Raw genomic sequence first — 40708 nt, 5'->3', positions numbered from 1 at the left:
CTTAAAATCTGATAAGATTTCTGTGTCTTTCACTTCATTATAATTTGGATTATTTGATGTATTTTTCATCAGCTTTGTAGTCAAAATCACGATTTGGCTTTTATGTGGTCAATTTATTGTAAAAAACAACACTAAGTGAGTGGACAGCTTTTTGATGTGAATGTACGATATAGCTGTACATTAAATCATTAGGTTACTTGGTTGGAACTTAGGTATGAAAAGAGAACAAACAATAGATAATCTCTACCAACTTGCAGAACAAACTCAGCAAGTACAAGCAGATCGCATCGAAATTGTATTAGAAGAACGAAGCGATGATCACTTTCCAGCAATGTCAAAAGCAATGATGGAAACTCGTTCTGGACTGACTCGTCGTAAACTGGATGATGCCATCAGCAAGATGGAAGCAAATGGTCATCAATTTACTAAGAATAATGCCAATCATTATTCTATTTCATTGCAAGAAGCACACATGTTGATGGATGCGGCTGCGGTACCTAAATTTCACGAACGTAAACAAAGCGCCAATAATAAACCGTGGATTATTAACGTTCAAAACCAAAAGGGTGGTACTGGTAAATCTATGAGTGCAGTTCATCTAGCTGCCTGCCTAGCTCTAAACTTGGACAAACGCTATCGTATCTGTCTAATTGACTTGGACCCTCAAGGTTCACTTCGTTTGTTCTTGAATCCACAAATCAGTATTTCCGAACATGAAAACATCTATTCTGCGGTAGATGTAATGTTAGAAAATGTACCGGAAGGGACTGATATTGATATTGATTTTTTACGCCGCAACGTTTTGCTACCAACTCAGTATCCTAACCTAAAAACGATTTCAGCCTTCCCTGAAGATGCGATGTTTAACGCGGAAGCATGGCAAAACCTTTCTCAAAACCAATCTCTCGATATTGTTAAACTGCTAAAAGAGAAGTTGATTGACAAAATCGCGGATGATTTCGACGTCATCATGATTGATACTGGCCCTCACGTTGATCCATTAGTTTGGAACGCTATGTATGCATCTAATGCGCTGCTTATTCCATGTGCAGCTAAACGTTTAGATTGGGCTTCAACAGTCAATTTCTTCCAGCACCTTCCGACTGTTTATGAGATGTTCCCAGAAGATTGGAAAGGATTAGAATTTGTTCGTCTGATGCCGACCATGTTTGAAGATGATAATAAAAAACAAGTGTCTGTCTTAACGGAGATGAACTACCTACTTGGTGACCAAGTTATGATGGCGACAATTCCTCGTAGTAGGGCATTTGAAACTTGCGCAGATACCTACAGCACAGTATTTGATTTAACGGCTTCTGACTTTGAAGGTGGTAAAAAAACGCTGGCGACAGCACAAGACGCAGTACACAAAAGTGCACTAGAGTTAGAAAGAGTGCTTCACAGCAACTGGTCATCATTGAATCAAGGGTAACGTTATATGGCTATTAAAACTTCTGAACTTAACGCTAAGCTTTTCGGAAAAGCGAATAAGAGACGTGCAACTACCCCTCAGGAAGCGCAAACCGCAGCCAAGGAACAAGCCCAATACATTGAGTTATCAGTTGCAGGTGAAGAGCTAGTTTCATTTGAACTTGTGCGTATTCCTGCAAATGAAGTGGAATCGAAGACGTTCGTATTTGAAGAAAATGCACGTGAACAATCATTCTTAAACGAGCACGCACTCTCTGATGTACTGGCAACTTTAAGAGACAAAGGGCAACAGTATCCAGCAGTTGGTCGCCGTCAAAAAGACGGAACCATTGAAGTTCTTGATGGTAGCCGTCGTCGTATGTCATGTATTCTGGCTCAAAAAGAGTTCTTGATTTACGTTGCTGAAAACATCAATGGCGACCATGCTAAATTCTTGTCTGATGTTGCGAACGCCCATAAGCCGCTGTCTCTATATGAAAAAGGTAAAGAGATGCTAGCTAAGCTTGAAAGCGGCGAAGCTGAAGACCAAAAAGCGCTAGCGAAAATGTTTCAATGTAGCGAAGCATTGGTAAGCGGAGCTCTGAAAGCTGCAGACTTACCACTAGAACTTCTTCAAGCATACCCTAACGTGAGTGATTTAGGGCGTCCAACGATTGTGCGTCTACATAAACAATTTAGCGAGCTTGATGGTGACAAACAAAACCAATTGATTGAGCGTTGTCACCAGAATGAAGGTTACGTGTGGCAGAAAAGTCGTGCTCAAGGTGTTGCGCGCATTACCAAAGATGTATCGGAAACCCTAGAGAACTGGATGCACGAACTCGCGCCACCTAAGAGAGCTAAAGTCGCGAAAATTGATCTCGTTAAGGGACGGGCTAGTTACACTCGCAAAGGTCCAAACTTAGCGCTCAACCTTAAAAAGGTTGATGACCAAACAATGGATGAAATCCTAGAGTTCATAAAAACTAAGATGAACTAAATAACTTTCAAAATACCTCGCCATAGCGAGGTATTTTTTTGTGTTAATATTGTGGTAAGTCCCCACAGCAATGATACCCATGACGGCTTTATTTTCCTCACATCTTCATCTTCTCGAGCAACAACATGCAATAGCGGATGAGCGCTTTCAACGAAGTGCGCTCATTTTAGAAGGCTCACTGGCATGGCAGCATGAATTGATTGAGCAATTCTCGATGCGCTTTCCTAAAGACTCTAAGTTTCAGCTAGGAGGAGAATCTATCGGCTCTCTAGACGCTATTCCGGTTAAACAAGGAAAACGTCTACTAGGAAGGGAAGTTAAGCTACTCGTCGTGACACTTAGCGATGATTTTGATGCTAATAGTTTTAATGCTGCACTTGGTGCGCTCGTAGGAGGCGGTGTACTCATTCTGTTAAGTAATGGAAGTGATGTACATCCTTGGTTAGAGCGACACCTCGCTTTGCTACCTCGACTGAAACAATCAAGCCGCAACCTGATTAATGATTTGGCTTATTGGCAAAATCAACACCAGGCGCGTGAGAGTAGCAATATTTATGTAGAACAAAACGAGGCCATCGAGGCCATCGAGCGAGTCCTTACGGGACATAGAAAACGTCCTTTGGTTATTACTGCCGATCGAGGGCGTGGCAAAAGCAGTGCCCTCGGACTAGCGGCGGCAAGAATAGCCGCATCACGTCCGTGTCGAATCCTAGTCACTGCGCCAAGCAAAGCTGCTGTTCAGCCTGTATTTGATTTCAGTCAGATAGAACAAAGCGCTTCGTCATCTATTGAGTTTGTTTCGCCAGATGAGCTGATAAAGTCAATGCCTGTCTGCGATTTATTGTTTGTAGATGAAGCTGCTGCGATTCCAGTACCTCTGTTAAAAACTATTGTTGCTCATTATCATCGTCTAGTTATCAGTTCGACCGTTCACGGTTATGAAGGATGTGGAAGAGGGTTTAGTCTTAAGTTCCTTCCTTGGCTTCAGAAGGAGCGTAAAGGAACCAAACTGCATCATATGCAGCAGCCGATTCGATGGGCCCAAAACGATGCTTTAGAAAAGTGGTGCGCCGGTGCGTTTCTATTACAAGCTGAGCTAACACAGTTGGCAAATGACGCTAAGTTTGATTCGTTTGACTCAAAGCGTTGGTCTTTTTGTTCAGTGGCAACAGATGATTGTAGCAATAACGAGTCAATATTGTCTGAAGCCTTTGCTTTACTCGTTAATGCGCACTACCAGACTTCTCCTAATGATCTGATGTTATTGCTCTCGTCAAAAACAATGACGCTTTATACCATGAGTTACGATGGTCAGGTTATCGGCGCCGTACTCTTAAATAGGGAAGGGGATTTGTCTTTTGATATCGTTGAGAGAGTCCAACTAGGACAGTCTCGCCCGCCGGGTAACTTGGCGCCTGTTGAGCTAGCCAATCACCTTGCTCTATCAGAGCCTGCAACGCAACGTTGTGGCAGAGTGATGCGAATAGCGGTTCATCCTCTATTACAATCCTCCGGTGTCGGCTCTGAGATGCTGCGTCGTTTGAGACTACAAATAGGTGATCAGGTAGATTACCTTGCCACCAGCTTTGGAGTAACGACAGAGCTGTTTAGATTCTGGCAAAGCAACCAATTCGTTCCGCTTAAACTGGGCAGTGCTAAGGATAAAGCCAGTGGTACCTATAGTCTTACTTTGGTTTTGCCAACATCTAGAAATAGCGAAGATTGGCTTTCTCAGGCTAAGCAACAGTTCAGTCGAAATCTAGTTTATCAATTGAGAACAGTCAATCGGGATATTCATCCATCGCTAGCATGGTCGTTATTTTCGAGTTCAATGATAGGTAAAAGCGCAGCGTTGCCATCCAAGCTCGCCATTCTGTACTCAAGAGGTGGCAACTCATTGGTTTCCAGTCGTAGCGATTTGTTCGACTTCATGGTGTCTCTAGTAAATGCCTCATTAGATGTTGAGAGTCCGATTGTCACGGCCGTCGTGTTGCAAGAATGGTCTTGGGAACACGTAGTCCATCAATTGAGCCTAGCTGGACGTAAACAAGCTGAAGCTCAATTCAGGCTGGAACTCTGTTCACTCATGGAACGTTTACAGTGTAAATTGACTTAAACTTCTTTCGCCTTGGATTTACACTGTAAACAAAGCCAGCGACGTTTACAGTGTAAATTGCCGGAATCCTGTTTTTACACTGTAAATCTTCATCAAACTCAAACTCAATTCTCTCTTATCTACTACATATTCATAGTTGAATCAGAGTCAAAGAACCAACCGAATTACCGTGACGCCAACCGGAGTTTTCGATATTGAACATAGTCTCACTACTGAGACTGCATTAAGATAATTACAATTGTTGAAGCATGATCACATTGTTCAGTTTGAGCTTGTGTACAGAGCATAAGGAAGTGTCTAGCCATCATGTGGAAAAGTGTTCTCAAAATATCGTCAAATGGTAATGAAGTTATTGCCCAATTACCGAGTGAGTATGAGCAAGGTCTGGCATTAGAAGCTTCTTTGCTAAACAACATGTTGGGTGAGCTTAATGCCCAGCATTTCTTTCTTGACGAATCTGCTGTCGCTCAATTCATAAAGTGTGCAGCAAGTGCAAAAGGTGAAGCCTTTTCTGGTATCACTATTGCCCAAATTAAAGATGCTAGCGCTGAAGTGATACTAACCGAGCAAGATATGATCGCTAGTATTAAAGTCACTGGAGCATACGGCGGCAATCCACTTCAGCCTAATGACATCATCAAATCACTCACAGAGTCCAGAGTAGTTAAAGGGCTTAACAAAAAAGCGTTAAAGAAAGTACTGTTACTCAGCCGTCAGCTTAAAGCCGGTGAGAGCTATACCCAACCTGTGGCGATAGGAAAAAGGCCAAAAGAAGGTAAAGATGCTCAGTTTATTCCCTTAGTGGCCGACCCTAAAAAGCGTGTTCTCAAACCACAAGCTACCGGCGATGGTGACAAAGTGGATATGCGTGATTTAGGAGCCATTGTTACGGTAGGTGAAAATGAGCAAGTGATGAAACGAATACCAGCCATCAAAGGGGAGAACGGATTCACAGTCACTGGAGCCATCATCCCTCCCAAAGCAGTCAAAGACAATCCACTTAAACCGGGTGCAGGGACCAAGTTTTCGGCTGATAACCCTAATACATTGTTGTCTACGATGTCAGGAATGCCGGTAATTAAACCATCGGGTGTCGAGATTGATGAAGCCCTTTGCTTAAGTAAAGTGGATATCTCCACCGGACATATCAAATTTAAAGGTAGTGTGGTGATTTCTGGAAATATTGAACCCAATATGGAAGTGACTGCGACAGGGACCATTACTGTTGGGGGATTTGTTGAGTCGGCAATTTTGAAGTCGAAAGGGGATATCATCGTCAGTAAAGGTATCATCGGACATAATGTTGATGATGGTGAACCCAAATCTTGTCTCATTGAGTCTGGCGGTGATGTTGTTGCTAACTACGCTCAGTTTGCCAATATCAGCTCACAAGGAGATATTCACTTTACGGTGCATAGTCTAAACAACGACATCGTGTGTGGCGGTGATTTATTAGTGACTGGCGCTGGGAAGAAACAAGGGATTTTAAGTGGTGGAGAAGCAATAGTCGGTGGCAAAGTGGTTTGTAATCAACTCGGTGTGGAAGGTGATACTGCCACCTACATAAAAGCTTTTGCGCAGTTCCAAAATTATCAAGATGGACTAGAACAACTGCAACTGCGTTATACCGAGCTTCAAGAAAGTAAAATGAAAGCAATCCGACGCGAAATAGAGCTTAAGAAGGTTCCTAAGTCAGCAAGAACGGAAGAACAGAATAAAGAGCTCGAAGCATTAAATAGTTCAAACACCGAAGCGTTAGATGAACTCAATGCTGAAAAAGAGAGATTGGAGCTGGAGCTGTTTGCTAAGTTAGAGCTCAATACGGTAGAGTCTTTGGTTCAAACTCACACACGTGTAACCGTCGCGTTTGACGAAGAAAAGGTTACGACAAAAAATACGCACGGCCCTGCATCATTCAGCTTTAACAAGCATATTATCCACTTTGCTCCAAAGCTAAAAGAAGAGGACCTTGCAGTTTAGGACCAAATTTTTTGTTTGCTTAGACTATGACTTAGGTGCTTTGCTTCCACAGCAAAGCACCATTTCCTTGCTGAGCCAATATATCGTCAGGATTTCTTAGCCGACAGCGACTTAGCGAGAGGCAACCACAACCAATGCACTCCCCAAGCTCGTCTCTAAGTTTGGTCATTAGCCAAATTTTCTCATCTAATATGCGCTTCCAGTTTTTTCCCATAGATTCCCACTCTTCTTGAGAGGGGGCTCTCTGAATAGGGAGCACCGACAATGCCTCTTTAATTTCTTCCAGACTTAGCCCGAGTTGCTGTCCTGTTTTAATAACTGCTATACGCCTCAAGACTGAGCTGTCATAGCGACGTTGATTCCCTTGGTTTCGCCAACTAGAAATCATTCCTTTCTGCTCATAAAAATGCAGTGCTGACACAGCAACTTCCGCACGCTTTGCTACCTGACCGACTGATAATTCCATTTTATTCTCCTTTACACTCAGTATAGCTTGACCTCAAGTAATGTTGAGGTTTTAGCATTGAAGCAACTCACAAACATAAAGGAATGATGATGAAAAGGACTTCGCTGCAACATCTCTCTGCACTGCTGTTCGATGGTATCGCTTCAGGGATGATGTTAATGGCGCTCCCATGGAGCATCTTGACGCAAGGAAACAACAGTACATTCTTGGCTATACTCACGTTATGTTGCACGGCGTTATCGTTCTTTGCGACCCCATTCTTTGCTACTGCTATTGACCGCTTTTCGCGAAAGCATATCTTAGCACTGGTCCAACTATTACAGGCGCTAGCTGCATTACTCGTTGTTTTTACTTGGTATATTGAACCGAATGCACTTTGGTCCCTTGCTGTTGCTCAACTGGTTTTTTGGTTAACTAACGATCTTGCATGGGGGACAAATGGTGCATTCACACAAGAACTCTATAAAAAATCAGATTATGCAAAAATCTCTGGGCAACAAGAGATCGTCCTACAGATGACCACCCTGAGTGCAGGCGGTTTAGGCGTGTTGTTATTGAAACTGTGGTCAATCGAATACTTTGCCTTGTTGGCTATGTTACTTTCTGTCAGCGCTATGATTTGCTATGCCAGCATCCATTACAAACCAAAGCAACGCGAGACCAAGCATGTATCTTTTATGACACTGCTGAGCGAATCTAAAGCCATATTTTCACGCTCACCGATGTTTTACTTGTTTGTCGCTCTGTCCTGTCTGAGCTACCCAATGATGACTTACTTGTCTAAGTTGGTGCCTATCTATTTTTCCGAGCAAAACATTGAAGGCCACTGGTTTGCTTGGTGGCAAATCAATTACGGTTTAGGCGCAATGTTATGCGGAGTTATCATTACGCAGCTACTGACTCGTTTTCAACATGAACAGCTAATGATTGTCAGTGTTGTTGGTTTAGCGGTGTTATTGAGTGTTCTAGCTAGCTCGATGTCAGCACTTAGTATCGTTATTTTTGCGCTATTTATTGGCTTATTCAATGCGACCAATCGAATCGCTAGAGTGAATAAGCTGCATGAAACGATTGATAATAGAGTTCGAGGCAGAGTAGATGGTGGAATGAAGTTACTCTCTACTTTTATTCAAAGTATGAGTTATGTTCTTATCGCTTATTTGACTCACTACGATCTTACGGAGCTTGGGTTTGCGGTGGCCGCCGTTGTGATGATGCTAGCCGCTCTGGGTATGTTGTTATTGCATAAAGGTAAAAATAATACTCATACGTTACAAAGCTATTGAGGTTTTGCCGGTAATGGTGTTGGGACAGGCTGCGCTGCTTCTTCGGGTTTGGATATGGTAATACTACGGATGAATCGACTGAAGTAGAGTTCTTTTACCAGTTCGTCGCAGCGTTCAGTTGTGAGATTGCGTTTCCACTGCTCGCTGCTCACGGAGATGCGAGTTTGGTTGGTTGCTCGATAGCCGTTGGCAACTTCGCATAGCTCTATTGTGTCCATGTAATTAGGGTAGGTATTAACTGATGAGGAGCGAAGGCCAAGCTGATTCATTTGATATGACGAACAGCCCGTCATGATGAGCAAGGTGAAAGATAACAGTGCTTTTATTCTCATAGCAGTTAGTGGTTTGTCCTAGGTTTGTGCACAAGCGCTCATACTAAACACTATTTGTGACAGATAAAGAGAAGTTTTAAACACAGGTCACCTAACAGTAAAAATTAACACTGCTCAGACATTTAGACGATCTATACTGGACGGAATTTATCGTGTTGCGGCAGTGACGTTTCTGAAAAATGAGGAGAATAGGGATGGTGGATTCTATCAACGTAGATGTAGTTGTACTCGGTGGTGGACCTGGAGGTTATACCGCAGCTTTCCGCGCGGCTGATCTTGGACTGTCTGTATGTCTAGTAGAGAAGCAAGATACTCTGGGTGGCGTGTGTGTAAACGTAGGATGCATACCATCCAAAACCTTATTGCATGCAGCTGCGTTAATTGAACATGCCCAACATGGAAAGCAAATGGGTATCACATTTGGTACTCCAAGCATAGACATTGACGGTTTACGATCTCACAAAGAAAACACGATATCAGAGCTGACGAAAGGAATTGCTAACCTAGCAAAAGCTCGCAAGATAACACGTGTTCAAGGTGTTGGTCAGTTTACCTCACACAATGCACTGTCAGTGGTTGGTGAATCAGAAACGCAAATCTTGTTTAAGCATGCCATCATCGCAACTGGGTCACATTCAGTATCACTTCCTATCGCACCTAATGATCCGAGGATTTGGGACTCTACTGACGCACTAGCGCTGACGACGATTCCTAACAAACTATTGATCATTGGCGGCGGGATTATTGGTCTAGAAATGGCACAAGTGTATTCAGCACTGGGATCGCAGATCACTATTGTCGAGGCACAAGAGCAAGTGATTCCTGCAGCAGATAAAGACATTGTTCAACCTTTAGTTAAGTCGGTTAAGAAGCGCTATCAAATGCTGACTAAGACGTTGGTGACTGCCATTGAAGCGGACACTGATGCTATAACGGTATCTTTTGACGGTAAGAAAGCACCAGAAAGCGAGTGTTTTGATGCCGTATTAGTGGCTGTTGGGCGCAGGCCAAACACGTCCAACTTAGGGTTGGATTTGCTAGGCATTGAGGTTGATAGACAGGGGCTTATTCCTGTGAATGACAAGATGCAAACCAGCGTCCCTAATATTTTTGCTATCGGTGACATCGTCAAAGGACCGATGTTGGCTCACAAGGCAACACACGAGGGCAAGGTGGCCTCAGAGGTTATCGCTGGTATGGATTCAACTTTTCATCCTGTAGCCATTCCATCGGTGGCATACACCAGTCCGGAGATTGCTTGGGTCGGTGTGACAGAGAAGGAAGCTAAGCAGCAAGGTATAGAATTCCAAACAGGCAAAGTGCCTTGGTTGGTCAGTGGTCGAGCTCAGAGTGTTGGGGCGACGAATGGCGTCACCAAAGCGCTTTTCTGTGCCGAAACAGGTACGCTTTTAGGTGCTGGGATTTGTGGAGAAAATGCTGGGGAACTCATTCACGAAGCCGCTGCGATGTTAGAGCTAGGGGGGCGTGCTAAAGATATCGCTCACACTGTTCATGCTCATCCTACACTAGCAGAAACCTTTGCCTTTGCTGCGGAATTGGTGGAAGGCTCTATGACCGATATGTTGCCTCCCCGCAAGAAATAACCAATATCAAACGTCTTGTTACTAAGAGATGGTGCCCACCTGTTAAAGTAAGGGGGCATCATTGGATAGTTGGTTGTTTTTAGTATTATCCTTGTGTCACTTGCAATACAATTTTCCCTATATGGCTTTTCTCTACAAATTCCCGTTGTGCCTGTTTGATATCTGATAATGCAAACACTTTCCCCACCAGTGGTTGTATTTGTGAGTGTTCGATTCGGCTGATTAGGTTTGGAAATACCTCATCTTCGAGCCCAGTACAGCCGAAAAAAGACAGATCTTTTAGATACAGTGTTCGAACGTCGAGTTCGACCATCGCGCCACCAATAGCACCAGAGACGGCATAGCGGCCTTTGGGTTGCATCACTTCAAGTAACTCTGGCCATTGAGGACCTGCAACGAGATCAACGACAACACTAACGCTGTTTCTACCCAATGTATCCACCAAGCTTTCACCACGTGATACCGTTTTATCGGCACCGATATCAAGTAAGGCTGATGCCTTCGATTCACTAGTTACTGCAATCACCTTAGCACCACGTGCTTTCGCCAACTGCACTGCAGCAGAACCCACACCGCCCGATGCGCCAGTGACTAAAACAGTATCATTAGCTGTGACTGATGCTCTGGTGAGCATGTTTTCTGCGGTTGAGTAAGAACACGGAAAAGAGGCGAGCTCAATGTCGCTGTAGCTTGAATTTACACTGTAAGCCTGGCGAGAATCCACTACGGTATATTCTGCAAAACCACCATCACACTCAGAGCCAAAGTACCAGAAATGATCAAGGCGTTCTCCATCGGCGTACCAAAGGCAAGGATCAATGAGCACGCGTTCGCCAATTCGAGCATCGTCAATATACTCTCCTACAGCGATAATATGACCACAAACGTCCGCACCTTGAATTCTTGGTAGAGAAAGAGCATTGCCAGACCAGCCTGCGTCTTCACTATCGTTATCGCCCTTGGAGTACCAGCCAATACGAGTGTTGATATCGGTGTTGTTTACGCCTGCGGCGCTAACTTTAATGAGAACTTCATTAGCGGCTGGTTTAGGAACCGCGATGTCTGATTTAACGACAAGTTGTTCTAAGTCACCGTGCCCAATGAGCTGAACGCCAGTCATAATTGAACTCATGTGTGGTTTCCTTTTTTAGTTGTTTGATGTTGTCGCTGTGAATAGAGCGCTAACTGCCGTTTTAGCGGCACTCACGGCAGCTTCTCCCAGGATAGGGTAAGCGGCCGTGATACCTTCATGAAGTACATATAACGCCTGACTTAAATCTTCACGACCACTTATCTGCGCCAATTGTTGAATTACCGCATGTTTATAGGTTTCAACAGCGGAGTGAATTTCTGCATTGTCAGGAAATGCCGCTAGAGCATTTGCAGAAAGACATCCTTTTGGTGCGTTCTGTCTCATCCAGTGACTAAGCGTATCAAACGCCGATAAGGTGGCAGCTAAGCCAGGGGCACTGTGGCAGCTTTCTAGTAACGATAGATAACGTTGATGACGATAATCCAGCGCGCCCACGACCATACTTTCTTTAGAAGGGAAATATTTATAAAGCGTTCGCATACTGACACCAGAAAGTGCTTTTAGCTCAGCAACACTCGGTTCTGCAAACCCTTTTTGCGCAAAAGCACGTTCTAGGTTCTCGGCTATTTGTTGTTGGGACATCATAAAACCTATAGGTAGAATGTTTGTACTACCTATAGGGTAGAATAATTGTTCTACATCTGTCAATCATTATCGTGCTTAACAAATAATGTTTATTTTTATAACAAATATGACTTTGGTTATAGAAAAATAAGGCTCGTGTTGATTTATCTTATCCGACCAGTTATCGTTTAACTAACAATCTGTTAACATGAGGTGGTCGGCATGCATTTCGATGAATTATTAGAAAAAGCTAAGCAATGTGCTCAAACTGGAGAGCATATGGCCATTCCATCTTCGTGGGGTCAAGGCAGAACGGTGTTTGGTGGCTTATCTGCATCTCTGTTGTATACCGTTATGCAATCCAAAGTTAATGGTGAACGTGTATTGCGTTCATTGAACACCAATTTTGTTGGTCCGCTGCTTGTCGATGTGCCTTTCACATTTGAAGTCGAAGTGTTGCGTGAAGGGAAAAGCGTGTCTCAGATGAGTGCTCGATTGATTCAAAATGGTCAGGTTGCTGTTTTTCAGCAAGGATGTTTTGGGGCAGATCGCGACTCGAATATTATTGTTAACAACAACGATAACCACATCATGCCACTGCCGGATGAGCTACCTAGATTTCCTGATGTGGCTCAAGGTGCCCCTAATTATACCTCGCATATAGACCTTGCTTTGGCTAGAGGTCATCTACCATTTACCGTAAGTAAAGACTCACATACTTGGGGTTGGATGCGATTCAAGCAAGCTCCAAAACAGATTACAGATGCACATCTTATTTGTTTGGTCGACGCATGGCCTCCAGGTGTACTGCAAATGATGTCAACGCCGGCACCTGCGAGCAGTATGATGTGGAACTTGGAATTTATCCATCCTCACCAACCTGTTGAACCAGAAGATTGGTTTGCTTACCAATCCCATACTCGTCAGGCGGCTCAAGGATACGCGCATGCTCAGGCTAATATATGGAACAATAGAGGTCAGTTGGTGGCAGTCAGTCGTCAGAGCATCGCAATCTTCGATTGATAACAACGCTCTCCTAGTGCTAAGAAATTATCTTTATGGCTTCAACGATAGCGTTTTGGTCATTTGAGGCTTTCGTTACCACATCCGCACAGTTTTTCAGTTTCTTTGTCGCATTATTTACCGCAATGCCAAGTCCTGCACACTGCAACATGGATACATCGTTGTCGTTATCGCCGATTGCCACAACATCTTCAAGCTCAATGCCTAACGAAGTGGCTAAGCGTGAAAGCATGGCGCCTTTACTATTGCCTTGTTTGTTAAAGCCAATGCGGTTAAACCAGGACTGTTCGTAGCTGAAATTTTCATAAATCAGCGGGTCAGAGATAAAGGCATCAATATCATTTGGACTACCTTCTGTTACGAACGTCCAGATATGCTTGCAATCGCTCAGCGCGCTCGCGAAATCAGTAACACGCTCTATTTTGGGCTGGATGTTTGGCTCGAGCGTGGCGCCCCATGACTCCAGTTTTGAGATGTAATTAGCGGGATGTTGGTAACAAAGCAAGATTTTGTCGTCAGCATAAGCAATCAGATCGAGAGACTCAGACTGAGAAACAAAGTGCGCCGCTCGCTGTTTGTCTACAGGCTCAGCAAAAGTAATTTGTTGGTTTTCGAACTGGTAGACATAAGAGCCATTACAACAGATGGCCGGAGTGTTCAATTGCAGCAGTTGGTGATAATAGGCGACGGTGGTGTGGTGGCGACCTGTCGTTAAGATGATGTTTGTTGTTGAAGCTATGGAGCGGATTATTTGCTGGGTTTGGGTATCAATCTCCCCTTGTGAATTGAGTAGCGTTCCATCTAGATCAATGGCGATGAGTTTATACTTCATGTTGTACCTCAACTTGATGAGGTTGCAAACCAATCGCTGTTGCGGCATTGATTAGCGCGCTCATTGTCATGAACACGCGAGGGGTGAGATCGCGTCCTGTTTCTAAGAAGCTGTTGACTCCCCATTTTGAGCTCATAATCAGCAGATAGTAGCCCCTTGCCGTGCGAGGTTTAAGGGCTATTGCCCCTTCAATATCACCTCTTGCAAAATGATGTTTGAATTCCTTTAGCAGCATTCAGATGTTCCTTTCTTCAGATAAAAAAAGGGGCGAATATCGCCCCCGGTTCGCCTTATAGGAATGCTTTATATGGAAGCTCCGGCTCATTTTTGAAGATGTCTTTGAAGCCGCGGAAATGCTGGTAGTGCATGCGACCTTTATCTGTTGGATAGGTGTATTTACCACCGACTTGCCAGAAGAAAGGTGCAAAACTGTACTGCAGACGGTCTTTCTTCATATTCCAAAGTACTTCGATTTCTTTAGGATCGTTTTGGAAGTTAGCCCAAATATCGTGGTGGAACGGCATGACTACCTCACAGTCTAAAGATTCAGCTGCGCGAAGGATGTCAGATGACGTCATTTTATCGGTGACACCGCGAGGGTTTTCACCATAAGACAATAGGGCTACATCTATTTGGTACTCGTTACCGTGTGCTGCGTAGTAGTTTGAATAGTGTGAATCACCTGAGTGGTATACGCTACCGCCTGTGGTCTCAATCAAGTAGTTTACAGCGCGTTTATCCATACCATCTAGGATCTCTTTATCATACGAAGAAGTACCTTCTGGCAGAGTTACTAGAGCAGTGCGGTCAAATGAGTCTAAAACGCGAATCTTCATATCGCCCACTTCAAGAACGTCACCTACTTTTGCCACGATACAACGATCTTCTGGAACACCCCAGCCCATCCATAGGTCAACACACGCTTGTGGACCAATGAATTTTACATGATCGCCACAGTTCTGTAGTACCGCCGCTGCCACGTTAACATCGATATGATCGGCGTGATCGTGAGAGGCCATAACTGCGTCGATATCTTTGATCGCAAAGGGATCAAGTGGGAAAATTGCTGTACGTAAGTTTGGTTGAAGTGCTTCAACACCACCCATACGCATCATTTGGTGCTGGTTTTTCATGAACTGGTTCTTTTGTGTTTTTTTACCAGTACCACACCAGAAATCGATAGTAACGTTAGTATTGCCTTCACTCTTAAGCCAAATACCCGTACAGCCTAACCACCACATTGAAAATGTGTTTGGCTCTACGACAGTATTTTCAATCTCTTCATTTAGCCAAGTACCCCACTCAGGGAAAGTGCTTAAAATCCATGATTCACGAGTAATTTCATTTACGTTGCTCATAACAATACCTTTTATTTCAATAAATTGGTCAAATTTTGGATGTAGGGTGCCTAGCACCTCTTTTTGCAAAGAGGTACTTGGGTATTTTTTCTGGACTTGGTTAGTTAATTATTTACACGAGAAGCACTTCGGTGCCGTTACTTCTTATTGCTTCTATCACTTCAGGGTTGGCATCTTTGCCAGTAATCAAGATATCTATTTTGTCTGCTGGGCAGAAAAGCATGCCAGTGCGATTACCTATTTTCGAGCTATCTACCACAACAACGAGTTTGTCGATCTGTTCTACCATTTGCTGCTCAGATACTGCGGTTAACATATCCGCTTTGTACAAACCGTTTTCAGTGAGCCCTTTACCACTGGTAAACATCCAGTGGCCGGCGTATCCGCCTAAAGAGTTTGGTGACGGATTAAGAAATATGTTCTGTGCTTTGTTGTATTGCCCGCCAATAATGATGACATCTTCATGATCCTCATTAATTAAATAGCTGGCGAGTGGAAAATAGTTTGTCACTATTTGCACATCTTGCTGGCATAGCTCTTGTCCTAATAAGAAAGCTGTTGAACCACAGTTAATCACAACGCTATCGCCTGGTTGACACAAGGAGGCTGCTTTCACTGCAATGCGTGATTTTTCGTGGTAATGATCGGTGGTATCAATATTGAGCGGGCTCCAAGCCTTACGCTTAATCTCAATACGTTCAGCACCATTTCTTACTTTTCTTAATTTACCTAGCTCATCTAGTTTTGCGATATCCCGTCTGGCCGTTGCAGGCGAAACATCGAAGTTCTCGATGATGTGAGCCACATTGATGACTCGCTTTTCATCAAGTAGAGACAAGATTCCATCATGTCTTTGTAATTCATTCATGGTTATCACCTTAATTTGTCATCAAGTGATTACTTGGTGATTATTTTTGATTTGTAATGATTCTATTTTGCTCAGGGCTGACTGTCAAATTCTCTCGCCCTAAAAGTGCTAAGTAAATCACTAAAAATAGTTAAGTTATTGATATTAAACAGTTTGTTGTTTTTGTGTGTGATCGTGTTGGCAAAAATACAGTTTATAGAACGCGAAAATTGATAAAAATCAAAATAATCATAAATGAGCATTGAATGATTACTTATGATTGGTAATGTTTGTGTTGTGAGCAACTACTGAACAGAACATCAGTGAACGACACGGACAATCTCTGACCTACACATAAATATAAAACATTACCAAGGGGCAAGAATATGGAGTTTCTATACGACATCTTCTACATATTTTACAGTCAAGTAATGACCAAAGCGCCGCTGCTACTGGGTCTGGTAACTTGTATTGGTTACTGGCTACTCAGACGTGACGGCACCACCATCATCAAAGGTACAATCAAAACTATTGTCGGCTTTATGCTGGTACAAGTCGGGGCGGGAACCTTAGTCGCAGGTTTCAAACCCGTAATTGAAAAACTCTCTGAGTTCCACGGACTCACCGGTTCGGTCATTGACCCATACACATCAATGATGGCTACCATGGAGACGATGGGTGATAACTACTCATGGGTAGGCTATGCCGTTCTTTTAGCACTCGGCATCAACATTCTACTAGTTCTTTTCCGCCGCTATACCGGTATTCGCACTATCATGCTTACTGGACATATCATGTTCCAACAAGCGGGTTTGATCGCAGTATTCTACTTCGTGCTTGGTGCTAGTATGTGGGAAACGATCATCTATTCAGCAATTCTGATGGCGCTGTATTGGGGTATCTCCGCCAATATCATGTTTAAGCCAACAGAAGCCGTCACCGGTGGCGCTGGGTTCTCAATTGGTCACCAACAACAGGTTGCTTCTTGGATTGCTACCAAAGTGGCACCAAAACTGGGTGACAAAAATGATAGCGTTGACCAATTAGAACTGCCTAAATGGTTGCACATATTCCACGATAGCATCGCGGCAACAGCGATCGTGATGACGGTTTTCTTCGGTATTATCCTTCTTTCATTTGGCCTCGATAACCTACAAACCATGGCTGGAAGCACGCACTGGACAATCTACATCCTTGAGACTGGTCTTAAGTTTGCGGTAGCGATTCAGGTTATTGTTGCCGGTGTTCGTATGTTTGTCGCTGAGCTGTCAGAAGCTTTCAAAGGTATTTCTGAGCGAGTAATTCCAAACGCGGTATTGGCAATTGACTGTGCGGCTATCTACGCATTCTCTCCAAACGCAATGGTATTTGGTTTCATGTGGGGTGCGATTGGTCAGTTCGTCGCGGTTCTTGCGATGTTAGCGTTTGATGCGCCAATCATGATCATTCCTGGATTCATTCCAATGTTCTTCTCTAACGCAACGATCGGTGTGTTTGCTAACCACTTTGGTGGCTGGAAAGCGGTAATGAAGATCTGTTTCGTAATGGGCATCATCGAAGTTGTGGGTTCGGCTTGGGCTATCCACTTATTCACCCAACAAGGCACTGAGTTCAGCGGCTGGATGGGTATGGCGGACTGGGCGTTAATTTTCCCACCAATCATGCAAGGTCTATCTGCATCTAACTTGTTCTTCTTCGTTCTTGTCGCGCTATCTGGTGTGTACATGTTCTACGCATCACGTGCGTTGCGTGCAGAAGAAGATGCTCAAGGTACGGTAACGGTTACAGAAGAGCCGGAAGTGATTGAAGCTGTAGCTAAAGCAGTAGAAGCCAGCGACGGTGTACGTCCAGTAAGCATCCTTGCTGTGTGCGGTAACGGTCAAGGTTCATCAATGATGATGAAGATGAAGATTGGCAAGTATCTTGAGAAGAAAGGCATACCCCACGTGATGGATTCATGTGCCGTGTCTGACTACAAATCGAAACTCGCATCTACCGACATCATCGTTTCATCTAAGCACCTTTCTGCTGAGATGGATCCAGGCGATGGCAAGTTTGTGCTGGGTGTACAAAACATGCTTAACCCAAATTCATTTGGTGATGAGCTACTCGACATCATAAACACCAACTTCGCAACACAAAAATAACAACGACACACCAAAAAGGGCCAGCGTAATGATTGGCCCGATGAAGGAGATAAATCATGGCTCTGAAGCAATCCCTAATCGAAAACAACTCTATCAAATTGCACGCTCATGCGGGTGATTGGCGTGAAGCGATTACCATTGGTACCGACATGCTTATTGCCTCTGGCGCTATCAAGCCCTCTTACCATGAGGCCATCATCAGTAGTGTAGAAAAATTAGGTCCTTACATCTGTATCGCTCCGAATCTTGCACTTCCTCATGCGAGACCAGAAGACGGTGTGATTAAAACCGCGTTTGCACTAGTGACTCTGAACACGCCAGTCTATTTCGAAGGTGAAGATGAGCCTGTCGATGTGTTGATTACTTTAGCGGGTAGTTCGTCTGATGAGCATATGGAAGGCTTAATGGAAGTTACCCAGGTACTCGATGATGAAGACAGTGAAACGGGCGTTGATCTCGATAAATTGCGCCGCTGCCAATCAAAAGAAGACATCTACCGCGTTATCGATGAAGCCTTAGCCGCTGAGATGGCTTAACGGAGGCGTTATGTATCAAGCACTAAAACAACGAGTTCTCGCTGCCAATCTCGCATTACCAAAATATGGACTAGTGACGTTTACTTGGGGCAATGTCTCTGAAATTGACCGCGAACGTGGCGTTATTGCGATTAAACCATCTGGCGTTGAATACGATGACATGAAGGTGGATGACATCGTAGTGATTGATCTTGATGGCAACCGAGTGGAAGGGTCGCTCAATCCATCCAGTGATACCGATACGCATGTTGAACTCTATAAAGCGTTTCCGGAAATTGGTGGCATCGTTCATACCCACTCACGCAGCGCTACTATTTGGGCTCAAGCGGGCATTGATATCCCGTCACTGGGTACGACCCATGCAGACTATTTTTACGGCGACATTCCTTGTACGCGTAAGCTAACTAAAGCGGAGATCGCAGGGGAGTACGAGCGCAATACTGGCTTGGTGATAGTGGAGGAATTTAACCAACGCAATATCAAACCGATGTCGATTCCAAGTGTGATTGTAGCTGGACATGCGCCATTTTCTTGGGGCAAAGATGGTCACGATGCGGTGCACAACGCTGTCGTGCTTGAAGAAATCTCGGCGATGGCATTAGCGACACGTTCTCTCAATAGCGGCATCAAGATTCAACCAGAACTGTCAGACAAGCATTACCTGCGTAAGCATGGTGAGAACGCCTATTACGGCCAGAGGTAAGCCTATGTATAAAGTACTAGCTCTTGATTTAGATGGCACGGTATTAACGGATGACCACACGATTCACCCAGAGGTGAAATCTGCTATCCACATGGCTCGAACGCAATGTCATGTCGTCATTGTTACTGGCCGACACCATACCGCAGCAAAGCCATTTTACGATGAGCTAGAGCTGACGACGCCAATCATATGTTGCAATGGTACCTATGTGTATGACTACCAACGAGATGAGGTAGTAGAACACAACGCTATCGATAAAGACAATGCGTTGAAGTTCATTGAACTAGCCACTGAATTTCAAATGAAAATGGTGATGTACGTAACTCATGAGATGACGTACAGCCGAGCCAACCCTATTGCTTATATGCAAGCGCTGGAGTCTTGGGCAATGCAATTTCCGAAGCAGCATCAGCCACAAATACGCAAGATAGATTCGTTCAGCCAATTGGCACAACAGACTGACTATGTGTGGAAATTTGTGGTGGAGGGCGCGCCGAGTTCGGTTCAGCGTCTCTCAGAACACTCTTGGATAAAGCGCAATTTTAATGGTGAGCGCTCTTGGTCCAATCGTATTGATTTTGCCGCTCAAGGGAATAGCAAAGGTAAACGATTGGCTGATTATGTCAAAGGACTTGGCTACGAAGCACATCATGTCATTGCTGCTGGTGACAACCACAATGACATTTCCATGCTTGAGTATGCCGGGCTTGGCATCGCCATGAAAAATGCCGATGAGATGGTAAAACAAAGCGCCAAAATCACCTGCAAAACGAATAACAACGAAGACGGCCTTGCCCGTTTAATACGTGAAAAAATTAAAGGATAAGTAAGATGACTAAACCAATGATTCAAATCGCTCTAGATCAAACCAATCTATCTGCAGCGATTGAAGTAGCAAACAATGTAGAGAGCTTTGTGGATGTGATTGAAGTAGGCACCATTCTCGCGTTTGCAGAAGGAATGAATGCAGTAAAAACACTAAGAGCGAACCACCCTGAGCATGTACTTGTTTGCGACATGAAAACTACTGATGGTGGTGCAATTCTTTCTAAAATGGCATTTGAAACTGGTGCAGACTGGATCACGGTGTCAGCTGCTGCTCATATTGCAACCATAGGAGCATGTAAGAAAGTTGCTGATGAGTTTAACGGTGAAATTCAAATTGAAATTTATGGTAACTGGACCATGGAAGATGCCCAAGCTTGGGTGGATCTAGGTATCAAGCAAGCCATCTATCACCGTTCTCGTGATGCAGAACTTGCGGGTGTGGGTTGGACTGAAGAAGACTTAGTTAAAATGCGTCAATTGTCGGACTTAGGTATCGAGCTATCCATTACAGGCGGTATCGTGCCAGAAGATTTGTACTTATTTGAAGGCATCAAGGCAAAAACGTTTATCGCAGGTCGCGCACTTGCGGGCGAGAACGGAAAAGCGACCGCAGAAGCACTGCGCGCTCAAATTGACCGTTTCTGGAACTAAGGAGCTACTATGTTTCAGATGCTAGATAGACCGCGGATGGGACTGTATGAAAAGGCGTTGCCTAATGAACTGTCCTGGGAAGAAAAGCTGCAACAAACCAAGCAGCTCGGTTTCGATTTCTTAGAAATTTCAGTCGATGAATCGGATGAAAGAAGAAGCCGCTTAGATTGGGATGACGAGGCCATTTACGATCTGAAAAGGTTATGCGAACGCTACGAGATCCCTTTGCAATCAATGTGTCTTAGTGCTCACCGCAAGTACCCTTATGGTTCTTTGGATCCACAAGTACGTCAACAAGCTCACCTGCATATGGAAAAAGCGATTACATTGGCGTTTAAATTGGGTATCCGAACCATCCAGCTCGCGGGCTATGATGTTTACTATGAGCCAGCTAACCAAGAGACGCACCAGAACTTTATCCAAGGGATGAAGCAAGCAGCAAAAATGGCAGAGCGAGCTGGTGTGATGCTAGCGGTCGAGATAATGGATACCTGTTACCTCAACTCATTAAGCAAATTTGAAGTGCTTAATCGTGAAGTAAACTCGCCATTTTTCACGGCCTACCCTGACGTGGGTAACATCTCAGGTTGGAATTATGACGTATCGACGGAACTGGCCTTGAGTATGCCGCACATTGTGCAAATTCACCTTAAAGACACTTATAAAGTTACCAACGATTACCAAGGTCAGTTTAGGGATTTGGTGATTGGTGATGGTGAAGTGGATTTTGAGGCAATTTTCGAGACACTTAAACGTACCGATTGTGTCGTACCCATGGTGATTGAAATGTGGGCGCAAGATGATAACTGGCGCGAAAATATTGAGATAGCCAAGCAACGATTAAACCAAGTTTGTCAGAGCGTGGAGGTACCTCTGTTGTTTAGCTAGTTGGCAAACATTGGCTAATATGAGCTCCTGAAGTAAGACGCAGCGATTTCCCTCTAAGCTGCGTCTTTTTTCATCTATTGACATCCCTCGTTGATTACCTCAGAGTTAGCCCTCCATTTTCGACACTAAGCCTGCTATGAAACTTCTGCATCTCCAATTATTTTGGCATCAAACACAGAATACGTTGCTAGAAATGGAAGATCTTCCAGTTTTGACTGAGCAACAGCAGCGAGATTTCAAACTGTGGATGAAAAAACGTAGGAAAATCCTAAGCTTTGAAGTACATCAGCAATCATGGGTCAAGGTTAACCAAGATGGCTTTAGTTCGCTTATTGAGCTGCGTCCTAATGGTAGTTTAGTTGAGCGTGATATGTTTGGCGGCCGGTCGTTATCGGGTTTGTGGAAAGTCATCGATGGGTTACTGTTTATTAAAGTGATCAGCGGTGAGTTCATCGTTGAATATCAAATTGCGGGTAGTTCTGAGCAGAACATTCACGACGGTGTAGAATATATAAACGGTAAGGTCAGTACTTACAGTAAGTTTGTTCAAGTAAAAGCATAGTAACGAACGTTGTGAATTATTGCTCCTGCACCCAACAAAATATTATATCTTCTAGCCCTTCTTCGTTATCGCTATTACCTTCATGTTCGGTAAATCCAAGTCGACGATAAAACTCGATCGCGTTGTGATTGATCTGAAATGTTCTCAGTGATAATTCCCCTCCGCTACGAGCTTGTGCTTCTTCGACTAACAACCGTCCAATCCCCTTTCTCTGAAACTCAGGTGCAACATACAGTTGATTGATTTCGTTCCGATCCATGGCCATAAACGCCACGGGTTGTTTTGATTCTAGAGTGAGTACCACCCAGATATCATGACTGTGCGGCAAAATATTGGTTAGAAAATACAATTGAGATTCAACAGAATGAATAGGCTCTATGCCTAACGCCTGCACGAAAGCACGGCGCCAAAGCGTCACGATTTGCTTAGCGTATTTAGGTTCGAAGCGCTCTAAAGTGAACGGCGGTTCATGCATCACACAACCTTTATTCTGCTTTACACTGTAAAAATGATGTCTACAGTGTAGCGCAAAATTTCTTTTGACCTGTCTACATGTGTAGGGTTTAAGGTTCTGCCCCTTGAACTTCATTGTCAGGCTGCTATTCTTTGCCGCCCTTTTTCTTATGTTGAGGTAACCCATGGCCATTGGTTTTGACTACGGAACCGCGAACTGTTCTGTCGCTCATCTTGTGAATAACGCCATCGAGCAGATCCCACTGGTAGGTGATAACTGTTATATCCCCTCAACGCTTTGTGCTCCGACGGCTGAAACTGTGTCTGAGTACTTGTTTCGTTGCTTGGATATTCGACCTTCCAACGAAGTAGGTGAAGCCGTGCTTCGACGTGCGGTAAAGCTCAATCGAGAAGAGGGGATTGAAGTGATTCCTACGGATGTACTGTTTGGCGAAGCAGCGTTGGATCTGTACCTCGAAGACCCTCAAGACGTCTATTACATTAAGTCTCCGAAGTCTTTCTTGGGCGCCATGGGGCTTCGAGATATGCAGCTATCATTTTTTGAAGATTTGGTGTGCGCCATGATGAGCAATGTAAAACGTCAGGCGGAATTGCACTTGGGACAAAGCATCAGCCAAACGGTTATTGGTCGACCTGTTAACTTTTTAGGTCGTGGCGGTGATGCCTCTAACCGTCAGGCGGAAGGTATTTTATCGCGAGCGGCAACGCGTGCGGGCTTCAAAGATGTCGAGTTTCAGTTTGAACCTGTAGCGGCAGGGCTTGAGTACGAGTCATCGTTAACTGAAGATAAAAATGTGCTGGTGGTCGATATCGGTGGTGGTACGACGGACTGCTCATTTATTCAAATGGGACCAAGTTGGGTGGGCAAAGCAGATAGAGACTCTTCACTCATAGCTCACACTGGTCAACTTGTAGGCGGAAACGACCTGGACATTTACATTGCATTTCGCCGCTTTATGCATGCATTCGGAATGGGGACTAAGCGCCACTCAGGATTAGACATCCCTGTGACGCAATTTTGGAACCCTATAGCGATTAATGATGTTCAAGCTCAACGTAAATTCTACGCTCATGACAATCTAAAAGAGCTACAACTTCTTGCTAAAGAAGCCATTGAACAAGACAAAGTATCGAGACTGGTCACACTGCACAAAGACACGTTAGGTTATGCCGTTATTCGCGAAGCTGAGAAGGCAAAAATCGCACTAGAATCTTCAGCAGAATATCGCGCTATGATTGATTTGTTCTCTGAACAAGTTGGCATTGATATCAGCCATGCTCAAATGGCAGAAGCCATTGATAACCCAACCAGAAAAATCCAGGCATTAGTCAAAGAAGCAGTAGATCAATCTGCGACCTCACCTGATGTCATTTATATGACTGGCGGATCAGCACGCTCTTCAGTATTACGCAATGCGGTTCAAGAAGTGCTACCTAACATCCCTGTAGTATCTGGCAACTACTTTGGTTCGGTAACGGCAGGGTTAGCGCGTTGGGCGGACGTGTGTTTTAAATAGTGTGTGTTTTAGATTGAATAAAATAAGCCCAGAGCTTAGCTCTGGGCTTATTCATCTATTTGGTTGGCATCGGAAGTATTTCAAACATTCCGTCAAATTCGTCCAAGGTGTCGGCTAGTTTGCCGATTAACTCGCCATCTCCTTTGATTCCTGCTTGCCCCGACTTCAACAAAGCTTCTAAGGTCGTTTGGCCCAATGCGATTCGTGTTAAATCCGCTTTGTGTACGATGAGCTCCACATCGGTTTTCGGTAGAGTGTCCACTTCGATGTTACTCATGTTGGCATTAGACACTTCACCGTAGTAACGCTCTGCCACATCTGGGTGATATAAACCGAAACTAAAGTCCAATTCAGCTTGTTCTGCTTTTTCTGCGTTGAGTTTAACTGCAATAAAATCAAGGAACATGCCTGTAGGAGTATTAGCAATTACGTCAGCTGATGCCAGCTTGATTGAAGGTGATATCTCGCCAGTTCTTAGCTCCACTGCACCTTGTAAGTAGGAATTACGCCATGCCATGGTTTCTGATTGGTAGCCTTGCTGCTCAAAGCTGTCAGCCAAAGCAAATCGATAGTCGATATTGTTTGGATCGCACTGTACCAAGTCGTTGAGTAGCTGAGAAGCCTCTTGATATTGACCTTTGTTGAAGTAGTCTATCCCGGCCTTGTATAGAACATCGGCGCCAGCTGCCTCAACATAGACACACGATTTATCTTGAGTCTGCAGCGGGTTAGTATTGACTGGGTTCATATCGTGATAGCCAAGATATAAGTTCACAACAGCTCGCGCGTTGTGGCTATAAGAGCCATGATATCCATTAGTGTGCCAGGTTTGCTTTTGTGATTCTGGTACTAGGCGTTCAATTTCTCTGCCCACATCATGGATGGTGACCCCGTGGTTAGCAAGACGCATTGCTTGATTGTGGATGAAACCATAGTTGTCGCGTTGCAACGCCATATAGTCGGAAATTTCGTTACCTTCCGTGTTTGGATCGTTCCAAACCGGAGCTGAGTGCGCGGCGTGAATGTTATCGACTAAGCCAGAATCAACATAGCGTAGCTTCAGTTCGGTTAAATACTTAGTCCAAACCAAGGAATCACGTACTTTTGCACCGCGGAAGGTGTAGATATTGTGCATACCGTCATAGGTTAGCTCTGCGGTATTAAGTGAGCGATACTGAGGAACATATAAGACGATTTCAGCTGGTGCTTCCGCGCCCGGCATATTGATGGCGTGGAATTCTAGGCCGTCAATGGTAATAACTTTTTCGCGTTCTTGGATTTCTGTTGTTGGAGCTACTAAGGTCACTTCACCGCGTGATGTGCCAAGACCTAACGCGTTATCAACGATCCCTTTCGCATCGTTCACCAGTGTCGTACCGTATTGGTAATTTGCTCGGCGTCCCATTGCTGTGCCGGCGATGACATTTTCATCTGCTAGCTCCTTGATAAAGTCTTTTGGCGCATAAATCTTTGCATTGTCAGCAAAATCTCCAGATTCAACAATGCCTCTTGAGCCACCAAAGTGGTCAGCGTGCATGTGCGAATAGATCATGCCGGTGATTTTGTGCTCGCCATTGATCTTTGGAAGGTGTTGCTTGGCAAAGTCCCAAGACGCTTCAGCGGCTTCGCGTGATAGCAATGGGTCATGAATAACGTAGCCGTTGTCAGTGCGATAGATGGTCATATTAGACAGGTCGGCACCACGAATTTGGTAAATGCCATCGGTCACTTCGTACAGTCCACCAGCAGCGTAGTTCAACATACCTTGGCGCCAGATCGATGGATTTACCGTCGGTGGGATGTCTTCGACTGACATTTCAGCCATAAATTCGAAGCGATTTTTCAGCTCACCTGCAGCATGATTACCAAATTCAGCAATCAGCCCCTTTTGCGTGCGTTCAAAAGCAGAAGTATCTTCCCAAGGAAGAGTGGCGGCTAACGCCTGGTTAGCTTCAATAGTATGACTAGTCGCAGGTTTGCCTTGATAGTCTTCTAGGCCAACGTAATCAGCACTAGCGTTGAATGATGCAAGAATCGCAATGGTGATAGTAGATGGCACAAGTTTGCGGTACATAATTGACCTCACACGGTTAGAACAGGAATTAAGGTCAATATAGCGGCTTGACTCATAACTAAATATGCAATTTAATTTAGTTAATACATAACTAATGGTGATGTTTATGAATGCCTCTGATTTTGATCTTAACCTGATGCGCGTGTTCGTGACCGTATATCGTTATCAGTCGATAACCGTGGCGGCAGAGGTGCTTAACTTGACCCAACCTGGTGTCAGTGGGGCTTTAAAGCGACTTCAAGCTCAACTCGGTGAGCAGCTTTTTGTTCGTGATGGTCGAGGCATTGCGCCGACGCATTTAGCTCACGAATTAGCTCGCCATATTGAGCCTGCTCTGGAAACCATAGAGAGCACCATTGATGGTGTTAAAGATTTCAGTGTGCAAGGCAAAAGGCGTTTTGCCGTTTACACGTCAGAACCAGTGATGCTGATGCTATTACCGAAAATTGAAGCGGATGAAACCTTGGGAGAGCGTGAGATCGTGCTCCATCCTACTTTAGCGACCGAAGAGGAGCTGCTCGATAAGCTCAATTTACGTCAAGCAGACCTAGCGATAGACTTTGCCAAACGTACACCTTCGCTGTGTTTTTCACAGCCGTTCTTTACTGACCAAATCTGTTTGATCGCCAGCAAATCACATCCACGAATCAGCGGCAATATCACGGTTGATCAGTACTATCAGGAGAAGCACATCACTCTTAAGCTCAGACGAGAAAACGCCTTCTTAGCGGACTATTTTACTGAGGAGAATATTAGAGGGAGAAAGGTAGCTGCAGAAAGCGATTCTCTTTTGGTGTTGATGGCATTAGTGGCAAGTAGTGAGAGTATTGGAATGATGAGCCGTAGCGTGGCTACTTTGTTTGCGGAGCGTTTTGATATTCAGATTATCGAAGCACCGTTTCGCCCTATCCCTGTCGACTTTAAGTTGGTCGCTCATAGTCGAGAGCAGAGCAGCAAAGCCAATATATGGCTTCGGGAAAAGCTGCTTTCCTACCTGTCTGAGCTAAACCTCGGTCACTGAGAGTCGACAAAAGTGGCGACTCCCACTTTATTTAAGTACAAAATTTAAGTACGAATCGCCGCCATTTTCTGTGACTTTATAAAAGTTAGTAACAGTCCCAAACTGATGATAGCTGTCATGGCCTCTGCAAATAGAATACTCGCCCAAATGCCATTAATAGGGAACAAGCTTGGCAGGATAATGACGCCTAGTGCAACAAATACAAACCCACGAGCAAGAGAGATTATGGTTGCTTGATTGGGTTTTGCAATGGCCTGAAACAGGTTGGCGACGACAAGGTTTAATCCCATTAACGGTGTCGCATAAAAGAAAAACAGTAGCGCAGTCGCGGATAGTTCAACGAGCTCGATATTATCGCCAAGGTAGAAACGTGCGACTGTCTCTGAGAACAATCCGATCACAGCGAGAAATAGTAAGCCACTGCCAATTGACGTAACAAGCCCAAGTTTGAGCGTAGCTTTCACTCGTTCCGGCAAGTTAGCACCATGGTTAAAACTGATAATAGGCTGACACGCCTGATTAATGCCAACGATAACAAATAACGCAAATACACCCACATTTGCGGTTAAGCCATAAGCGATGATGTAGCTCTCTCCAAATTGGCTAAGCAGTACGTAGTTGAATAAGAGTATCGTCAGTGCAGAGGTGATCTCAATAAAGAAAGTGGGGGTGCCTATCTTTAGGATCTGTCCTACCTTATCCAGACCAAGCCCTTGTAAGGTCAGCCTTAGCTGACCTTTAGCTTGCCAAAAGTGGCTGAGAAGAATCAGTGCTATGACCGCCTGAGAAATCGCAGTCGCGTATGCCGCTCCCTTCATTCCCCAGCCAAACTGAAGCACAAAGAAGTAGTCCAAGACCAAGTTGGTGACTGCGCCTGCTGACATGGCGTACATAGCGAGTTTTGGGTTGGTATCATTACGTATAAAGCAAGACATAACCCAAGCAAGAGCATAAAGAACAAAGAACTTGAGCATCACACCCAAATAGTCATGCGCTAGTTGTGCCATGTATCCAGTAGCGCCCATCAAGCGGATAATATCGTCTAGCCAAAAGAGTGCGATTGATACAGCAATGGTCGAGATAATTGCTGTGGCAAGCATCGCCTGACTAAACAGCGTTTGGCCAACACTTAGATTGCCCTTTCCAAATTCAATCGACATGAGCGCTGCACCACCGATACCTATCATCATTGCAATCGCAGTGAACAAGGAAAAGGCAGGAATCGTCAAAGAGATAGCACCAAGACCTTCTGCGCCGACACCTTTCCCCACAAACCAAGCGTCACCCATAATGAAAATGGACTTAATGACCATGCCTGATAGCGCTGGTAGAAGATACTGAATGAACGATTTCTGGATTGGATCGGACTTGAGGTTTATGCTCATTGGAAACGACAATACCTATAAATTGATGAACAGAGATAATGGTATTATCGTTACGAAATTTGACATTAAAAAGGGATTATCTGCCTCTAATCTGGCACTATTTGGACGTTCTTCTTCGAAATTCTGCCGGAGATTCACCCATGTTCGTACGGTAAAATCTGCCAAAATAAGCGGGGTCTTCAAACCCAAGTTGCAGTGCTATGGCTTTAACGGTTTTCGTCGAAAAGATAAGTTCACGGTTCGCTTCCAGAATTACTCTATCATGAAGCAACTTGGTAATGGTTTTACCTAGGTGTGCTTTACTTAGCTCATTAAGGCGCTTACTGGTAATGGAAAGCTTATCGGCATAAAACGCCACGTTTCGTTCGCTCTGATAGTGGGTTTCGATAAGTACTATCACCTGTGAAATCCGTTCATCCCGCACGGTAATTGCTTCGGTTTTGTCCACCGAAAAGCGAACAAGATAGCGCAAAAAACAGGTAAGCAAGGATTCGATCAAATCCCAATCGGTGTCTTCACGTTGATACTCTTCCAGCAGCAAATCGAAAACGCCATCAAATTGCGTTGCTCCTCTACCCTGAGTATCGATATAAGGGTGCTGATTCTGATGAGCAGAAAATATCGCGTCAAACATCAATTGATGGCGGTAGCGATTTTCGAAAAAATCGGTCGAGAAAATGAGCATTTTGACGTTACTGCCCAGTGAGTTTGACTCATGAACTTGCCCTGGGGCGATTGTAAAAAACCGTCCTTTTACACTCTGATAATCGACAAAATCGATACGTTGAGAGCCGGAGTCATCCAAACACCAAATGACTTCAAAATAGTCGTGACGATGTGGTTCCAAGAAGACTTCTTCTGACTCCATACGGCAATCGACGACCTGACAAGGATGACCTTTGGGTAATGTTACCAAGTTAATTTTGTCTTTCATGGTTCACATAGGCGGCAAGGAAAGATGTGTCTAGTATGACATTGATTGATAAGTGATTCGAGGTGACAAACTGATTACGAGTAGGAATTGACCTACCTTAGGTTGGGATGAGAGCAACACGGTTTTAACTATAAAGTGGTAATTAACTTGGGCTGGCGATAAGTTGAGCTGTGATGTAAATCCAATAGTACATAAATTGCTGATATAAATGGCAATTGTTGCTTGAATTTGTCTCGTTTATGAATCTAGAATGATTTGACCCTCTGATTTAAGGGTCACCTAGCCAACTGACGTTGTTAGTGAACACCTCTTGTTCACATGTTATATAGCCAATCGCCTTGTTTTCGCGATTGGCTTTTTTCTTGTCGTAAATTTGTCCTAGCATTAAAAAAGCTCACCGAAGTGAGCTTGCAACCATATATGGAGCCGGAGCTACACTTTGAACTGTTCAACGGTAGTGAGAAGCTCTTGGTTTCTGCCTTTTAAGTCATTGGCATTTTGTGTTGCCAACTCTCCATTTTGGACCAATGTGCGCACCATATCTTGAATCGTCACCATGTTCTTATTGATCTCTTCCGATACCGTACTTTGTTCTTTCGCTGACGATGCAATTTGAGCTACGAGCCCATTAATCTCATCAGTAAAGGTCATCATGGAGTCGAGAGAGTTAGTCACTCCGCTGGTTTGCTCTTCATACAGCTTACAACGATGCTTGGTGGAGTCCATATTGGCGACAACGGCTTCGTTGCCAGCATGAAGCTTAGATAGCATTTCATTGATTTCAGATGTGCTTTGTCGAGTGCGAGAAGCCAGAGCTCTCACTTCATCAGCAACGACGGCAAATCCGCGCCCTTGTTCACCTGCGCGTGCAGCTTCGATTGCAGCGTTAAGTGCAAGTAGGTTGGTTTGCTCTGCGATATCACCGATTACTTCAAGTGTGTCACCAATCTTCTGTGTATCGGCACTCATAGCTACAACAGCTTGTGAGGTGTTTTCCACTTCTGCGACCAGAGCCTGCAAACTTGAGATAGCTTCTTCGACAATCAGCTTCGAGTCAGAGCTAGCTTGGTTAGCCGTTTCAGTATTATTTGATGCTAGTTGCGCATCATTGGCCACTGTATCGGAAGAGGCACTCATTTCATGAATAGAGGTAACAATCTGGTCCATTTCATTCTGGTGTGATTGGAACAGAGCCTGATTTTCTTTCGCTTGTTGCTCGATATGTAGGATTGAACGACTGGTTTCATTACAAGACTGAATAACATTGCCCACTAAGGTCTGCAATTGAGCGATAAAGGTATTGATGTCTTGGGAAATTTTACCAAACTCATCGTTAGAGTCGACCGTAAGTCTTTGAGTAAGGTCGCCTTTACCTGTTGCGAGGTTTCTCACCACGTTCTGAAGCAGTGTGATAGGTTTTAGTAAGAAGGCGATTATCATCATACTCAACGGAATAATGATAACAGCAGCTACGAGCAGTGCTTGGGTTATTTGTGTACTGATTGTGGCGGCATTAGCCTCTGTAACAGCACTATCTAAGTAAGCGGTCAATGTCCAAGTATCGTTTAATACAGGAATCGTTGAGTCAAACTCGATATGTTGACCCGGAGTCGTATTGGAGAATAGGACATTGCCAGCACCATCTTTGAGTGTCAGGTAGTCACCGTTGCCGCTGGTTTCTGCGAGCGGTTGAGTAATAAAGCTGAGATCGAGTTGGTAGAATGTCACTTCATTACTTTGAGCATTGGGTACCACTATATTCAGTAAGAGCTTATCATCCTGTTTGACGATTTCGTTTGCAACGATCTGTCCGTTGGCTTTGGCTAATTCTGCCTCTAATGCCGCAACAATATTCTCATCTTCCACAATGCCGGATTTGTCGAAAACGAAACCAGAAGACATTTTAGTGATGTTATCAAACTCGGTTTTTTCGACGATATCTTTTACGTCGATAAAGCTGACATTAAGGGACTTGGCTTGTTGAAAACTGTAGTTAAGTTTGTCGGTAACACTTTGGTTCAAGAGGGTAAGCTTTTCTTGTGTTGTAGAAGAACCACTGCGCTCAATATAGGATTCCACAAAGCTATTAGCAGCAAAATAGCTGGTGCCAATGGTAGTAAATATAATTGCTATGACTATTGAATAGAGTTTTAGTTTGAACGAGAGGTTCTTCATTATTAGTAGGTCCATTTACCGAAGTTATTGATGTGTATAGTAATATTTTCATCATTTAGGTAACGTGACATAGGTAATAGTTATGAACCTAAGTTTATTTATGTCTAGTTTTGATTAAAGATGTCCATTTATATTGAGTAAGATACAAAAAAGCCAGCGAATATAGCGCTGGCCACTGCATAGTAATTGTCAACACGATAAGTGCTAGACAAATAGTGAGGACAAAATACCAATAATCCCACCAAATACACCGCCCCAAACCACAAGCCAGCCTAGGTGCTCCTTTATCATCTTTTGAACGATTTCTTTAACCAGCTTTGGTGTTAATTCACTGAGTCGCTGGTCGATAATCGCTTCAACATTGCCTTTTACTTCGTTTAACATCTTCGGTGATTCGAGTTGTTCAACCAGAGCTTGTTTTACTGAATCGCTTTGGCTGATTTCAATCACTGACTGTTGCATCTTTTCAACGAAAGGCTGTTTCATTGGTTCCAATGCTTCGGTGCCGCCAAGCATCGCCAACATACCACCAAATTGAGAGTTCGCGATCACTTCAACCAGCGAATCAAAAGCAGGGTTAAAGTCGACCTTTTCTAATATTGGTTCTAAATCCAGTGGAATACCTGAGCTCATTTCTTTATTGAGGAAGCGATCGATGTTCTCATTGGTAAAGAACTGCTCCATCATTAAGTTTTTTATCGCTAATTTAAAATCTTCAAAGCGTGCTGGGATAACACCAGAGCCATAAAGTCCTGGCACTTTCTCGAACAACATATGAATGGCGAGCCAGTTAGTCACCGCACCTGAAAAGGCGAATAGGCCAGCATATAGCACTAGGGTGTTGTCGAGTTGGTAGCCAGCAGCGAGTAGCGCTAGGGCAATTAAATTAGTAATGAGACTCTTATTCATAATGTCTTGCTAGATTAATAACGTTGCGCTGATTCTATTGAAAAAATGCCGTTATAAAAAGCCACTTTTTGTCGACGATTAGTCAGCATTGTCGCGAATGGTTTTAATTTTTTCCAACAAGACGGTTTTATTAAAAGGCTTTGACACGTAATCATCCATTCCGCTCTCGGTACAGCGACGGATATCATCATCAAGCACACTAGCAGTGAGAGCAATAATTGGTGTTCGCGCTTTATTGTATTGTTCTTCATAAAGCCTAAACTCTTGAGAAGCGGTGAAGCCATCTTTCACGGGCATCATGCAGTCCATCAATATGACATGATAGTAGTTGGCATCATCACACAGAAAGTTCAGTGCTTCTTGTCCGTTATTCGCGATATCAACCTCGTAGCCAGACTTCTTCAATAATAGTGATGCTACCTTTTGATTCACTAGGTTGTCTTCAACAAGCAATATAGATTGGCTATCTGGGTTGCTTACGATATTAAGCAGTGACTTTTTTGCAGAAGTTGTCGCTTTTGACTTAGCAGAGTCATCGCTAACAATCTCCAGCTTCTGTTCTGTGGCTGGCTGAAGAGTTTGGTGTTGACTCGGTGCATGCTTTAAGGTGTCAATTAAACGGGCCCCTAGTAAAGGGAATGTGACCAAACCAGATATAAGTCGCGGATATTGGGTGGAAGACGCGTTTTGCGGCAGCACTAGAACAATTGGGCTGTCAGGGGATTGTTTGGCAATGGCCATTAAATCAGCTCTGGTATTACGACTTTCGTCAGTACAATAAATAATGATGGAGTTTTGGTTTGCTTTCACCTCGTTGTGGGAGGTGAACATGGACTGTGTCTCCAGTCCAAATTGAGAAAGCTCTTGGCTAACCTGAGTTGCGTAAGGCTGCTCATTACTGATGATAATAAAACGGTAGTTATCTAGCTCATGGATAGGTTGAGGTTTGGCTTGGTTTACACTGGACTCAATGGTGAAAAAGAATCGACTGCCTTTGCCTTTTTCTGAGTCGATTTCAATGTCGCCTCCCATGAGTTCAACCAATTGAGATGAGATTGCTAGTCCTAAACCTGTGCCGCCATATTGTCGGGTAATGGAGCTGTCTTCTTGGGTAAATGGCTTAAAAATAGCGTCCTGTTTATCTTTGTCTATACCTATTCCTGTATCGATAATGGCAAAGTAGATAATGCAGCGTTGATCGTCAATGTCGCTTACTCTGATTTCCATCCTTACATGGCCTTGGTTAGTGAACTTTACGGCGTTAGACATTAAATTCATCAAGATCTGGCGTAGGCGGTGATCATCAATGATCAGCATGTGTGGCATGTTGGGTGAGAAACTGATCTCCAACTGGAGATCTTTTTCCTTCGCTTTTGACATTACGATCGCGATCGTGTCATAAGCGATCTCGCGTAAGTTTGAGCTATGTAAAGAAATCAATAGGTTGCCAGACTCGATCTTGGAGATGTCTAGGATGTCATTGATTAAGATAAGTAGAGTCTGTGATGAAGTGTCGATGGTGTTGAGGTAATCACGCTGAATGGGATCGAGGTTGGATTCAGAGAGAATACCAGACATGCCGATGATGCCGTTTAGAGGTGTTCTAATTTCATGTGACATATTCGCAAGGAAAGAGCTTTTAGCCACGTTAGCTCGTTCAGCTTCCTCTTTGGCTGCCAACATTCGGTGTTCATTTTCTCGTCGTTCTTGGATGAGTTTATTCATTTTTCGGCCAAAATGGCTAAATTCATCCTGACCTTCTGTTGATGCTAAGGTGTCTGGCTCATTTTTGTTATCTATTTTTTCAAACGTATCGAGCGTGTTATTTAAGAAAAATATTATTCTACGTGTGATGTTAATACTTAAAATGAAAAGCGCAGCCATGATAGATATCGTAAGGCCAACTGTAAGCCAAAGACGTTGTTCCAAGTTAGTAATGCTGAGCGCCATCTCATTGGTTAACTGTTCATTGATTTGGTCAGTGGCTTTTTGAATCAATTCAAGTCGCTTATCTAAAGCTGCGATGCCAGAGGTAATCTCTTGGTCGCTAAGAGCATGTTGGCTTTCCTCTAAGACACGATCACGAAACAGGATACTTTCGACAAACGAGTCATCTGAGAAGGTCTTTAGCAGTAAACTGACTTGAGATGCATCGGCATTAATATTAAGAAATCGCTCAATCAAATATTGTTGGCGTTCGAACAGGGTGGCTAGTTGTTCGTGAGCGGAGTGCGATTCGTGGTGTTCTTCAGCGTGCCCTTCCTCAATATCAATGTGAATTAACCAGTTCTCCTCAGTCGCCCAAAGTCGAATCCACTCGAGAGTAAATAAAGCGTTTAAATGTGACTCCAGTTTTATTGTTCCGGTGTCGACTTTAGTGCTTTCTAGTTGAGCGATTAGTTGATTGACCAGATCGTGAGTCCATGAGCTCCACTCTTCAAGCTCTTCCATATCCGTCAACAGCTGCAATTCATTTTGCGCTTCTCTCAACTCTTCTAGTGTTGTATTAGCAGATGAGAGGACGTCATTAGAATAAATTTGAGTTAGCGTAGCTGCTATTTTATCCAAGCAATCATTCAGTTCGCTAAATATCTCATTTTCATTACCAGAAAAGGTGTTTTCTAGTTTTTTTAATCGTGATTTATGGAGTGATGTACTATATCCGGAAATAAAACCTAGAGCAGTTACTTCATTCGATAAAACAGACATTTGCTGTAAACTTCGTTGTGTTCTAAAGGCTTCCCAAGCTGAAAATATTAAAATAACAGTCAAAGGTAAAATTGCTAGTAGTATGATCCTGCTCTTTATAGACATCTTATTTAGCAAATTCATATCACTATTCCTTGATAATAATCTTGAACATCGATTCTGGTGAACTAATCTGTTTGTTAGTTTAGGAAAGGATTTCGCCTGAGTGTAATAAAATGACTCAAAACTTGCTGACAAACATAGGCATACGTGTGGGGCTATTTCGTGGCAGTGCAATCATCGCTTTGAGTTTGATGTTGGCTCTATCATCTGAAAGTAGAGCTTTCGCCGCTAATGAATATGCAGTATTCACCTTAAATGACAACTTTGATGAATTAAGCCGCAGTAAAGCCAGGATGCTTTATCGAGGTAAGACTAAATCGTTACAAGGGAAGCGGATAGAATTATCCGACTGGCCAGAAAGTTCATCCGAACGTTCAGAATTTTATCAATACTTGCTTGGAAAAGACGTCTCTCAAATGAACGCCTACTGGGCAAGTCTCTCGTTCTCCGGAAAGGCAAGACCTCCTAAAGAAATTGACGAGGCCAGTGTCAATACGCTGATTACTTGGTTAGCAGCAAAACCCAACCGAATTGGATACGCCCCATTAGATGCTCTACCGAGTGATGTGAAAGTACTCTACATCGTGAGTAAGGAGAAATAACAAATGACGAATAAAACTTCATTACTCGCACTTCTTACTACGGCGATAAGTTTTCCTGCCATATCTGCTATCGACATCACCGACAATTTTTCAATAAGTGGCTTTGGTTCAACCTCTTGGGCTAAGTCTGATAACGAAACACCACTGCTTATCAATAGAGATATCAGTGACGAAAACTGCTTTGACTGTGATACGACCTTTGGTGTTCAGTTAGACTACTTCTATGACGCATTTAAAGCGTCGGTGCAGGTGGTAAAACGTCCACAAGATAACTGGAGCGAACCCCAACTAGAGTGGGCCTATCTCAGCTATTCCATCGGTGAGTTTGAGGGGCGTGGTGGTCGACTTCGTCTACCAGTATTTCTTGCATCTGAGTATTATTATGTTGGGCAAGCATATACGACAGCTAGGCCCAACGAAGAAGTGTACAACAGCATTTTAGGTGTAACTGCATTTAATGGGTTGAGTGTTACGTGGAACCACAGCCTTACCGATGAACTGCTATTGTCTCTTACGCCATTTGTTGGTTTTAAAGATAATAATGAAGTTGAGTTCAATTCAGATCTTACTCTGGAGTTTGAGACTAACAACATGTGGGGGCTTAACGGTCAATTAATTGGTGATAGCTTTAGAGTAAATTTCGCTTATTTGGATTCTAATTTTGACCAAACCAGTAAAGCGAGAAACGTACCATACGAAGTGGCTCCCGGTTTTACCACTGTTGTTCCTTATGTGGAGGTAGCGCAGCCAGATCAAAATATTAAATTGTATTCTTTGGGAGCAGAATATGACTTTGGGCAATTAAAGCTTATGGCCGAGGGGCAGACTAATGATCTGAGTGCTTCGTGGTATGGCAGTGCAGGTTATCGAATTCAGAAATTTACCCCATACTTTTCTTATGGTCAAACCTACAGTAAAGGCTCCGATAATAATCCGTATGAAGGAAAAAATGGTGACAGTTGGACGTTAGGTGTACGTTATGATGTGCTAAACAACGTTTCTTTAAATGCGGAATGGCAAACTTTTAATAGCTTCGGTGGTCAATCAGGGCCATTTGTGAGTAACCCCGGCTCAGACACCGATGCCAATATGTACACCGTCATGCTTAATTTTGTGTTCTAGTTCCTAGGTTCGCTGACCCAATATCAAAAAAAGGGCTCACCATTGTGAGCCCTTTTTGTTGTTTCAAACTTAAGTAATCGTTACTTGTCGCTACTTTCTGCAATCTTCTCTAGTGCAAGCACTAAACCTACTGCCGCCAGCATCAGAACAATTGCGATAGCCAGTTGCGAAGGTTGGCCAGTTACAGACTCAAAGTTAAATGGTGATAGGTTCTCTTGAATAAGAGGCACTTGCTCACCCTTTGAGTTGATGCGCCATGAGATGGTTTCTTTCCATGGCCATAGTTTTGGTAATGTACCTAGCATTAGACCAGTCAGGAACACTAATGCGAAATCACGGTAGCGTTTTAGTAACCATGATAGGACATGAGAGAATGACAATAGACCAATCAAACAACCCATCGCAAACAACGCCATTACATCGATTTGTAGGCCCTTCACTGCGCCCAATACCGGCGTGTACATACCTAGTAGCAATAGAATAAAGCTGCCTGAGATACCTGGAAGAATCATGGCACAAATTGCGATACAGCCGGCGAAAAAGATGTTGATGCTGGTTGGATCCATTTGCAGTGGTTTCAATACCGTGATGCTGTAGGCAAATACGGCGCCAAGTAATAAGAACACGAAACGCGATAGTGTCTTTTGCTCGACTTGCTTAATCATGTGATACACGGAGACCATGATAAGGCCGAAGAAGAAGGACCACACTGGCACTGGGTGAGTTTCTAGTGCCCAAGAAATGAATTTCGCTAGTGATAAGATAGAGGTCAGGATGCCACCAAACAGCGCGATTAAGAAAAAGCCGTTGATGTGGTCGAATGCAGCCTTGAATCCGTCACGTTTCCAGATCCCAAAAATACTTGGGTTAATACGACGGATACTTTCTAAAAGCGTGTCGTAAATACCTGTAATAAAGGCGATCGTACCTCCCGATACCCCAGGTACAACGTCTGCTGCACCCATCGCCATTCCTTTTAAGAATGTAGTCAGATAGTTCTTCATGATTTCTTCTAGGTTTAAAAAGTTGATGCAGAGTATATATGCATGCTTGTTTTGATGCACTATTCAATTAGCGCCGTAAAGTTGCGACATCACGTATCAAGATATTGTGAATTCGTGATGTATATATGTCTGCCACTTAGGGAGAAAAGTTCCCTTTTACTTCAATTAATTCAAAGCCTTTTGCTTGTCTAGATAAGTTGTGCATGCCTTAGAAATGTTGCAATTCTGCAAACAAAGCGACACGTAACTTTCATCTTTCCCCGTCAAAGTACAGTTATCAGAAAAAACACATGTGACATGAGCAGCAAGCGGATTGCTGTTTTTTAAGTTGAGCACATGTCTAGATAACTCACTCGCTAGGGGATCACTATGCCAGTTTACTTAGACATTGCGTCGGTATTGGAACAAGAAGTTCGTGAACGTTATGTTCCGGGCGATTACCTGCCGCCAGAAGGACAACTAGCTCAGCGCTTTGATGTCAATCGCCACACGCTTCGTCGAGCTATCGATGAGCTCGTTAACACTGGCATGGTTCAACGTCATCAAGGTAAAGGCAATATGGTGATAAGGCAGCCCAGTGAGTATCACGTGCATTCAGGCGCGCACTTTACTAAGAATTTGATTGAACAAGGGGCAAGGCCACGCTGCGAAGTCATTCAACATCGAGTGTTTGTCGCTCCTATGGACATCGCCGCCAATCTTGGCGTTGTAGAGGGCAGTAAGATCATCCATATCCGCACACTACGAAAAACCGAGGAGTGTCCTCGCACCATCATTGACCACTACCTAGCCAATATAGAGTGGTGGAGCATTTTGAAGAATTACCAAAGTGGTTCATTACACGAATTCATTAAACGTGGGCTTGATATAGAGCTGGAGCGCAAAGAGACCCGAGTGGGAGCCAAAACGCCAACGGGTGAAGAGTGCCGACTGCTGCAAATTACATCAAGCACACCAATTCTAAGAGTCAAAACCAAAAACGTTATCAAGGGGACCGATATGGTGGCCGAGTTTTCGACCTCCAATAGCCGTTCCGACGCAACTGAAATAGTAATGGAGCATTAAATGACTGCTGTGAGCGAAAGAACAAGCTGGATGTCAACATTGGCACAAAGTCAGCAGAGCGAGTTAGAGCAACTGTGGCATTCAACCAAGATTGAAGCGAGTTATCAAATGGTACGTCAACCAGAGATAGGGTTGGCACAGGTACGTGCTCGAATGGGGGGGAGCGGTCGTGAGTTTAATATGGGGGATGCCACGATCACTCGAGCAGTCGTCAAATTGGACAGTGGGGAGATGGGCTACAGCTACTTGCGCGGTCGCAACAAAGCGCAAGCAGAGCTAGCGGCCGTTATTGATGGCCTACTGCAGACCCAATCGCACCATGAACAATTAATGCGCTTGGTCATTGAACCCTTGGCAGCTATGAAGCAAGAACAGCAGCAACTCAGAGCAAAAGAAGTGGCGACCAGTAAGGTGGACTTTTTCACCATGGTACGCGGTGAAGATTGATTCAAGGAACATGAACAAGTTTGGTTTAACGAATTAACCAAGTAAGGCAACGATAATGACCACAATTACTACTGCATTCAAAGATGCAGTTCACGACAGCCAGCAGTGCTTCAGATTGCTGCTTAAGGCGATGTCTGAACCGGGTGAAATAGTCACTCTAGAGATGAGCGAAGGTTTTGGTGCGATGCATAAAGCAGCGACACAAACCTTGTTGAGTTTAAGCGACAATGCGACGCCGATATGGCTGTCAGAGTCACACTTAAAAGACGCTGCTATTCGTGAAAATATCCGTTTTCACTGTGGCAGTCCCGTTACTGAGCGACAAAACAGTGCCAGTTTTGCTGTGATTGCTGAACAAGATTTGGCTGACTTCGATTGGAATAACGCCACATTTAGCCTTGGCTGTGAAGAGTACCCAGATCAGTCGACGACGGTTATTGTTGAGCTAGGCAGCTTAACCAATGGTTCTGATGCGAACCCATCTAAAGGTGGCCTCACGCTAACGCTATCTGGACCGGGAATCGAATCAAAATCGGTGTTGAATATTGGTGTGGCCTCTAAGGCATTTCAGCACTTCTTACAAGGACGCCAAGAGCATTTCGCTTTTCCGCTTGGTATGGATTTGATCTTGGTAAACGATGAGAGCATTGCCTGCTTACCACGTACCACACTTGTTGAGGTGAACTCATGTATGTAGCAGTAAAAGGTGGCGAAAAAGCCATTAACAACGCGCATCAGCTGCAGGCTAAAAAGCGTCGTGGTAATCCTGAATTGGCTGAATTGACGGTGGCACAAATCAGTGAGCAGCTCTCTGGCAGCGTTGATCGCGTGATGACGGAAGGTGGCATTTATGACCGTGAATTGGCCGCACTGGCTGTCAAGCAAGCGAACGGCGATCTAGTAGAAGCTATCTTTTTGTTGCGTGCTTATCGTACCACGTTG

The 40708-nt window shown here is 44.0% G+C and carries 38 protein-coding genes (1 of these 38 running past the window's edge); 22 read left to right on the top strand and 16 right to left on the bottom strand.

Annotated elements, in window-relative coordinates:
* Window positions 1-214: 214 nt before the first annotated feature.
* The 4 genes from HW45_RS14535 (at window position 215) to HW45_RS14520 (ending at window position 6506) form a co-directional block, all read left to right on the top strand.
* Entirely contained in the window at window positions 215-1432 is a 1218-nt protein-coding gene (locus HW45_RS14535) for an AAA family ATPase (RefSeq protein ID WP_006069718.1), read from the top strand.
* 6 nt (window positions 1433-1438) lie between these two features.
* Window positions 1439-2410, top strand: coding sequence for a ParB/RepB/Spo0J family partition protein (locus tag HW45_RS14530; RefSeq protein ID WP_038227616.1), 972 nt, complete (start codon window positions 1439-1441; stop codon window positions 2408-2410).
* Window positions 2411-2489: 79 nt separating this feature from the next.
* The gene (locus tag HW45_RS14525) at window positions 2490-4526 is read left to right on the top strand and encodes a GNAT family N-acetyltransferase (protein WP_038227615.1); all 2037 of its coding nucleotides are present in this window, start codon (window positions 2490-2492) and stop codon (window positions 4524-4526) included.
* Between the two features lie 306 nt (window positions 4527-4832).
* Window positions 4833-6506, top strand: a complete 1674-nt coding sequence (locus HW45_RS14520) for a DUF342 domain-containing protein (protein ID WP_038227614.1) — start codon at window positions 4833-4835, stop codon at window positions 6504-6506.
* A 31-nt stretch (window positions 6507-6537) separates the two neighbouring features.
* On the opposite strand, the gene soxR is transcribed toward HW45_RS14520, so the two are convergent.
* The gene (soxR, locus tag HW45_RS14515) at window positions 6538-6972 is read right to left on the bottom strand and encodes a redox-sensitive transcriptional activator SoxR (RefSeq protein WP_038227613.1); all 435 of its coding nucleotides are present in this window, start codon (window positions 6970-6972) and stop codon (window positions 6538-6540) included.
* Between the two features lie 89 nt (window positions 6973-7061).
* Here soxR and HW45_RS14510 point away from each other — a divergent pair, with 89 nt between their 5' ends.
* Window positions 7062-8258 (top strand): MFS transporter, encoded by a 1197-nt coding sequence (locus HW45_RS14510; RefSeq protein ID WP_038227612.1) that lies wholly within the window; start codon window positions 7062-7064, stop codon window positions 8256-8258.
* Here HW45_RS14510 and HW45_RS28390 read toward each other — a convergent pair.
* Window positions 8252-8590: a hypothetical protein gene (locus tag HW45_RS28390; RefSeq protein WP_006069724.1), complete on the bottom strand. Its 339-nt coding sequence runs from the start codon at window positions 8588-8590 to the stop codon at window positions 8252-8254. The genes HW45_RS14510 and HW45_RS28390 overlap by 7 nt on opposite strands.
* Window positions 8591-8784: 194 nt before the next feature.
* On the opposite strand from HW45_RS28390, the gene lpdA reads away from it, so the two are divergent.
* A complete protein-coding gene (gene lpdA, locus HW45_RS14500; RefSeq protein ID WP_038227611.1) occupies window positions 8785-10194 on the top strand; it encodes a dihydrolipoyl dehydrogenase in 1410 nt (469 codons plus the stop codon).
* A gap of 85 nt (window positions 10195-10279) precedes the next feature.
* On the opposite strand, the gene HW45_RS14495 is transcribed toward lpdA, so the two are convergent.
* Both HW45_RS14495 and HW45_RS14490 read right to left on the bottom strand, forming a co-directional pair.
* On the bottom strand, window positions 10280-11326 hold the full coding sequence (locus HW45_RS14495) for an alcohol dehydrogenase family protein (protein WP_038227610.1): 1047 nt from the start codon (window positions 11324-11326) through the stop codon (window positions 10280-10282).
* A gap of 15 nt (window positions 11327-11341) precedes the next feature.
* A complete protein-coding gene (locus HW45_RS14490) occupies window positions 11342-11869 on the bottom strand; it encodes a TetR/AcrR family transcriptional regulator (protein ID WP_038227609.1) in 528 nt (175 codons plus the stop codon).
* 204 nt (window positions 11870-12073) lie between these two features.
* Between HW45_RS14490 and HW45_RS14485 the strand changes: the two genes are divergently transcribed.
* Window positions 12074-12874 carry an acyl-CoA thioesterase gene (locus HW45_RS14485; RefSeq protein ID WP_038227608.1) on the top strand — a complete coding sequence of 267 codons (801 nt, stop codon included), beginning with the start codon at window positions 12074-12076 and terminating at the stop codon, window positions 12872-12874.
* 19 nt (window positions 12875-12893) lie between these two features.
* Here HW45_RS14485 and HW45_RS14480 read toward each other — a convergent pair whose 3' ends face one another.
* The 4 genes from HW45_RS14480 to ulaR all read right to left on the bottom strand — a co-directional run bounded on the left by HW45_RS14480 (window position 12894) and on the right by ulaR (window position 15932).
* Window positions 12894-13706: a Cof-type HAD-IIB family hydrolase gene (locus HW45_RS14480; protein WP_051868094.1), complete on the bottom strand. Its 813-nt coding sequence runs from the start codon at window positions 13704-13706 to the stop codon at window positions 12894-12896.
* Complete coding sequence (locus HW45_RS14475; protein WP_006069730.1) at window positions 13696-13941, bottom strand: hypothetical protein; 246 nt, start codon at window positions 13939-13941, stop codon at window positions 13696-13698. The genes HW45_RS14480 and HW45_RS14475 overlap by 11 nt, the downstream gene beginning before the upstream one ends.
* Window positions 13942-13996: 55 nt before the next feature.
* Window positions 13997-15064 (bottom strand): L-ascorbate 6-phosphate lactonase, encoded by a 1068-nt coding sequence (gene ulaG, locus HW45_RS14470; protein WP_006069731.1) that lies wholly within the window; start codon window positions 15062-15064, stop codon window positions 13997-13999.
* A 112-nt stretch (window positions 15065-15176) separates the two neighbouring features.
* Window positions 15177-15932, bottom strand: a complete 756-nt coding sequence (ulaR, locus tag HW45_RS14465) for an HTH-type transcriptional regulator UlaR (RefSeq protein ID WP_038227607.1) — start codon at window positions 15930-15932, stop codon at window positions 15177-15179.
* Window positions 15933-16297: 365 nt separating this feature from the next.
* Between ulaR and HW45_RS14460 the strand changes: the two genes are divergently transcribed.
* The 7 genes from HW45_RS14460 (at window position 16298) to HW45_RS14430 (ending at window position 22226) form a co-directional block, all read left to right on the top strand.
* A complete protein-coding gene (locus HW45_RS14460) occupies window positions 16298-18058 on the top strand; it encodes a PTS ascorbate-specific subunit IIBC (RefSeq protein ID WP_006069733.1) in 1761 nt (586 codons plus the stop codon).
* A 56-nt stretch (window positions 18059-18114) separates the two neighbouring features.
* A complete protein-coding gene (locus HW45_RS14455) occupies window positions 18115-18594 on the top strand; it encodes a PTS sugar transporter subunit IIA (protein ID WP_006069734.1) in 480 nt (159 codons plus the stop codon).
* Window positions 18595-18604: 10 nt separating this feature from the next.
* The gene (locus HW45_RS14450) at window positions 18605-19297 is read left to right on the top strand and encodes an L-ribulose-5-phosphate 4-epimerase (RefSeq protein WP_006069735.1); all 693 of its coding nucleotides are present in this window, start codon (window positions 18605-18607) and stop codon (window positions 19295-19297) included.
* 4 nt (window positions 19298-19301) lie between these two features.
* The gene (locus tag HW45_RS14445) at window positions 19302-20123 is read left to right on the top strand and encodes a Cof-type HAD-IIB family hydrolase (protein WP_006069736.1); all 822 of its coding nucleotides are present in this window, start codon (window positions 19302-19304) and stop codon (window positions 20121-20123) included.
* A 5-nt stretch (window positions 20124-20128) separates the two neighbouring features.
* Entirely contained in the window at window positions 20129-20776 is a 648-nt protein-coding gene (locus tag HW45_RS14440) for a 3-keto-L-gulonate-6-phosphate decarboxylase UlaD (protein WP_038227606.1), read from the top strand.
* Between the two features lie 9 nt (window positions 20777-20785).
* Window positions 20786-21664, top strand: coding sequence for an L-ribulose-5-phosphate 3-epimerase (locus tag HW45_RS14435; protein WP_038227605.1), 879 nt, complete (start codon window positions 20786-20788; stop codon window positions 21662-21664).
* 136 nt (window positions 21665-21800) lie between these two features.
* Complete coding sequence (locus tag HW45_RS14430; protein WP_031493570.1) at window positions 21801-22226, top strand: hypothetical protein; 426 nt, start codon at window positions 21801-21803, stop codon at window positions 22224-22226.
* 16 nt (window positions 22227-22242) lie between these two features.
* Here the strand turns inward: HW45_RS14430 and HW45_RS14425 are convergent, their stop codons facing one another.
* On the bottom strand, window positions 22243-22701 hold the full coding sequence (locus HW45_RS14425) for a GNAT family N-acetyltransferase (RefSeq protein ID WP_038227823.1): 459 nt from the start codon (window positions 22699-22701) through the stop codon (window positions 22243-22245).
* A 163-nt stretch (window positions 22702-22864) separates the two neighbouring features.
* On the opposite strand from HW45_RS14425, the gene yegD reads away from it, so the two are divergent.
* Entirely contained in the window at window positions 22865-24217 is a 1353-nt protein-coding gene (gene yegD / locus HW45_RS14420; RefSeq protein WP_038227604.1) for a molecular chaperone, read from the top strand.
* 55 nt (window positions 24218-24272) lie between these two features.
* Here the strand turns inward: yegD and HW45_RS14415 are convergent, their stop codons facing one another.
* Entirely contained in the window at window positions 24273-26291 is a 2019-nt protein-coding gene (locus tag HW45_RS14415) for an alkyl/aryl-sulfatase (protein WP_038227602.1), read from the bottom strand.
* 106 nt (window positions 26292-26397) lie between these two features.
* Between HW45_RS14415 and HW45_RS14410 the strand changes: the two genes are divergently transcribed.
* Window positions 26398-27312: a LysR family transcriptional regulator gene (locus HW45_RS14410; protein WP_038227601.1), complete on the top strand. Its 915-nt coding sequence runs from the start codon at window positions 26398-26400 to the stop codon at window positions 27310-27312.
* Window positions 27313-27356: 44 nt separating this feature from the next.
* On the opposite strand, the gene HW45_RS14405 is transcribed toward HW45_RS14410, so the two are convergent.
* The 5 genes from HW45_RS14405 to HW45_RS14385 form a co-directional block, all read right to left on the bottom strand.
* Entirely contained in the window at window positions 27357-28697 is a 1341-nt protein-coding gene (locus HW45_RS14405) for an MATE family efflux transporter (RefSeq protein WP_038227600.1), read from the bottom strand.
* A 97-nt stretch (window positions 28698-28794) separates the two neighbouring features.
* Window positions 28795-29631, bottom strand: coding sequence for an AraC family transcriptional regulator (locus HW45_RS14400; RefSeq protein ID WP_038227599.1), 837 nt, complete (start codon window positions 29629-29631; stop codon window positions 28795-28797).
* Between the two features lie 432 nt (window positions 29632-30063).
* A complete protein-coding gene (locus HW45_RS14395; protein WP_006069747.1) occupies window positions 30064-31806 on the bottom strand; it encodes a methyl-accepting chemotaxis protein in 1743 nt (580 codons plus the stop codon).
* 204 nt (window positions 31807-32010) lie between these two features.
* Window positions 32011-32715, bottom strand: coding sequence for a hypothetical protein (locus HW45_RS14390; protein ID WP_038227598.1), 705 nt, complete (start codon window positions 32713-32715; stop codon window positions 32011-32013).
* A 78-nt stretch (window positions 32716-32793) separates the two neighbouring features.
* Complete coding sequence (locus HW45_RS14385) at window positions 32794-35424, bottom strand: hybrid sensor histidine kinase/response regulator (protein ID WP_160171219.1); 2631 nt, start codon at window positions 35422-35424, stop codon at window positions 32794-32796.
* Window positions 35425-35639: 215 nt separating this feature from the next.
* Between HW45_RS14385 and HW45_RS14380 the strand changes: the two genes are divergently transcribed.
* A complete protein-coding gene (locus HW45_RS14380; protein ID WP_038227596.1) occupies window positions 35640-36128 on the top strand; it encodes a hypothetical protein in 489 nt (162 codons plus the stop codon).
* A 3-nt stretch (window positions 36129-36131) separates the two neighbouring features.
* Window positions 36132-37250 (top strand): porin, encoded by a 1119-nt coding sequence (locus HW45_RS14375; RefSeq protein WP_038227595.1) that lies wholly within the window; start codon window positions 36132-36134, stop codon window positions 37248-37250.
* A gap of 80 nt (window positions 37251-37330) precedes the next feature.
* On the opposite strand, the gene HW45_RS14370 is transcribed toward HW45_RS14375, so the two are convergent.
* Window positions 37331-38254, bottom strand: coding sequence for a DUF368 domain-containing protein (locus tag HW45_RS14370; RefSeq protein WP_051868092.1), 924 nt, complete (start codon window positions 38252-38254; stop codon window positions 37331-37333).
* Between the two features lie 369 nt (window positions 38255-38623).
* Between HW45_RS14370 and phnF the strand changes: the two genes are divergently transcribed.
* The 4 genes in view from phnF to HW45_RS14350 are tightly spaced (at most 55 nt apart) and all read left to right on the top strand, a layout consistent with a single transcriptional unit that may run on beyond the window.
* Entirely contained in the window at window positions 38624-39319 is a 696-nt protein-coding gene (gene phnF / locus HW45_RS29330) for a phosphonate metabolism transcriptional regulator PhnF (protein WP_038227594.1), read from the top strand.
* Entirely contained in the window at window positions 39320-39766 is a 447-nt protein-coding gene (gene phnG, locus HW45_RS29325) for a phosphonate C-P lyase system protein PhnG (RefSeq protein ID WP_038227593.1), read from the top strand. It abuts the gene before it with no gap.
* A 55-nt stretch (window positions 39767-39821) separates the two neighbouring features.
* On the top strand, window positions 39822-40463 hold the full coding sequence (gene phnH / locus HW45_RS14355) for a phosphonate C-P lyase system protein PhnH (RefSeq protein ID WP_038227592.1): 642 nt from the start codon (window positions 39822-39824) through the stop codon (window positions 40461-40463).
* Window positions 40454-40708: the 5' portion of a carbon-phosphorus lyase complex subunit PhnI gene (locus tag HW45_RS14350; protein ID WP_038227591.1), read on the top strand. The gene runs 855 nt beyond the window's last position; only the first 255 of its 1110 coding nucleotides appear in the window; it begins with the start codon at window positions 40454-40456; its stop codon lies off the right edge, out of view. The genes phnH and HW45_RS14350 overlap by 10 nt, the downstream gene beginning before the upstream one ends.

The organism is Vibrio sp. ER1A (assembly GCF_000733315.1).
GTDB classification, from domain to species: domain Bacteria; phylum Pseudomonadota; class Gammaproteobacteria; order Enterobacterales; family Vibrionaceae; genus Vibrio; species Vibrio mediterranei.
The sequence above is the reverse complement of the archived record's forward strand: the minus strand, read 5'-3'. Positions and strand labels throughout refer to the sequence as shown.

Excerpts from the sequence above, each read along its gene's own strand:
- HW45_RS14510 (WP_038227612.1), top strand. The coding sequence starts at position 7,062 with ATGAAAAGGACTTCGCTGCAACATCTCTCTGCACTGCTGTTCGATGGT.
- HW45_RS14525 (WP_038227615.1), top strand. The coding sequence starts at position 2,490 with ATGACGGCTTTATTTTCCTCACATCTTCATCTTCTCGAGCAACAACAT.
- HW45_RS14440 (WP_038227606.1), top strand. The coding sequence starts at position 20,129 with ATGACTAAACCAATGATTCAAATCGCTCTAGATCAAACCAATCTATCT.
- HW45_RS14370 (WP_051868092.1), bottom strand. The coding sequence starts at position 38,254 with ATGAAGAACTATCTGACTACATTCTTAAAAGGAATGGCGATGGGTGCA.
- HW45_RS14480 (WP_051868094.1), bottom strand. The coding sequence starts at position 13,706 with ATGAAGTATAAACTCATCGCCATTGATCTAGATGGAACGCTACTCAAT.
- HW45_RS14450 (WP_006069735.1), top strand. The coding sequence starts at position 18,605 with ATGTATCAAGCACTAAAACAACGAGTTCTCGCTGCCAATCTCGCATTA.
- ulaG (WP_006069731.1), bottom strand. The coding sequence starts at position 15,064 with ATGAGCAACGTAAATGAAATTACTCGTGAATCATGGATTTTAAGCACT.
- HW45_RS14445 (WP_006069736.1), top strand. The coding sequence starts at position 19,302 with ATGTATAAAGTACTAGCTCTTGATTTAGATGGCACGGTATTAACGGAT.
- HW45_RS14415 (WP_038227602.1), bottom strand. The coding sequence starts at position 26,291 with ATGTACCGCAAACTTGTGCCATCTACTATCACCATTGCGATTCTTGCA.
- phnF (WP_038227594.1), top strand. The coding sequence starts at position 38,624 with ATGCCAGTTTACTTAGACATTGCGTCGGTATTGGAACAAGAAGTTCGT.
- HW45_RS14490 (WP_038227609.1), bottom strand. The coding sequence starts at position 11,869 with ATGTCCCAACAACAAATAGCCGAGAACCTAGAACGTGCTTTTGCGCAA.
- HW45_RS14410 (WP_038227601.1), top strand. The coding sequence starts at position 26,398 with ATGAATGCCTCTGATTTTGATCTTAACCTGATGCGCGTGTTCGTGACC.
- HW45_RS14485 (WP_038227608.1), top strand. The coding sequence starts at position 12,074 with ATGCATTTCGATGAATTATTAGAAAAAGCTAAGCAATGTGCTCAAACT.
- HW45_RS14380 (WP_038227596.1), top strand. The coding sequence starts at position 35,640 with ATGACTCAAAACTTGCTGACAAACATAGGCATACGTGTGGGGCTATTT.
- phnG (WP_038227593.1), top strand. The coding sequence starts at position 39,320 with ATGACTGCTGTGAGCGAAAGAACAAGCTGGATGTCAACATTGGCACAA.
- HW45_RS14390 (WP_038227598.1), bottom strand. The coding sequence starts at position 32,715 with ATGAATAAGAGTCTCATTACTAATTTAATTGCCCTAGCGCTACTCGCT.
- HW45_RS14405 (WP_038227600.1), bottom strand. The coding sequence starts at position 28,697 with ATGAGCATAAACCTCAAGTCCGATCCAATCCAGAAATCGTTCATTCAG.
- HW45_RS14395 (WP_006069747.1), bottom strand. The coding sequence starts at position 31,806 with ATGAAGAACCTCTCGTTCAAACTAAAACTCTATTCAATAGTCATAGCA.
- yegD (WP_038227604.1), top strand. The coding sequence starts at position 22,865 with ATGGCCATTGGTTTTGACTACGGAACCGCGAACTGTTCTGTCGCTCAT.
- HW45_RS14535 (WP_006069718.1), top strand. The coding sequence starts at position 215 with ATGAAAAGAGAACAAACAATAGATAATCTCTACCAACTTGCAGAACAA.
- HW45_RS14475 (WP_006069730.1), bottom strand. The coding sequence starts at position 13,941 with ATGCTGCTAAAGGAATTCAAACATCATTTTGCAAGAGGTGATATTGAA.
- HW45_RS14375 (WP_038227595.1), top strand. The coding sequence starts at position 36,132 with ATGACGAATAAAACTTCATTACTCGCACTTCTTACTACGGCGATAAGT.
- HW45_RS14435 (WP_038227605.1), top strand. The coding sequence starts at position 20,786 with ATGTTTCAGATGCTAGATAGACCGCGGATGGGACTGTATGAAAAGGCG.
- phnH (WP_038227592.1), top strand. The coding sequence starts at position 39,822 with ATGACCACAATTACTACTGCATTCAAAGATGCAGTTCACGACAGCCAG.
- HW45_RS14530 (WP_038227616.1), top strand. The coding sequence starts at position 1,439 with ATGGCTATTAAAACTTCTGAACTTAACGCTAAGCTTTTCGGAAAAGCG.
- HW45_RS14455 (WP_006069734.1), top strand. The coding sequence starts at position 18,115 with ATGGCTCTGAAGCAATCCCTAATCGAAAACAACTCTATCAAATTGCAC.
- HW45_RS14520 (WP_038227614.1), top strand. The coding sequence starts at position 4,833 with ATGTGGAAAAGTGTTCTCAAAATATCGTCAAATGGTAATGAAGTTATT.
- HW45_RS14385 (WP_160171219.1), bottom strand. The coding sequence starts at position 35,424 with ATGTCTGTTTTATCGAATGAAGTAACTGCTCTAGGTTTTATTTCCGGA.
- HW45_RS14495 (WP_038227610.1), bottom strand. The coding sequence starts at position 11,326 with ATGAGTTCAATTATGACTGGCGTTCAGCTCATTGGGCACGGTGACTTA.
- soxR (WP_038227613.1), bottom strand. The coding sequence starts at position 6,972 with ATGGAATTATCAGTCGGTCAGGTAGCAAAGCGTGCGGAAGTTGCTGTG.
- HW45_RS14430 (WP_031493570.1), top strand. The coding sequence starts at position 21,801 with ATGAAACTTCTGCATCTCCAATTATTTTGGCATCAAACACAGAATACG.
- HW45_RS28390 (WP_006069724.1), bottom strand. The coding sequence starts at position 8,590 with ATGAGAATAAAAGCACTGTTATCTTTCACCTTGCTCATCATGACGGGC.
- HW45_RS14460 (WP_006069733.1), top strand. The coding sequence starts at position 16,298 with ATGGAGTTTCTATACGACATCTTCTACATATTTTACAGTCAAGTAATG.
- lpdA (WP_038227611.1), top strand. The coding sequence starts at position 8,785 with ATGGTGGATTCTATCAACGTAGATGTAGTTGTACTCGGTGGTGGACCT.
- HW45_RS14425 (WP_038227823.1), bottom strand. The coding sequence starts at position 22,701 with ATGCATGAACCGCCGTTCACTTTAGAGCGCTTCGAACCTAAATACGCT.
- ulaR (WP_038227607.1), bottom strand. The coding sequence starts at position 15,932 with ATGAATGAATTACAAAGACATGATGGAATCTTGTCTCTACTTGATGAA.
- HW45_RS14400 (WP_038227599.1), bottom strand. The coding sequence starts at position 29,631 with ATGAAAGACAAAATTAACTTGGTAACATTACCCAAAGGTCATCCTTGT.